Consider the following 56,031-nt stretch of genomic DNA (forward strand, 5'->3'; position numbering starts at 1 on the left):
GAATCACGCTCATCGGCGCGCATACTTCGACCCGGGCGAAAACCGAGTCGGCGCCGGGACGCTGGACCGAACAGGACGATTACCGGACCTTCCTGAAACTGGTCGCGGCAGGCCGGCTGAAGATCCGTCCGCTGATCTCCGAAATCGTCTCTCCGGAACGGGCGCCGGAGGTTTACGCGCGTCTGGCGGACGATCCGAAGGTGCCGCTCGGCATCGTGTTCGACTGGGCGAAAATCAGGTGAGGCGAATCATGGTGATTTCAGACGGGACGGCTTCTTCGCCGGAGGAGCGGCTGGAAAACGCCCGGCGGGAGGCTCAGACGCAGATCGCTTCCGGGCTGATCCAGGGGGCTGTCATCGCCGTCGCGGGCGGTCCCGCCGCCGCGGCGGGGCTCCAGTGCGTCCACCCTGCGGAGAAGCCGATGACGGTGCACTCCCGCTTCGACATCGCTTCGGTCGGCAAGGTGTTCACGGCTGCCTGCTGCGCTTTGCTGGCGGCGGACGGGGAGCTGGAGCCGGACGCGCCTTTCACCAGATATCTGCCGGAACATGTTCTGGGGAAAAGCTGCAATATTACGGTCCGGGATCTTGCAATGCACGCGGGCGGATTCGACAACAGCAAACCGTATGATTCGGATGACGTCGAAATTTTCAACCGGGAGCTTTTCGGCAAGCGTCCCGTCCGGCCGCGCCTGGAGGCTTTCGAGTATGCGTGTTCGAATTTCATTCTTCTCGGAAAAATAGCCGAACGGATTTCCGGGACGGATCTGGACACGCTGGCCCGGGAGCGCATCTGGAAGCCGCTGGGGATGGACAGGACGCAGTGGCTCCCGCCGGGGGACGGCGACGATGAAGTCGAACACTGGTTCCCGAACCGTCCCGCCGGCCGGCACAACGACGGCACCTGTTATCTGTGTCCGTTCCCGCTCGGGAGCGGCAGCTGTTTTTCAACCGCGCGGGATCTGCTTTTATTCGCGCGGGATATTCTCGAGCGCGGCCGCTTTCCCGGCGCGTATTATGACCTGATTACGAGTTGCCGGTTTGCGAAGAACGGCATCCGGCGCAGTTTCGGGTGGGATATGACGGACTCCCTGCGGCCGAGGGGGCTTTCGGCCGGAACGATTTTCCACTCCGGCTGGACGGGGCAGACGCTCTGCATCGACCCCGCAACAAAGTTCGCCGCCGTCGTTCTGACCTCGCGGACGGGGGATCATGAGGAAGCCCGCGCCGGGAGAAAGCGCATCATCGAAGCGCTGTATGGAACCCCGCCCGTTTGAGGCGCGGAATGTTTTCCGTTTCGGAGTGATCAATTACTAAGGGGATAGTATGTTAATGCCATCGAAATATTAACAATGGAGGAAATCTATGAAGGAAGTCGGGAAGAATCGCCGGGTTCTGGTTCTCGGCGGCACGGGGGCGATGGGGGTCTATCTGGTGCCGGAGCTGGCGTCGCTGGGCTGCACAGTCCGCGTGGTTTCGCTGGATGACGTCGTGTCGAACGATCCGAACGTCTCCTATGTCAGGGCCGATGCGCATGACATCGGGTTCATGGAGAAGCTGCTGGCGGAGAAGTTCGACGCGATCGTCGATTTCATGATCTATTCGACGGAGGAGTTCCGCTGCCGGCACGAGCTTCTGCTGAAGAACACCGGACACTACATTTTCCTGTCGTCCTACCGCGTGTACAGCGGCGGCGTTCCGGTGACGGAAGAGACGCCGCGGCTGCTGGACGTATCGGAAGACCGGGAGTTCCTGGCGACCGAGGATTACTCCCTTTACAAAGCGCGCGAGGAGGACATCCTGCAGAACTCCGGATATGAAAACTGGACGATCGTCCGCCCGGCCATCACCTATTCGAAGTTCCGTTACCAGCTGGTCACGCTGGAGGCGCCCGTCCTGATCGCGCGGGCGCTGGCGGGACTGCCGGTCGTGCTCCCCCGCGAGGCGCTCGCCGTGCAGGGGACGATGAACTGGGCGGGAGATGTGGCCCGGATGTTCTCACGGCTGCTGTTCAATCCGGCGGCCGTGCGCGAATGCTTCACGCTGGCCACCGCCGAGCACCACGCCTGGGGCGAGATTGCGGAGTACTACAAAGAGATCATCGGCTTGGAATATGTCGCCGCCGATACGGAAGATTACATAGGAATCATGGGCGGAAGCTGCTGGGCCCGCTACCAGCTTAATTACGACCGGATGTTCAACCGGGTCGTCGACAACTCCAAACTTCTGCGCGTGACCGGCCTGAGGCAGGAGGAACTTATGCCGCTCCGGCAGGGGCTCGAGCGGGAACTCGCCGCCCTGCCGCGGAACACCGTCTGGCCGGATGCCGGCGCGGTCTGGAAACGCATGGACGATTATCTCAAAAAACACAGGAGCTGAATGTTATGGAAAAGATCAGAATCGGTCAGATCGGCATTTGCCACGAGCATGCGGCAGGCAAGATGCATACGCTGCGGCTGCTGCCGGAGGTGTTCGAGGTCGTCGGCGTCGTCGACGACCGCGGTTCGGCTGCGGCGCAGTTCCCGAGCGGCGACCTGACGCCTTATGACGGTCTCCGATGGATGAGCGAAGAGGAGCTGTTCGCCGTGCCGGGACTCCGGGCGGTCGTCATCGAGACGCCCAATCTGGAGCTGGTTCCGACGACGTTCCGCTGCCTCGAACACAATCTGCCGGTCCACATGGACAAGCCCGGCGGCGACGACCTCGCGGCATTCGACCGTCTGCGGCAGGGGTTCGAGGAGCGGAACCTGCCGTTCCAGATGGGCTATATGTTCCGCGGCAACCCGGCCATGCAGTGGATTCTCGACGCGGCCCGGAAAGGGTGGCTCGGGGAGATCTTCGAAGTGCAGGCGAGCATGAGCCACAACTACGGCGGGGAGGAGTATCAGGCATACATCGGCCGCCTGCCGGGCGGAATCATGTTCAATCTCGGCTGTCACCTGATCGATTTCGTCATTTCGCTGCTCGGGCGCCCGTCCGGCGTCACTCCGTTCCTGAAGTCGGCGCCGGGGGACCCTGACCGGATTCTGAACAACTGCGTGGCCGTGCTCGAATATCCGCACGCGACGGCGACGCTGCGGGCGTGCAGCCGCGAGGCCGGCGGTCTCGACCGGCGGCTGAAAGTCTGTGGAACGAAGGGTTCGGTCGATCTCTGCCCGCTCGAACGGTTCGACGGGCAGCCGCTCGAGATGAAGCTGTTTCTGGCGGAAGGCAATGACACGTTCGCTTCCGGCGCCCATACGCTTTCATTCGGTCCCGTGCGCGACCGCTATGAAACGCAGCTTCTCGAGCTGGCCCGGATGGTTTCCGGGGAGATTCCGAATCCCTGCGACCGGCGGCACGACACGCTTGTCGAAGAGGTGCTGCTCGCCGCCTCCGGCTGCATGCAATATCAATCACGGAGATGAATGACATGAAACGAACCTTTCTGAATCAGTCCCATCCGGTCGTCACCGGAATTTTCTGCGGGCAGACTCCGGCGGAGCTGATCGCCGAAGCGCGGAACTGCGAATTCGAGGGCGCGGACGGCATTGCCGTCGAGCTGCGCGACCTGAAGGCCGAATACCGCAACGCCGAATCGCTGAAAAGCGTTGTCGACGCGGTGAACCTGCCGTTCATGTTCGTCTTTTACCGCAACGATACGCAGCAGAATCTGGACGACGACGCACGGCAGGAGGTGCTGCTCGCCGCCGCCGATGCCGGAGCCTCGGTCATCGACGTGATGGGCGACCTTTACGACCCGTCGCCGATGGAGCTCACCCGCAATCCGGCCGCCGTCGACAGACAGAAGCGGCTGATCGACCGGATTCACGCCAAAGGCGCCGACGTGGTTATTTCGTCCCATATGCAGTGTTCGCGGACGGCGGAACAGGTGCTGGAGCACCTGCGTGAAGTCGAATCGCGCGGCGCGGATATCGTGAAGATCGTGACCGCCGTCAACACCGATGAGGAACTGGCCGAGGCGTTCCGCACGACGCTGATGCTGAAACGGGAGCTCAGGACACCGTTCATCCACCTCTGCAACGGCGCTTACAGCCGCCCGCACCGTTTCATGGGGCCGGCGCTCGGCGTTTCGGTCCTGTTCGCAGTGTCGCACTACGAGCCGCGATACGGCATGGGCCAGCCGACGGTCCGCGCCTTGAAGACCGTTCTCGAAAATATGCGCTGGAACATCAACGACCTGAAATAGCGAAAGGAGCCGCCCATGGAAAAACGTCTGATCGGAAAGGTCGCCCTCGTCACCGGTTCGAGCGGGGTCATCGGCCCCGCGATCGTGCGCCGCCTTGCGGCGGAGGGAGCGGTCGTGGCAGCGACCGACCGTTCGCTTGAAACGGCGCGGGCGGTTGCGGATGAAGCGGCTGCATCGGGTGGGGAGGTCCGGGCGTTCGCGCTCGACGTGACCGATGCGGCGCAGGTCGATTCTGCGTTCGCCGCAGTGGAGGCCGGACTCGGCCCTGTCGATATTCTGGTGAACAACGCCGGTTTCGTCCGGAAAAGCTCCGACCCGTTCCAGCTGGTGGAAGAGGAGCTCTGGAGCCGGATTCTCGATGTGAACCTCGGCGGCGTCATCCGCTGCTGCCGCCGGGTGCTCGGCGGAATGATCGCGCGCAGATACGGCAAAATCATCAATCTCGGCTCGATCGCCGGCGTCTCCGGGCTGCCGGGGTGGGCGGATTACGCAGCCTCCAAAGGCGGCGTAATCGCCTTCAGCAAGACGATTGCAATGGAGGCCGGGGCGCATGGAGTCACCGTCAACTGCGTTTCGCCGGGCATGATCGGCGTGGAGTCGGGGGAGAACCGGGGAACCTGGCTGGGACGCTCCGGCACCGGGGAAGATGTTGCCGGGGTGATCGCTTTTCTGGCCTCTCCCGAAGCGGATTACATCACCGGCTGCAATTATATGGTGGACGGCGGCCGGGTGGTCGGTCCGAAAAACGCTTCATGGAATGAATGACCGGAAAATGGAAAGTGCTGGAAATATGGAATTTAAAGGGAAAACCGCGATTGTGACCGGCGCCGCTTCGGGGATGGGGCTGCTTTCCGCCCGGAAGCTGGCCGAAGGCGGCGCGAGCGTCGTGCTCTGCGACGTGAACGCCGAGCGGGTCGAAGCCGCGGCGGAGGAGATCCGCCGGAACGGCGGAAAAGCCTTCGCCGTCAAAGTGGATGTCCGCCGTTACGAGGAGGTTGAGGCCGCCGCGAAGTTCACGGTGGAGAGCTGCGGGCGGATCGATATCCTCATCAACTGCGCGGGCGGTTACTGCGGGCGGATCTTCGGCCGTTCCGAGAGTTTCAAGGATCTGCCGGTCGAGGTCCTCGAGTGGGGGGCCGACGTCAATTTCAAGGGGCCGATCTGGTTCTGCCGCGCCGTGTTCAACACGATGGCGGAGCAGAAGGGCGGCGTCATCATCAACCTCGGTTCGATCGACGGGGTGACCGGCGGGGCCGTCGTCTACGGCGCGGCCAAGGCGAGCATGATCGGGCTGACGAAGTCGCTGGCGATTCTCGGCGCGCCGTACAATATCCGCGCCTGCTGCGTGTCGCCCGGCCCGGTCCTGACCCGCCCGGCGATGGCCGGCATGGCGACTTTGCTGAAGCGCGCCGCCGAGCCGGCCGAGGTGGTGGATCTGATCCTCTACCTCTGTTCGGAGAAGGCCGCCTTCATCACCGGCAGCAACTATCTGATTGACGGCGGCCGCGCCTGCGGCGGAGCCTGCTATATTGAAAAGGAGTGAGTTTTTATGAATGCGATGCTGATTGACGCCGGCGGCCGCCTGGCGAAAACCGTTGTCCCGGACCCTGTCCGCAGGGAGGGGGAAGTTCTGATCGAGGTCCATGCCGCCGCCGTGAACCGCGCCGACCTGATGCAGTGCGACGGCAATTATCCGCCGCCGCCGGGCTGGCCGGAGTGGCCCGGGCTCGAGGTCGCCGGGGTTGTGCTTGAGACGCCGGATTCCTCGCGCTTCAGGCCCGGCGACCGGGTCTGCGCGTTGCTCGGCGGGGGAGGGTATGCCGAAAAGATCGCCGTTCCGGAGGGGATGGTTCTGCCGGCTCCGGACGGGCTCTCGATGGAAGAGGCGGCGGCCGTCCCCGAAGTGTTTGCGACCTCCTATCTTAATTTCGTGATTGAAGCCGGGATGAAGGCCGGGGATACGGTGTTCGTTCAGGCCGGGGCGAGCGGGCTCGGCATCGCCGCGATCCAGCTTGCGAAGTGCGCCGGATGCCAAGTCGTCACTACGGTCGGCACGCCGGAGAAGGCCGCTTTCGTCCGTGCGCTCGGGGCCGATGTCGTCGTGAATCACCGGACGGACGACCTCGGCGCGGCGCTCGATGCGAACCCGCCCGACATTGTGCTCGACTGCGTCGGCGGCTCGGAGTTCGGGGCGCTTTTCACGAAAATGGCGATGCGCGGACGCTGGATTCAGATTGCGGCGCTCGGCGGCGCCCGTTCGGAGATTTCGCTCGATACGGTGTTCCGCAAGAATCTCCGGCTGATCGGCAGCACGCTGCGGAGCCGCACGAACGAGATGAAACGTGAAGTGCTGCGTTCCCTGGAGCGCGAGTACTGGCCGAAGTTCGCGTCCGGCGCGATCCGTCCGGTCATTTTCCGCGTTCTGCCGCTCGAAGAGGCGGCCGGGGCGCACGGAATCCTGCGCCGCCGCGAGAACATCGGCAAGGTGGTTCTTCGCGTCCGCTGAGTTCCGGCAGATCGATTTTTCGGGATGTTTTGCCGAAGAGAGGATTGCATTTTCCTTTTTTGCGATTACACTAAAAGGATGACAATTTTTTACGTCTTCCCATAGGGAAGCGGGCAACTATCTGGAAAGACATGGGATTATGAGCGGAAAAGTGATCGGCGGAGCCGTGATCGGCTACGGCGGGATGGGGGGATTCCATTCCGAAAAGATGCAGAGTGTGGACGGAGTCGAGCTGCTCGGCGTGTACGACATCGACCCCGAACGGAACGAACTGGCGGAGAGCAGGGGCATCCATGCTTATCCGTCGCGCGAGGCGCTGCTGGCCGATCCGAAGATCGGGCTCGTGACGGTTGCGACGCCGAACGACGTTCACAGGGAGATCGTGATCGCCGCGCTCGCGGCCGGCAAGAACGTGATCTGCGAGAAGCCGGTCGCGATGGACAGCGCGGAGCTTGAGGAGATGATCGCCGCCGCGAACAGATACGGCCGGCTTTTCACGGTTCACCAGAACCGCCGCTGGGACGAGGATTATCTGACCATGCGGAAGATCGTCGAGGCGGGCGAGCTCGGCAATGCGTACCGCATCGAGTCGCGCGTGCACGGTTCGCGCGGCATTCCGGCCGGCTGGCGCGAAGAGAAGGCGCACGGCGGCGGCATGGTGCTCGACTGGGGCGTGCATCTGCTCGACCAGATGCTGACCATGATGGGGGACCGCAAGCTGCTTTCGGTCTATGCCACGATGACCAATATCACGAATGACGAGTGCGACGACGGCTTCACCGCGCAGGTGAAGTTCGAGAACGGTCCGGAGTGGATCGTCGAAGTCGGCACCTGCAACTATATCGAAATGCCGCGCTGGTACGCCTTCGGCGACAGCGGTTCTCTGATCATCCGCAACTGGGATTGCGACGGCGAGATCGTGAAGATCTACAACCGCGGCGAGGACGATGTTCCGCCGGTGCTGGCCGGCGCCGGCCTGACCCGGACCATGGCGCCGCGCAATGAGCAGACCGTCGAGAAGTTCCCGATTGAAAGGGTCAAGTCGGACTGGGCCGAATATTACAGGAACGTGATCGCGACCCTGAACGGAAAAGCGGAGATCGTGGTTACCCACGACCAGCTCCGCCGTTCGATGAAGCTGATCGAAGCGGTCTTTGAATCTGCCCGGAAGAACGAAGTCGTCAAGTTCTGAAGCGCTCCGGGCGGCATCTGACGCCGCCCGTCCGCCCGATTGCTGCTCTGGCTGCCGCTCGGGTTCGCCGCCTTTACGCGCGTGCGGAGGTGCCGGCCACTTGCCGCCACACTTTTTCGCAACGGCCGCAATGGCGGCAGTCCGTCGCGCAGTCGGCGGCGGTTCCGAACCAGTCGCCCGGAAAGCGGCGGTTGTCGATCCAGCTTTCGCGCCCGAAAAGGCTCGAAAAGTTCGGTTCCATCAGCATTGTCAGGTTTCCGTCGAACCGGCCGGAGGCATAGGCCCCGATCACCATGCGCGGCCGGTCGTGCTGCCGCGTCGCCAGCTTGACGACGTCCACCAGGCCCTCATAGCATCGGATGTCTTCCGGCCGGATCCACGAACCTTTCAGGAATTCGATTCTGCGGACCGGGTCGCGGTAATAGGGCCAGCAGATCGTCGGGTCGGAGTGTTCCGGCGACGTTCTGCGGGCCGCCGCTTCGGCGGAGTGCGCGACGAAGTTGTCGTGAAAGGTCTGGGCCGGGCAATTCCGCAGACAGCCGCTGTTGGCCAGCATGCAGAGCTTCCAGCCGCGTTCGCGGCAGCGGTCGGCGAATTCGCGGACCCGCCCGGGGTTCCGCTGGATATCCCGGCGGATGTAGAAGCTGTCGAACCGGCCGTCGAGATAGTCGAGTGCCGACAGCGAATCCAGCCGCATGTTGATCGAGGCGCGCCGCTCAATGCCGGGAGCGGCCTCCCGGAGCAGCTCCGCAATGAACACCGAGGCGGTCGTAACGATCTCCGGCAGCAGCCCGAGCGAGTCGAGCCGCTCGAGAATGCCGCACACCTCCCGCTCCAGCTTCTCCGAAACGGCATCGGCGCCGTAACAGTTTGCGTTGAAGAGCAAGTCGAGTTTGACGCCGAGTCTGCGGATCTTCCGCAGCTCGTTTTCGAGCCGTTCCTGCGCGCCCCAGTCCGTCGCGGGTGCGTTCGGGCGGCCTGACGGCTGTCCGCTCCAGGAGAAGTAGACTTCCGCAACGGCTTCACGGTAGTCGGTCACCACGGCGGAAAACGGTTCGCCGCCGGGCGCATCCCGGTAGCCGATGGCGAATTTCATATGCCGGAAACTCCTTCCTGCAGGCGTTCCGCCGCTGTTTTCAGTTCCCCGAGAAGCTGTTCCGCTGTGCGGCCTGCCGGAATGGAGCCGTGAAATCCGAGGGAGAAACGGCCGCCGCACGGGATCGCCGCATACAGCTCCGAATCGCCTTCGCGCCGTTCGGCGTGTCCGGCCCGGCGGCAGTCGTCGAGCATGCGCCTGAAGGCTTCGAGACTGCCCCAGAGCGGAGAACCGAATTCCCGGAACGGATATTTCCGCTCGAATCCGGCCGCGTCGAATTCCCCGAACGCCTGAAAACAGAGCCCGGTCACGGTGCTGTACGGCGGAAACAGAAATGACAGCGGCCGCTGTATCTGTCCCGGCCGGTCGGGCGACATGCGCAGCCGGCAGAAGATTTCGCAGCCCGAGAGTTCGCAGAACGTCAGTACCGCATCGGGAAAGCATCCGGAAAGCCGCGGCAGCTCCCGTTCGGCCGCCGCAAGGAGCGAGCCGCGCCGCTGACCGGCCAGCAGCTCGCCGGGTGCTGAGCCGAGCCGCAGCTTTCGAGCCGCGTCCTGCTCCAGATAGTGACGCGCCCGCAGCGTGCGCACGAGATTGTAGGCGGTGGGGCGCTTGAGGCCGAAGGCATCGACGATTTCGCCCAACCGGACTCCTTCCGGGCGGTCGGAGACGAATTGAAGAATATCCAGCGCCTTCACCACCGAGTTGACCAGATCGGAATTCGGCATGATTCGGATGAATCCTTTTTTTGACGTAACATAACCCGCGGCGGCCGAAAATGCAAGAGGTCAGTCCACATCGCTCGATCCGGTCCGGTCCGGACGGAAGACGGTTCCCGCGGCGTATTCCGGGGGCGTGGACCAGTCGACCGACCATTGCGGGCGCCGCCGGAATTTCTGCCGGAACGAGTTTTGCAGCACGCCGCGTGTTTCGAGGCTGATCATGCAGGCGCGCGTGCACCCGCGCGAGCCGCAGACGGCCTGTCCGGTGTTGTACAGATTCCGCGGCTTCCGGTAAAACGGGCTCCAGCTGCCGGGTTTGGTCGGCGCTCCCCACTCCATGTACGGCGGCTTCTGCTCCGTCTCCGCCGGGGCCGCGCCGCGGAAGGTCATGTCGCATCTGGCCATATCGAGGTCGGACCACTCGACTTCCCGTCCGGCCAGCGTGGTTTTTACAGTCCGATCCGTCGGAAAACAGCCGCCGGGACACGCTTTCACGCATGCCATGCAGCGGTTGCAGAGCTGCGGTCCGTTGTAAAGCGGGTCCGGCTGGAGCTCGACGTCGGTCAGCACGATGCCGACGCGGCAGCGCGGGCCGAACTGCGGCGACAGGAACATTTTCGAAAATCCGATTTCACCGAGCCCGCACAGAAACGCCGCGATCCGGAGCTGGATCATGATGTCCGGCTGCGGTTTGCCGGGCGCGACCGGACGGCTGTAATTCCGGATCGCATATCCGTCCGCATCGATGCCGCGCCAGTCGCTCTGGTGTCCCATCGGGATCGCCTCGTATCCCTGGTCTTCGATGAATTTGCTGAGGTTGATCACGGTCATCGGCATATAGAGATAGGTAATGCCGCCGTAACCCATGGCGGAGTAGTTGCTGAAGTAGGTCCCTTCCTCAATGCCGCGCAGACTGCCGCGTTCGACTCGGAACACCATGCCGATAATCGATTTGCATTCCGGCATGATCTGTTTCGGGTCCATCTGCAGCGGCGCGGTTGCCCAGCGGTCGATGCTGCCGATGCCGACCGCGTCCGCACCGAATTCCAGTGCTTTGCGTTTGACTGTCTCTGCCGCTTCCGCCGGATCGCCGAAATCATATTCGTTGAAGTTCCGCGTCATGATCGCCATGGAATGAGGCTCCTTTTTAATTTTTTGTCATTAATGATGAATTATTATTTATCTATATTAATTATACCGCATTCCCGGATGAAAGTCAAGAGCGGAAACGACAGACCGGATGGAAAAGTTCCGGTTTGCCCGCCGTATGGCACAGGATGAAAAAAACGGATTTTTATGAAAACTGCCGTTGACTTACAGTAACTCTAATGTTTATCTTAGTGGATAGCGAGGCCGGAAATGAGTCTGCAGGACACGACCAGCCGGATCCACACGACGTATTTCCGGCGCATGGCCTTGATAGACAGGCATGGCCGGTCTTTAACAACAGGAGGATCGAAGATGAAAAAAGGGTCAATGGCATTGGCGATGGCGGCTGCCGTTTTCGGCGCTTGCGGCTGCTCGGCGGAAGAGGCGGATACGGTGAAAGCGGAGGCGGAACCGGGAAAGATTCTGGTCGCCTATTACTCTTACAGCGGCAATACGCGGTTTGCGGCCGAACAGATTCAGAAGGCCACCGGCGGTACGCTCTTTGAGATCAAGCCGGTCAAACCGTATCCCGCCGATTACAACGCCTGTGTCGATCAGGCGAAAAGCGAGATCAGAGCAGGCGTTAAGCCGGAACTGGCGGAAAAGGTTCGGGAGTTCGACAAGTATGACGTGATCTTCGTCGGCACGCCGAACTGGTGGAGCACGATGGCTCCGCCGGTCCTGACTTTTCTGTCGAGCTGCGATTTCAGCGGGAAGACCGTGATCCCGTTCGTGACGCACGGCGGCGGCGGGATGGCGCGCTGCGAAAGCGACATGCGGAAAGCCTGTCCGGCCGCGGCGTTCGGCAGGGGCGGAGCGTTTTCGGGCGGAAGCATAAGAAATTCCGCCGAGGCGCTGGCCAAATGGGCCGGAGAGGTCGTGACCGTCAGGAAATAAGATGCAGAAAAGCGAAAAAAGGAAGACGGAGCGCGAAGTCATCTCTTCCTTTTTTCATGTCGTCAGTTCGGAGCGAAAAACGCTGTGCGGCGGGATCAGATTTCAATCAGCTCGTAAGCCCGCGTGCCGAGCCCGATCTTCTCGGAGTGTTCCAGCTGGATTTCCCAGTTTGTGACGGGAGAGACATCCTTGAAATGGTCGTGATGGCTGCTGCCGTGTTCCGCGAGGATGCTGTCGGGGTTCGGTGCGCGGCTGTTCACCGCATCCGCACACGCCTGGTCCAGCGCGACCGGGTCGAAAGAAGCGAACATGCCGATGTCCGGCACGATCGGCACATCGTTTTCGGGGTGGCAGTCGCAGAACGGCGAGACATCCATCACGATGCTGATGTGGAAGTGCGGCCTGCCGTGGACGACGGCGAGGGCGTACTCGGCCATTTTGCGGTCCAGAAGTCCGGCCTGCTGCCCCCAGGACGGCAGGACGGCGTCTTTCGGGCAGACGCCGATGCAGCGCCCGCAGCCGACGCATTTCGCGTGGTCGATCTCCGCCTTGCCGTCGCGGAACATCGGCGCGCCGTGGGCGCAGATGCGTGCGCAGGCGCGGCAGCCGATGCAGCGCTCGCGCTCCACGGCCGGTTTGCCGTCGCAGTGCTGCTCCATTTTACCGGCGCGGGAGCCGCAGCCCATGCCGATGTTTTTGATGGCGCCCCCGAAGCCGGTCATTTCGTGTCCCTTGAAGTGATTCAGCGAGATGAAGATGTCGGCGTCCATGACGGCCCGTCCGATCTTCGCTTCGCGTACGAATTCGCCGTTCGGAACGGGCACCGCGATGTCGTCGGTTCCCTTGAGCCCGTCGCCGATGATGATGTGGCATCCCGTCGAATAGGGGGTGAATCCATTGATGTAAGCAGTCTCGATATGTTCCAGCGCATGCTTGCGCGAACCGACGTAAAGCGTATTGCAGTCGGTCAGGAACGGTTTGCCGCCGCGCGCCTTGATCTCATCGGCGACGGTGCGGGCGAAGTTCGGCCGCAGGAACGACAGGTTGCCGGCTTCGCCGAAATGAATTTTGATTGCGGCGAAACGATCCTTGAAATCGATTTCGTCCATTCCGGCCCGTCTGATCAGGAACGCCAGCTTCTGCTGAAGATTCCTGCCTTCCGGCCTGACTCTCATATTGGTGAAATATACGTTTGCTTTTTTCATGATCCCGGTTACTTCGTTGCAGTCTTATAAAATACTTTGTTTTGCGCTCATTTGCAAGTCAGAACCCGAAGTCCGGCCGGGAACGTGATGGTTCGCGGTGTCCTGTTCACCGGGGGCGCACCGGATTCAGGCACCGTCGCGCCGGGCGTCCGCCGATAAAAAAAACCGGCCCTGCGAAAAGGGCCGGTTCCGAATTCCTTATTGATGGGGGATGCGCTATTCTCCCGAAACGGAGACGGCATTTCCGGTTTGCTGATTTCGTGCGCCGCAGCTTTTTCTGGCCGCGGTGACTCTCTCCGAGGCGGCATGAAGTGCTTCCGCAATTTCTTCCCGTACCAGTCTGGCGATCCTTTTGTTCAGCTTTTCTCTGGTCGACATGTTTTGTTCCTTTCGTTGTTTTTGTTACGGCAAAGAACAATCGCATTGCGCGAACCGTTACCACTACTTATATACGGATTTTCCGGAAAATCAAGTACCCGGGACGATTTCGGCCGCTTCCTGCCGGGAAACGGCGGGGTCCCCTGGAAGATCTTTCATTTTTTCATCGCTTTTTTATATTCCAGGATTGCTTTTTGTGGAATAGAATATCATAATATGATATATGAAATAAAGCAGGAAAGCAGGTTTTGAAAAATGCTCGCCAAATATCAGGAAATCTCACATTTCATCCGGGAACAGATCCGAAGCCGGAAATGGGCGCCGGGGTCCCGGCTTCCGACCCGCAGCGAGCTGGTCAGGGAGTACGGCACGACCGTCATGACGCTGCAGAAGGCGATGGACGAACTGATGAACGAAGGGTTCATCGTCTCCGAAGGGAAACGCGGCACCTTCGTGTCGGCGATGCCGCCGAACCTGAGCACGTTCGCCGTGGTCTATCCCGCGGACCCCGATACCCATTCGGGATGGGACGAGCTCTGGACGATCCTTGGAGCGCGGAAGCGGCAGTTCGAGGAACAGCTCCGGCTGCGGTTCGAGTTCTATTATATCGGGCAGGGAAATCTGGAGTGTGAAGATTTCCGGCGCCTGGTCGGGGACGGTTGCAGCGGGCGGCTGGCCGGCGTGATCTTTCCGATGCTTCCGGCCGATTATATGGTTGCTCCTTTTCTGGAGGCCGGTCTCCCCTGCGTGGCTGTGACCCGCGACGAGGTGCCGGGAGTGAACACCGTATGGGTGGATTTCGCCGATTTCCTGCGCCGTTCCTGCGATACGCTGCTGGCATCCGGCGTCCGGCGCCCGGCGCTGATTTCAAACCAGCAGCTGCCGTTCGATTACGCCTCCGGCCTGAGCGGGTATGCGAAAGAGCGCGGCGTGCCGATCCCTCCCGGCTTTCTGCTCGGTGTATCGTTCGAGCGGAAACAGGAGGAGTGGAGCCGGAACGTCATTCGGCTGCTGCTTCAACAGCCTCCGGAGCTTCGCCCGGACGGGCTGATCGTCGCCAATGAAAACTTGAGCGGGCTTGTGCTGAATGTGCTGTACGAGCTCAATCTGCGCGTCGGCGAGGATATCCGTCTGGTTCAGCATACGAATTTTCCGTCGTCGCACCGGCCGATGGCGGGAGTTTCCCGGATCGGCTTCGACATCCGCGCCCTGCTCGAAGGCTGCCTGGATGAGCTGCGCCGTTGTCAGCGTACCGGAGAGGTCTCCCACTCGAAGCTGATTCCCGCCGTCGATGACTCTTCGCTTTCCGAATCGTCTGCGCCGGGCGTCCGGGCGTGACCGGGGGAGTTTCAGAATCTGGTTTTGTTTCGTCCGCTTCGCCGCGGGAGCCGGAAGGGCATTTCCTCCCCCTCCGGTCCTTCTTTGCGTTTCGGCGATGGCGGTTTACTGCCAGCCGCCGGCGTCGGCATCCGGCGTCTGGTAGAGCTCGCAGAGCTTCTTTTTCTCGACGATGCCACCGGTCTGGTCGGATTCCGGCGGCGGAAGCTCCCACTTCTTATCGGGGAAGACCGGCGTGTGGAAGCTGTTCTGCCCGATGTTTTTCGTCTTCTCCTGGAATTCCATGCAGCTGCGGATGCACCCTTTGGCGCCGCAGACCGCGAAGTATCCGGTGTGGGCGAGGATCTGCCTGTAGTACGGGATGACGCAGCGCCCCGGATATTCGGGATTCTCGCGCCCCCAGTCGCCGCCCGCAAGCGTGTAGCCGATTTTGTAGGCGGTTTCTTCGGACATGGTCGTCTTCGTGATGTCGAGATTGAAGCCGGGCAGGAACCGCTTCAGGAACGGCGACGCCTTGTAGTTGATGCCGTGGTGGGTCGCGGTGCAGCGGCCCATGTGGACGTCTCCCCACTCGTATTCGCGCCCGTCGATATGGATTTTCACGGTCGGAAGCTCGCCTTTGTCCGGGATGGCGCAGCCGGGACAATCCTTCACGCACTTCATGCAGCGCTTGCAGAGCGTGCCGGGCTCCAGGATCGGGTCCGGTTCGAGCTCCGCGTCGGTCAGGATGTTGCCGATGCGGACCCGCGGGCCGAACACCGGATGGATGAAGACCTTGGACCAGCCGATTTCCCCGAGGCCGCAGGCCATTGCGGCGATGCGGATATTGAGCTGGACATCCGGGGCGGGACGGCCCGGCGCGACCGGTTCCGGATGGTTCGGGTAGGTCTCCGGCACGCCGGGATAGACCGGAACCGCCTCGTAGCCGTGATCCTCGATCATGCGCGCGACTTCATAGGTCAGCATCGGCCGGAACAGCGTGTTGAGCCGGTTGTAGGAATAGTAGGTGTAGTTCGGCCAGTAGGTTCCTTCCGTGATGCCGCGGTAGGTGCTGCGCGGAATCGGCTGGACGATCGAGATGACCGAACGGCAGTCCGGGAAGATGTTTTTCGGGTGCATGCGTTCGGGCGCTTCCGCGAAGCGTTCGATATTGGCCACGCCGAGGATTTCGACGCCGCCGCCGCCGGCTCCGAGGCGGGCGGCGAACTCCTTCAGTATCCGGCTGGTGAGTTTCGGGGTGTTCATGTTCAGATTCCTCCTTCCGCACGGCGGGCGGCTGTACACATTTTCCGTTTTCCGGCCGCGTCCAGCGCGGCAACGCAGGCGCGCGAGCAGACCGCACCGATCCGTTCGACGGTTCCGAACCGCCCGATGTCGGTGCGGATCGCGCCGTGGCGGCATTCGCGGCAGACGGCATCGTTTCTTCCGGTCCCGTCGAGCGCGCCGTACGGACACGCGTCGACGCAGGCGCGGCATCCGCGGCAGGGGTCGTCCTCCGCCGCCCGGTCCGGCTCGAAGGCGAAGTCGGAGAGCAGAAGCGCAAACCGCTGGAGCGGACCGTATTCCGGAGTCAGAAAGAGGCCGTTCCTGCCGATTTTTCCGAGTCCGGCCGCTTCAGCGGCGAATTTCCAGTCGACGTAGACGTTCGGCGCCGGGCGTTCTTCCGAAACCGGCACTCCGAGCGGCTGCCGGTCAGCCGCTTCGACATCGTAGCCGAACATCGGGACCGCCTCGTACCCCTGGGTTTCGACCCAGATGCCGAGATCGTAGGTCGTACGGGCCAGATAGTTGTCCTCGAGCGAGACGAAACCGAAATGGCGGAAGGAGGCGGCGGTTTTCCGCTCCTGCCGTTCCAGGCCGCGCAGTGTGCCGCGCGGAATCCGCCGCCCGATGACGATCATGCTCTCCGCCTGCGGGAAGATTGCGAGCGGATTGTGTGCAGGCGGGAGTTCCCGGAACGCCGCGATCGGAGCGATGCCGATCAGGTCCGCGCCGAAGTTCCGCGCCTTTTCTTTCAGCTCTGCCGTGTTCATATCTGCTTCTCCTGCGCGACGGGGCCGATGCTCCAGACGCTGCGTTTGCGGAATTTGTGTTCGTACCGGCCGGTGATTTTGTTTTCGAGGGCGACGAGGCATGCCCGCCCGCAGGCGGCGGCATAGCGGTCAGCGCGGTCGGAGCGCCCCGGCCATGTGTAGGCGCCGTTCCGGCACCCGGCGCAGACGGATTCATCGAGACGGAAGTTCCGGCCCTCTCCGGCTTCGCTCAGGGCGCCGAGCGGACAGCTTTCAAGGCAGGCGCGGCATCCACGGCAGAGGCCGGTCTGCCGCGGATGGTCCGGCTCGAAGGCGAAGTCGGTCAGGATCAGCGCGAACCGCTGGCGATGTCCGTATTGCGGGGTCAGGAAAAAGCCGCCTTTGCCGATGCTGCCGAGTCCGGCCGCTTCTGCGGCGGCCTTGTAGTCGGGTTCGAAGGCGTCGTCCGGATTCCGGTGGGCGAGGAAGGGAATCGCCTCGACGCCGGCGTCTTCGAGAAAGCAGGTCAGATGGTAGACGGTCCGCGACAGGAACAGGTCCTCCATCCACGAGAAACCGTAGGTCTGGTAGGTCGAACCGAAGTTCGTTCCCTCTTCGACGCCGCGCAGCGCGCCGCGCAGGATGCGATGACCGACGACGACGACCGATTTGACCCGGTCCGACACCGTTTCGGGCCGGTTCCGCTCCGGCAGATGCGCGAACGCTTCCGCCGAGGCGATGCCGACCAGGTCGGCGCCGAATTTCCGGGCCGCCTGTTTGAGTTCCGAGGCATTCATCTCCCGATATCCTTCTGTTATTCCAGCGGGCAGCCGAGTGCGAATGAGATCGACTCTCCGCAGGATTTGGTTGCATCGATGAAGCGCGTCCGCAGTTCCGGCGTCCAGAGCGACGCATCTTCCGGCAGGATGACGCCGACCGCTCCGGCCAGCTCGCGGGATGCATTGAAGACCGGGGCTCCGACCGCTCCGGTGTTGCGGTCGAACTCCGCTTCCATGCGGGAAAAGCCGCACGCCCGGATCGTTTTGAGCTCTTCCCGGAACCGGGCCGGGTCCGTGATCGATTGTTCGGTTTTCCTGCTCCAGTCACACCCGGCAAGAAGTTCGTCGAGCGCTTCTTCCGGCGCATAGGCCGCGCAGATTTTGCCGCAGGCGGAGCGGTTGACGGGGTGAATCTGCCCGACGACGACACCGGCGTCCCCCGCGAACCGTTCCGGATATTCGGTCGCCACGATCAGCGAACGGTACCGGTACGGGGCGGTCAGGAACACCGGCCGTTCAAGTTCGCGGACGAGTTTCTGAAGATAGGGCCGCGCGATATTGCGCAGCTTGAGCTTTTTGAGCCGCATATTCGACAGATTCAGGATTTTGAGACTGATCCGGTATTTGCGGCTGCCCGGCGTCTGCTCGACGTAACCGGTGTCGGCCAGCGTCTTGAGCAGCCGGCAGACGTGACTGTTCGGCAGCCCGAAATGCTCGGCAAGCTCCTTGACTGAACACTCCTCGGCATCCGCCGCGAGATATTCGAGGATCGTGAATCCGTTTTGCAGGGTATTGTTCATTATTAAATTCCATATTTTAGAATTTGTATTAATATTATGACATAAAATAGAATTAAAAGCAAGCCGGAATTGTTTTTTTTATGATTTTTTTCGAATTTTGCCTTTTCGTTTCCGCAGCCGTTCCGCTGCGGCAGAGAAACGCCGGCAGAAAAAAAGACCCGGAATCGATGATTCCGGGTCCGCTTTGAAATGATATCTGTCGTGGTTCCGTCAGTTAGTTCCACAGTTCTCCGGTTTCGGCCCAGAAATAGCCGTTGCCGTCTGCGGCGGCGGAATCGGCCGGAATGGCCTGATTCGACCTGCCTTCGACATGTCCGTCGGCGAATCCGAAGTTGGCTCCCGAATTGTTGAGGTGGCGCCACACACCGTCCGGCGCATTGACCAGGCCGTCGCGTGCGAAGACGGTCGGGTCCTGATAACCGGTGGTCGGGTAATCGATGTCGCAGATCGCCATGCGGGCGCTCGGCCGCTTGATCCGGGTCGCCTTGGCTTTCTTCACGCAGTCGGTGCTGGATGCGTAGCCGGAGGAGTTGATCGCATAATGCCGGGTCCCCTTCGTATTGTCCCAGCGGACCGAGCTCGGGCAGGCGAACGGGCCTTTCGGCATCGAAGTGCCGTCGCTGTACCCTTTGACATAACAGTAATCCGTGAGCTCGATGCCGGGGGAGTAGAGCTGCATAAGCATGTCCTGCCATTTGCCGCTCCAGCTCGAGAGACCCGACAAATTGCGGTTCGACGCGGGAATGATGCCGTCGTTCATATCGATATACATCGCCATGTAGGTGCCGATCTGCTTGAGGTTGCTTGTACAGTTGATCTCCTTGGCGCGGCTGCGGGCCTGGTTCAGCGCCGGCAGCAGCATCCCGGCCAGAATGGCGATGATCGCAATGACGACCAGAAGCTCAATCAGTGTAAAATGCTTTCTTCTCATGATATTCCTCCCTTTGGTGACGGCTTTTGTCGTCGTTTTCATATTAACATGTTAATTCGAGATTATATTCTAATAACATTATAGTAAATTTATCCGAAAAAAGCAAGTGTGTTTTTGCAGAAAATCACTGTTTTTTTGAAAAATCTGGCAGAAAGACGAAATCAATTCCGAATTTCACTGATTTTCCCGCCGATGCCGGTCAGCTTCTCGATCAGGTTTTCGTACCCCCGGTAGATGACCTCCGCCGAATGGATCGTGCTTGTTCCCCGGGCACAGAGCGCCGCGATGACCATGGCCATGCCGGCGCGGATGTCGGGACTCGACATCGTGACGGCGTGCAACTGCGCCGGGCCGGTGACGACCACCCGGTGCGGATCGCAGACGATCGCGTTTGCTCCCATGCTGATCAGCCTGTCGGCGAAGTAGATGCGGCTTTCGAACATCTTTTCGAAGAACATGACCGTGCCGCGGCACTGGGTCGCGGCGACGATCGTGCAGCTCATCATATCCGACGGATACTGCGGCCACGGGCCGTCGGAGATCTGCGGGATATGGCCGCCGAAGTCGCATTCGACGGCGCGTTCCTGCCCGCCGGGCAGAAAAATATGATCCCCCCGGAGTTCCATGCGCACGCCGAGCCGCTCGAACACGCGGCGGAGCATCCAGTAATGGCGCACCTGCGTGCCTTCGACCGTGATCTCTCCGCCCGTGGCCGCCGCGAGGGCGAGGAAGCTGCCGGCTTCGATATGGTCGCCGACGACGCGGTAACGGCAGCCGTGCAGGCGTTCGACGCCCTCGATTTCGATGGTGTTGCTGCCGGCGCCGCTGATCCGGGCTCCCATCGCGTTCAGCAGCTCGGCCAGGTCGCGGACATGGGGCTCGCAGGCCGCATTGTAAAGCGTCGTCGTTCCGCGCGCGGCGGCCGCGGCGATCAGAATCTGTTCCGTCGCGGTGACGCTTGCCTCGTCCAGGAAAAGTTCGCGGCCGGAGAGCCCGGCCGGGGCGTCGAAGCGGTAGGTCTCCTCGCCGGACATGACCGCGCCGAGCTTGCAGAGTCCGTAGAAGTGGCCGTCGAGACGGCGGCGGCCGATCACATCGCCGCCCGGCGGGTAGAGCTCCGCCTTTCCGCAGCGGGCCAGCAGCGGCGCCGCGAAGAGGATGCTGGTCCGGTTCCGCGAACAGAGTTCGCGCGAAATCGAAGCGGTCCTGACGTCCCGGCAGCGGAAGGTCAGCGTATGGTTTTCAAAGCTGAAATCCGCGCCGAGTTCGCCGGCGATGTCGAGCATGGTCCGCACGTCGAGGATGTCGGGGACGTTGTCGAGAACGACCTCCTCGTCGGTCAGCAGCAGCGCCGCGATCATCGGCAGCGCCGCGTTCTTGTTTCCGCCGATCCTGACCCGCCCCGCGATGCGGGCGGACCCCTCCACTTTCAGACTCTGCATCGATGTTCCGTTCCTTTGGGTTTTGCAGTGAAGTATAGCCCGGAAAACCGCAATTTCAAGCCGCAACCCGTTTTTTTCGCGAGGGAAACTTGAAAATAGTCAGGACGGCTGTATGTTAAGGAGTGCCGAAAATCCATAAACAACAGGAATCTTCTATGAAATCGGAAGAAGCGACCACTTTCTGGCGGCAGTTTTTTGCCGCCGCCGACCGTATGCGCGAAATCGGGTCGAGCGATTACGAACAGCTGCTGGTGAACATGACCTTCAACCAGCTGCGGATGATCAAGATCGTGTATTTGTTGAACCGGGAGTTTCCGGAAGGCGTCACTTTGAAGGTGCTCGCCGAATCGCTCTCGATCACGCCCGCCGCCGCGTCGGAGATGGTGGACGCTCTTGTGCGCAAGGATATGCTCCGGCGCGACCATAATCCGCAGGACCGCCGCGCGGTTGCCATCAGCCTGGCTCCGACCAGCCGGCGCAAATTTCAGGAGTGTGAGCAGACGTTCGACCGGCTGACCGCCGGGTTTTTCGCGGAGTTGTCACAGGCCGAGAAGGAGGCTTTCGAAGCGACGATGACGAAGTTCCGCGAATACATCTTCGCCCACTGCGGCAAAGAAGAGTAAGAGCTTATCCCTGAATAAAGAATCGGCATCATGCCGATTTGGCTTATTCAGGGATAAGCTCTCAGCTTTCCGCCATACGGCATTTTCGGAGGGGCGTTCCGTTCCCCTCCTTTTTTTATTCCATGTTTCCCGGAGGCTGCGGCCGGCCGATTTTCGCTTTTTTTTTTGAATGCGTCTTGAATACATCGGCAGACGATGTATAATTAATGCAGAGGTACTAACTCAAAGGAGGTGTGCGATGGCGGTCAACAGCGATCTGATGCGGGGCGTTGCCGAGCCGGTGATCCTGAAGTTGCTGGCGGAGCGGACGATGTACGGTTATGAAATCATCAGGCTCGTGAACGAGCGGACCAACGGCGCATTCGAGTGGAAGGAGGGGACGCTTTATCCGTGTCTGCACCGGCTGGAGGAGCAGGGATTGATCGAGAGCTCCTGGCAGCTGGCCGGGGCGAAGCCGCGCAAGTATTATTCCATTACGCGGAAGGGGATTGCGGCGATGGAGGAGAAAGTCAGGGAGGCGAAGGAGTTCGTCGGGGCGCTCCATTTGCTGCTCGGCGCGGCGAACTGAAGGAGGGGGCTATGGACGGCAGGATCGAAGAGGTCGTGAAACGTTCGTCGGAACCGTTGAAGGACGATTGGGCGCTCGCGCAGGAGGTCGCGCAGGAGCTGCGCACGCACCTCGAGGACAAATGCGCCGAGCTGGAAGGGGAGGGGAATTCGCCGGAAGAGAGCGTGAAGAAGGCGATCGGGGAGTTCGGCGATCCCGACGAGATCGGCCGGGGGCTGCTCGGCGCGAATTTCCGCCGGATAAAACTGCGCGGCAAGCTGAAAGTCGTGCTGCGGATCTGCGGACTTCCGCTCCTGCTGGCCGCCGTCTGGGCGGCGGTCGATTTCAGCGTGCTTGCCGGTGCGGCGCGGTATTGCAGCGTTTCGACCGTAAACAATGAATTTTCCGTCAAATGCGACTGGGCGGCCCGTTTCTTCGGGCGGTTCGCCGGTTTCCGCAAGCCGGCCGGGGAACAGCCGCTCTGGAACGGCGGGGACGGTTTGAATGCCCGAAAAGCGGATGAGATGCGGCTGGAACTGGTGAACCGGCATCCGGACGATCCGGTCTGTCTGGCGAATTATGTGGCCGAGGTCATGGTGCGCGACAAGCGGCCGGACAGTGTGAAGGCTGTGAAGCTTGCGATCGGGCGGGAACCGGACAACGCGCTCTATCACCATCTGCTTTCCGCCCTGATAATCGAGGAAGCTTTCGAGGCGGACAGGACGGCAATGGAGGAGTGCGAGATCAAAGATCGCGCGAAGCTGGATGCCGCGAAGGCGGAGTACCTGCTCGGCCTGAAGTGCCCGTATTACCGGCTTTATATTCCCGAGAGGGGGCAGAGGGCGCGGTCGCAGTATGCCGGCAATGCATTCCATGCGCGCATGCAGCAGAAGGTGGAGGCGCTCATGCTGCCGATACCGGCGCTGCCCCGGCAGCGGAGCGTCGCCCGCGCGGCAATCTATTATCCGGAACTGCTGATAGAGGACGGCAGGCCGGAAGAGGCGGAGGCGCTTCTCGACCAGTGGTATGTCTATCCCGCTCAGTTGCTGGAGAGCGGCGACCTCCTGATTTCCATGCTGATTGTCGACACCATTCTGGAGCTTAATCAGAAGAAGCTCCCGGAGCTGTATGCCCGTGTCGGCAAGCCGGAAAAGGGAACGCGGATTGCCGCGAAGATTGCGGAGGCCAGGGCATCGATGGCGGCCTGGAAAGCGCAGCGCAAGGAGGCGGACGACCGGGCGCAGGAAGAGGCGGAGCGGTACGGCGGTATTTTTTCATCTGGTCTGCTCGTGCCGGGGATTTCGCTCACGGCCGAATATCTGCGTTCCGACCGCATCATGACTTACTGCATTCTGGACAGCCTCGTGCTGCTCTGCTTCACGGTGCTGGTTCTCTGCGTGGTCGGCTTTCAGGCGCTCTGCTGGGGCATCGGCCGCGTATGCGGGGAGAAGGGACATTTTCTGTGGCTGACGAAGCGCGAATACGGCAAACTCCTGCTGTACGGGATGCTGCTTCCGGCGGGACTCTACTGGCTCTGGCTGCACGCCGATCTTCTGAGCGGCAGGGGAGTCGGATACCAGGCCAATCTGGCCATGTTCTGCATCCAGTCGTTCGTTCTGGTCGTCGGGCTGCCGGTCTGGTTCCGGTTTTATCTCGGGCATATCCTGCTGCGCCGCTACCGGGCGCTGGTTCCGCCGGGGGAGGGGACGCGCCGCATCTGCCTGCCGTTCCTGACCTATGTGACGACGGCGATTCCGCTCTGGATCGTCTTCCTGCTCGTGGTCGGCGGCGCACTGCGCTTCGCGGCCAACCGGGAACTCCAGTACAACGTCGGGCGCGACCGTTCGTTCTTCGCCGGATTGTTCTCTCCGGCCGAGGATCACGTCGTTCAGGCTCTCCGGACCGACCTTGCGATCGGCCTCGACAAAGCCGCCGAACTGACCCGGGAACTGAAATAACGGCTTCCGCCGTCCGCCCGTTCCACGGCCGGAACGGGCGTTTCTTTGTTTTATGATAGTTTTCTTATTTTTTTTGATTGCTTATAGTTGACATATCAACAGTCATGATGTAAACTATATCCCGGAGAAACTTATGAACGCGATCGAACTGTACAGAGAGTTTCCGGAGACAGAGACCCGTGAGCAGCAGGCGCTCATGGGCGTATGGCACGTCGGGCAGCTGTTGAAAATCCAGGCCAGGCGTTTTTTCCGGGAGTATCTTTCCAGTGAGATGCAGTTCAATATCATGCTTCTGTTGAAGCATGCGGATCATCCGATGAACCAGCAGGAGCTCAGCGAGAAACTGCTGGTCGACAAGTCCAATCTGACCGGCGTCGCCGGGCGGATGGAGGCGGCGGGGCTGCTGATCCGCCGGGTCGATCCGCTGGACAGCCGGGCGTATCAGCTTGAGCTGACTTCGCGGGGCAGGAAGATCCTTGAACATGTGGAAATGCCCTATCGGGCTGAAGTGAAAAAGGTGATGGCGGATTTTTCGCCCGCGGAGCTCTCCATGCTGATCCGGTTTATGGAGAGAATGCGCAAGACACTCAATTCAGAGGAATGAAAATGGCGGAAGTCGAGATTCGTCCGCCTCGTGACGAGGCGGAAATGAGGCAATTGTGGCACTTGAACCATGCGGTGTTCTCCGAGGAGCTTCACCAGCACGAAGTTCATGACGACGGGCTCCTGATCGACAAGTTCCATGCCAAGAATCTCTACTTTGCCGGATGGGACAACGGCGAAGCGGTCGGCATGATCTGCGCGCACTGGAAGGAGCCGTTTTCGGCGGTCGAACGTTTCGGGGATGTCATGCGCCGGGCGATGGTTCCGGGAGTGACCGCCGAGTTGCGGCTCTTCGCGGTTCGTCCCGAATACCGCAAGACTCCGCTGGCGCCGCGGCTCGGTGCGACGATCTTCAAAAAGCTCGACGAAATGGGTTTCCGGCTGCTGATCATCTCCGGTATTTCCGAACAGAAAGAATTTTATGAACATATCGGTTTCAGGGCGGTTGGCGACCCGGTGCAGGACGGGGAGGCGCTGTTCTACCCGATGGTGGCGGATCTGCCGCCGATCCTGAGGCGGTGCGCGCTGGCCGTGGCGAGGTGCACGAAATGAGACGTCTTGAACTGGTTCCGACCGTCCCCCATCTGTTTCCCGCGACGCTCGATGCGATCCGGGAACCGCTTTTTTCGCATCGCAGCGAGCGCTTCAGTTCCCTTTTCCGGGCTACTGCGGGCCATCTTCAGAGGATCAGCGGCCAACGCTTCCACCCGGTCATCGCGGCCGGAACCGGCACCTGGGCGAACGAGCTCATGGTCTGGAATACGGCGCCGGGCGCGCGCAGGCTGCTCGTCGTATCGAACGGCGAATTCGGCGACCGGCTGCTGAAGCAGTGCCGGATCTGCCGGCCCGACACGATCGCGCTGAAACTCGATTGGGGCGAAGCGTACGACAGCGAGAAGATCGAATCCTGCCTGGCCGCCCATCCCGATGTCGACTGGATTTTCGGTGTTGCGACTGAAACCAGCTGCGGCCGGGCGAACGACATTGCGCTGCTTGAGCGGATCGCCGGGCCGCGCGGCATCCGGATCGCGCTCGACGGCGTCAGCGCGGTCGGCCTGGCGCCGGAGCTCTTCAAACACGGCTGCGTCCGTGTCGTGACCGCTTCGAGCGGCAAGGCGCTGGCCGGGCTGCCGGGCATTTCGATTCTCTTTCTCGACAATGCCGTGAAGCCCGCCGCTTCCGAAAACCGCCCGGAATCGCTTGACCTGGCCAAGCTCATCGCGGCTGAGACTTCGTCCGGCATGGTCCGCAACACTTTGAGTTCGATGCAGTTGATGGCGCTTGAGTCGAGTTTGCGTTCGATCGGCGGCTGCATCGAATATACGGAGCGGATCGGCAAACTCAAGACGCGCGCGGTCGAAGGGCTCCGGAAGATCGGCATTGAGCCGCTGCCCGGCAGCAACAGCCCGATGGTGACCGCGTTCCGCCGTCCTCCCGAGCCGCGCTGGAGCAGCATGCTCAAGGCGTGGGAGAGTGCCGGCGTGGATGTCTATTTCCGCCCCTCCTATCTCGAGGAGCGGCAGCTCTTCGAAATCGCCGCAATGGGTGACCTCCATCCGGAGGACATCGACCGCATGCTCGACGCGGTAAGCCGGCTTTAGAGCTTATTTAGGGATAAGCTCTTAGCCGATTTCGGAACGGGGATGATCCTCCGGGGAAGTCGGACCGCTTTCCCGGAGGCTTTCCTATGCTCCGTTCCCGTCCGACAGGATGATCCAGTATATCTGAACGGTGCCGCCGCTGTGCCGGAACTCCCGTTCGAGAACGCCGCCGCGGCGCAGGATGGTCCGGCGCGACCCTTCATTGTCCGCGTTGCATGAGATCATGACCCGGTCGAGTCCGAGACTGGAGCAGTACGACAGCGCCAGGCGCAGCATTTCCGCGGCATATCCCCTGCGCCGCTCCGACGGGTGCACGCCGTAGCCGATGTGCCCGCCGTAATTCCGCAGAAAGCCGTTCAGACGGTGGCGGACGTCGATCATGCCGACGATCCGCCCGTCGTTTTTCCGGACGGCGAAGAAGGTGGTGGCCGGGACCCAGCCCGGAAAAACCGTGGTTTCGGAGCGGTTCCCTTCCACCAGCGCCAGCCACCCCGCATAGCTGTCCGCCCGGTCGAGCAGCGCGCTGCCGTGCAGTTCGCGCTCGCCGTGTGCAAAGTGTTCCCGCCGGTACTCCAGCGCCGCCGCCTCGTGCCGCTCGTCCGGCAGGATCAATTCGAGTTCGTCCGCCATATTCATTGCCTTTCCGCAAGAAAAAAGGCGGCCGCTGCAGGCCGCCTTTCCGGAGGGTTGCCGGATCAATAGGCGTCGTCCGCCTTGTAGTCGAGCATGTAGGTCTGCATCTCCTCGAGGCTGATCTTGCCTTCGCTGTACAGCGTTTCGAGCGACTTCTGCATCGTGATCATGCCGTCTTTCGCGCCGGTTTCGAGCAGCGACTGCAGCATGGCGGTCTTGCCCTCGCGCACCAGAGCCTGCACCGGCGGCGTGCCGACCAGGATTTCGAACGCGGCGACGCGCCCTTTGCCGTCGACAGTGGGCAGCAGCCGCTGCGAAATGATGCCGAGAATCACGCTCGCCAGCTGGAGCTTGATCTGGTTCTGCTGGTGCGACGGGAACGAGTCGATGATACGGTCGATGGTCTGCGGCGCGCTGTTCGTGTGCAGCGTGCCGAACACGAGGTGGCCGGTTTCCGCCGCGGTCAGGGCGGCCGCGATGGTTTCGGTATCGCGCATTTCGCCGACGAGAATCACGTCCGGGTCCTCGCGCAGCGCGTATTTGAGCGCCGCCGCGAACGAGTGCGTGTCGGAGTGGACTTCGCGCTGCTCCAGCAGCGACATGATGTTCTTGTGCACGTATTCGATCGGGTCCTCGATCGTGATGATGTGTTCGGCGCGGTTCCGGTTGATGAAGTCGATCATACTCGCCAGCGAGGTCGATTTGCCGCTGCCGGTCGGGCCGGTGATGAGGATCAGCCCCTGCTGCTTCGTGGTGAGCTGCAGAATCTGCGGCGGCAGGTTCAGGTCTTCCGGCTTCGGAATCTTGCTGACGATCACGCGGCAGACGATGCCGACCGTGCCGCGCTGGTGGAAGCCGTTCACGCGGAAACGCCAGTTTTCGCTTTCCCCGGTCTCCTGGTCCATGACCAGCGAGATCGATAGCGCGAGGTCGACTTCGCGGTTTTCTTCGAACTCGACCCGCTGGACCGGGTTCAGGATGCTGTTCAGCAGCCGCGCCGTATCCTGGCCGGTCAGCACCGGCAGATCGAGCGGGCGCAGTTCGCCGTGGATGCGGAGCACCGGGCTCGAGCCGGCCGACAGCAGAAGGTCCGACGCGCCGGTTTTCACGGCCGTCTTCAGCAGGCGACTCATGTCGATGAACTGGATATCGGGATCTTCCGCGTCTTCCGCGCTGCCGTATTGACTGGCGAACGAGTCGACGCCGGACTCCATGCCGCGCAGCATAAGCTGAAGTTCGTCGCGGTTCGACACGGCTTCGTTGGCCGCGTCGAGCGAGATGAAACCGTCCTTGTAGAGGCGGAAAATCGCGCGGGTGAAGGTGATCATGCCGCTGCTGCCGCCGCGCTTGAGCGCCTCCGCGAGCGCACGCATGTCGCGGTCGCCGACCAGCTTCTTCACCGTCGGGGTGCCGAGCAGGATTTCGAGCGCCGGAAACATGCCGTTGCCGTCGGCGCGCGGAACCAGCCGCTGCGCGATGATGCCGACCAGCGCGTTGCCGAGGTCGCTGGCGATCTGCAGCCGCTGCTCCTCCGGATAAAGGTCGACGACGCGTTCGATCGCCTGAACCGTGTCTCCGGTGTGGACGGTCGTGATGACGAGGTGCCCGGTCATCGCCGCGGCCAGCGCGACCTGGACCGTATCCATGTCGCGCATTTCGCCGATGACGATCACGTCGGGACTTTCACGCAGCGCCGCGCGCAGTGCGTCGGAGAAGCTCGTCGTGCTCGAGTTGAGCTCGCGCTGCGTCACGAGGCAGTTGATGTCGCGGTGCAGGAATTCGATCGGGTCCTCGATCGTGATGATATGTTTGTTGAAGTTGTGGTTGATGTAGTTGACCATGGCGGCAAGCGTGGTCGATTTGCCGCTGCCGGTCGAACCGACCACGATGATGATGCCGCTCTTGTTCGTACACATTTCGGCCAGCGTCGCGGCCGGCAGACCGAGCTCCTCGAAGAAGAGCGCTTCGCCCGGATAGACCGGACGGGCGACGAAGGCCGGGCCGGTCAGCGCTTCGAGGAAGTTCAGGCGGAACCGTTCGCCGGTCGGCAGCGTGTAGGCCGAGTCATAACTGCCGCGGGCGTGGTACTCCTGTTCGGCCTTCGCGGTCAGGCACTGCTTGCGGAAAGCGTCGATCTCCTGCGCGGTCAGATACTCTTCCCCCTCGGGGAGCACCTGCCCGGACCGCCGGAATGCCGGCGGCTTGCCTGCGGATACGAAGAGGTCGGATGCCGCCGATTCCATGGCGTAATGAAGAAGATCGCTGATTTCCATGAATACTCACCCTTGTCGTTATATAAAATTATTTTACCCAGCATACTTGAAAACCGCAGGTACATCTATTACTTTAGATGTGATATCGCCCGAAAACAACCCCGGAATATGAAAAAAGATGAAAAAATTACAGATCAGGATTAAAATGGCCGACGGCTGCGCCGATCTGGCTCCCGCCAAGGCACATCCGGACGACGCCGCTTTCGATCTGCGTTCGCGCGCGGAGCTGGAACTGCCTCCGGGACGGAGCGTTCTGGTTCCGACCGGGCTCTTCATCGAGCTGCCGCCGGGGTATGAGGCGCAGGTCCGCCCCCGCAGCGGTCTCGCGCTCAGACACAATCTGATGCTGACCAACTCTCCCGGCACGATCGACGCCGGGTATCGCGGCGAAGTCGGCGTGATCATGTTCAATGCCGGGCAGGAGCCGTTCGCGGTGAAGCGCGGCGACCGCATCGCCCAGATGGTGATCGCCGCTCTGCCGGAGGTCGAGCTTGCGCCGGCGGATTCCCTGTCGGAAACCGGCCGCGGCGCGGGCGGCTTCGGCAGCACCGGCCGCAGCTGACGTGCCGGGGAGCTCCGGGGCGGCATCGCCGCATCAGAGTTCAAAGGTCATGGCGGCCTTCCTTACCGCATCGAGATGTTTCCGGTAGGCCTCTTCCGGCCCCCAGAATTCGATCAGGCAGACCCGATGGCCGAACGGAATATGGCAGAAGGTCCGGCGCGGCCTGACCACATAGAGCAGGTAGCCGGCGTTGCCCCTGAACCCTTCGAAGCAGGCGGCTTCGTCGCCGCCGTCCATGGTGACCGATGTTTCGGATGCGGTGCGATAACGGTTTACCTCGGTCAGTGAACGGCGCGCCAGGGTGCGCCAGAATTCCAGCGAAGCGCCTTCCAGGTTCGGACGGCGGGTCAGGCGCAGCACGCAGTCGTCGGCGGTTACGGCGTAAAGCTGTTCCGTATCGCCGAAACGGGATGAGGCGAGAATTGCGAAGTTCTCCGGCAGGTCGAGGTCGAACGGCATATTTTTCCGGCCGTTGGGGGAGGGGAGTTTTCCCGTCTCGCCGACCGAGGCGACCCACGGCACCGGCAGCTTCGGCACGAAGACGACCGGCGCCGACTGGTTCAGGCGCAGCGTCAGGGTCACGTAGCTGATCCGGTTGTTCAGCAGAGCGAGCCGGCCTTCGTACCGTTCGATTTCGGTGACGACCCGGTTCAGCTCCTGCTCGATCTTCAGCGTATCCTCGACCTTGTCGGATTTCTCGAGCAGCGCCAGCAGCCGGGTGCGCAGCGTTTTCAGGTTGTTCAGGCGGATTTCCGCGTCGACGACGGTGTCGGTGACGTCGGTTCCGACAATGCGGCGGCTGCCGACTGTGCCGAATGCCTCGATTTTCCGCAGGACTTCATCGGCCTTCTCGACCGGAATGCGCAGAATGCCGCCGTTGTCGCCGGATTCCTGCACGTATCCGCCGGCCGCCTTGACCAGCTCTTCCGCTTTCCGGAGCACGTCGGGCAGGTTGTCGACCTGCAATGACAGTTCGGCCGTGTAGGTCATTCTGCGGCCTTTCTGCTGCTCGAACCGGTTGCCTTCCGGCAGGGAGCCGGAGTAGCCGGCCGCAGGGGCGGCGGGCGCGCTGTCCGCCGCCGCCCAGCCGTCTGTATCGGCCGCCGTCTCGACGACGGCACTGGGGGGCGGCATGGAATCGTTCATCCCATATTCGACGGCGGTGCAGCTGGCGATCAGCAGCGGCAGAAAGAATAAAGAGACAGCGGGGACGATTTTCATGACGGGTTCCTCCGGTAATGCGATACGGTTGAGTGGATTTGGAGGAACAATACCGCTTCTCTGGTTTTTTTCAAGCCGCATTCGGCGGAAAGTGCGTTTTTTGCGGTGCGGCAGTCACTGTTCTCCGGCGGCTTCCCGGAAGATTCCGGTATAAGCGTCGTACGCCTTCTGATAGCGCGATGCGTACGGCTTGCTGAAACTCTTGGCCGTGTATTCCCGGTAGCGGGTGATTTTCGGCAGCGCGCGCGTGCAATAGACCCGCAGCTGATTGACGGTCGAAATCTCGACTTCGCTCAACAGCCGTTCGCCGCGCAGCCGTTCGGCATCCGTATAACGGATGCCGAACCGTTTGAAGGTGGGGTGCTCTTCGTTCAGCACGGCGCTGCCGAGCCGGGTGAAGTCCTCGAGCACCTGCACGATATCGCGGAACAGCGCGATCAGGTCGTAGAGATCCTGCTCGCGGGAGGCGGTGTCCGGGCTGGACAGCGTGCGCAGGATCGACTTCGTATCCTCCGCCGCACTCTCCAGCAGACCGGCGATGATGCCGTAATGCTTCTGCCGCCACGCCTCATCGCGGGCGAAAAGCTCCTGATCGGCGATGAGCGTGCTGACGCAGTCATAGGCCGCATCCCTCCGCCCGAGCAGGGGAGGAAGGTTCATCTTGATCAGATGATCGGCGCTCCGCGACGGCTTGTGGGGCGGCGCGGAGGGCCGGAGCATTTCCCAGGTCCGTTTGACCCGGCTCAGGAGCTCGTTGTGCAGATTCATCACGGTTTGCTTCACCTCGTTCGATGAAATCCGGCCGCCGGAACGGCCGGAGGTCCGCCCGCTTACGGCAGATAGGTGAACTGGAACGCCTTGCTCGCCTTGACCGCATCGCGGATCTTCTCGATCAGCATCTCGGGAACCTCGACGTTGGTCTTGACCACGGTCAGCGACAGGCCCGATTTCAGGTCCTGCGGCGCACGGATGTCGACGATGTTGATGTTCTTCTCGCCGAGAATTCCGGCGATCCGGCCGATCACGCCCGGCTCGTCCTTGTACTCGACGAAGAGATGGTGACCGCTCGGCTCGAGGTAGAGCTGGTCGAAATCGTTCAGGCGGGAGATCATGAGGTTGTTTTCGGTGATGGTCCCGCGAGCGCCGGCCTTGTAGATCAGATTGCCGCCGACGAAGAGGTCGATGCTCATCGCTTCTCCGTAGTGCTTGTTGTTGTCGACCTCGCGGTTGACCAGCTCGATGCCGGTGTCGGAGAGGAAGTGCTCGGCGTCGGACGGCGCTTTGTCGAGCGCGAATTCCGCCGCGATTCCGGCCGCGATCGGCGGCGTCATCCACTTCGCGTACTGGGCGAGATCGCCGTAGAAGCTGGTCTCGACCCGGGTCGGGTTCTCCTTGCCGAGATAGGCGTTGGTCAGGCTGGTCAGCACGTAGGCGAGCTTCTGGTACTTGCCGTCGAGGCCGTCCGGCAGCGCCTTGTTGACCACGCAGTTGGTCACGCCCTGCTCGAAGTAGGCGATGGTCTGCTCGGCCGCGCGCTTGGCGGCGACGAAGTTCGCCTCGAACGTATTGGCGCCGAGGTGAGGCAGCATGAGGTCGCAGAGGTCCGCGATCGGCTTTTCGCCGGCGACGTCCTTCGGATAGACGTCGTTGCAGAAGACGAGCTTTTTCTCGGCCTTGACCGCGCGGAGGTCATCCTCGTTCAGGATTCCGGCGCGGGCGCAGTTGATCAGCATCGCGCCCGGCTTCATGAGCTCGAGCAGCCGGCGGTTGATCATGCCGCGGGTTTCGTCGTTTTCCGGAATATGGAGCGACACGAAGTCGGAGTCCGTGAAAATGTGTTCGATGCTGGTCAGCTCGACGCCGAGCTTTTCGGCCAGCGTGGGGGAAAGCATCGGGTCGTAGCCGAGCACCTTCACCTCGAAGCCGGAGAGCCGCTTTACGAGAAGCTGCCCGATATGGCCGAGTCCGAGGATGCCGACGGTTTTGCCGGTCAGCTCGCGGCCCATGAACTTGCTCTTCTCCCAGTCGCCCTTGCGCGTCGAGATATCGGCCGCGACGACATGGCGGCTGGCGGCGAGCATCATGGCGACGACCTCTTCGGCCACGGCGTTGGAATTCGCGCCCGGCGTGTTCATCACATCGATGTCATGCTTGCGCGCATACTTCGTGTCGATGGTGTTGTAACCCGCGCCGGCGCGGACGATCAGCTTCAGATTCGGCAGCAGGTCGATGATCTCCGGCGTGATTTTTTCGCTGCGGACGATCAGCACTTCGGCGTCGGAGTTGGCCTTGACGAGATCCGCGAGCGGAGTCGCTCCGTCCAGCACCACATTGTAGCCGCGATCGGACAGCATGGTCGCTGCAAATTTATCCAGCTTGGTCGGAATCAGTACTTTACGCATAATAGTATCTCCAGAGTGAATGATGATCCGATTCAATTCGCTTAATATACCACGCCGGGGGAAGGTTTTCAAGAGAAGTGCGTGCGATTCAGGCAAATTCGACCAGCACGACTTCGCGGCGGCAGTTGAAACGGAAGCTCAGAGAACGGTTGCCGACGCCGGAGCTGACGATCATGCGGGGCGTTCCGCCGCGCCGCTCGAACAGCCCGTAATCGAGCTTGCAGCCGTATTGGCTCGATGCGTAGACCGGCCCGAGGAACGGGAAGCGGACCTGTCCGCCGTGCGTGTGGCCGCAGAGGATCAGCGCGATCGGGTCAAGCGCATGGCAGGTGTCCAGCGCAATGACCGTGTCGGGCCGGTGGGCGAGCAGAATGGGCGCGCGTTCTTCCGGCCAGCTTTCCGGCAGCCTCGGATCGCCGCCGGCCAGATCGTCGGCGCCGTGGAAATAGAAGCAGTCCGCCTCCGCTCCGGCGTTGCAGAGAAAGCGGATTCCGGCTTCCGCGTAGAGCTCCTCCCAGAAGCTGACCGGCAGCCAGCTTTTGCCGCGCTCCCAGTTGCCCGGTACGGCGAAACGGACCGGGGCGCAGTCGCGGAACTTTTCGAGCAGCTCCGGCTGGGTGTCGAGTTCGGCGGCGTCCGAAGTCAGGTCGCCCCCGAAACAGAGAAAATCCGGGCTGAAAGCCCGGATCCGTTCCACCGCGAGATCCGCGAGTTTACGGTCTTTCGGGTGGCCCCGGTAATGAAAATCCGAAACGAAAGCGAGCCGCCTGCCGGCTGCCCCCGGCACCGGGGCCGGGAGGCGGTAGCGTGTGGCGGAAACTTCACCGGCTGCAATGACTTCGGCCGACCTGTAATCGATTTTACAGCTCCACTTCCGCAGCCGTTCCGGGTGCGGAACGGTCAGCGGATAGTAGATCGGACGAATCTTGCGGGTGTTCAATTCAGACGTCCAGCTCCGCGATGATGGCTTCCGAGAGCGGGCGCACCGCGGCGAGCACGCATTTGCGCCCGCCCGGGACTTCGATTTCGTCGCCGGTCTTCCGGTTCAGCACCGCCTGGCCGAGACGGGTGCGGTAGGCCAGGAACTTCCGTTCCGGGTCGCCGTCCCACGCGCCGAGGAGCTGGTAGACTTCGACTTCGCCGTCTTCGTATCTGAGCTCGATTTCAGAGCCGATGACCGCGGTGTCGTCAACCCGGATCGTGCGCATGTTGAGCGGCTGAATGCGGCTGAGTTCGCGTTCGAGCTCCGTCCGGCGCCGCCCGAGGAAGTTGCGCCGCTCTTTGGCCGCATCGAATTCGGAGTTTTCGCGGAAGTCGCCGTGGGCGCGGGCGACCTTGAGCGCTTCGCGGTTTTCGGGGATGTGGACGTTGATGATGTCGTCAAGCTCTTTCATGAGGCGCTTGTGCGACTTCAGGCTCGTGTAGTTCGGTTCGTCGCCGGCCGGCGCGTCGGTGTCGACCTTGCCGATGCCGGCCTTCAGAATCCGCTGCCCGGCGCCGTTTTCGAGGTGGTCCCGCAGCAGCGGGGAGATGCGCGCGAGCTTGACCATCAGGCTCTGGCGTTCGCCGGAGGAGAGGAAAAGCGCTCCCTGCAGCGCGGCTGCAAACATCATGACATCTTCGGCCGCGGCATGGATCAGCTGCTGCTGGAAATCCGCGTTATTGATGAGAAGTGTGCGCAGCTCGCGCATCGCCGTCCCCCACGCTTTCGGCAGGTTGTCCTGCGAAAGCGCCCGCGAGACGTTGTCGACGTTCAGCAGCTGCAGCAGCTCGGCGCTGTCGCGCTTCTTGCGGTTTTTCCAGATCCAGAGCAGGAAATCGGCAGTGCAGAATTTCTGTTCGATGAAGAGGTCGTAAAGCGTTTCGTCGGAAACGTTCGCACAGATTGCATTCAGCGATTTCAGCGGCACGCGCATCGCACATTCGGCCAGGTACTCTTCCGGGAAAATCGCCGCCGTGACCTGCGCGAGCTGCTCAAGCTCTTTGGCCGGGAGTTCGCCCCAGACGCTCATGCGGGCCAGCTCGACCGCAGTCGGCCTGGCCGGCCAGAACGGCGCCTTGGCCAGCAGCGGGGAGAGCATCTCCTTGAGCTGCTCGGCGGTCGAACGCGGATACAGACGTGCGACGATCGAGGCGAGCAGTTTCGCTTCCCGGATCGCGGTATCCGGCTTCAGGTTCGAGAAGAATCTCTGGAATCCCGCGGCTTCTTCGGCGGAAAAGCCGCCTGCGTTCTCCTTCTCTTCGGAGGAAAGCAGGAGATCGATCTCCTTGAGGCTGCGGCCGTCGCAGGAGCGGCGGGTCGAGCTGCTGCTGCCGGTGGCGGCGCTGCTGGTCCAGTATTTTTCGAACGCGGCGCGGTCGAGGTTCTTCGCGCAGCCGTTCTGCGCCATCTGCTTTGCCGTGTCGTCACTGACCGGAACCAGCGCCTTGCGTTTGACGATGCTGCGGAAATCCGCGGCGGAAATCAGGCTGCGGGTGCCGTCGATCAGTTTGATCAGCTCCGGACCGGGGGTCAGGAGCACGGCTTCGCGGAGCACGATGTCGAGCGGAATCGCCGCGCTGCCGCCGGAGCCGCCCCAGGTGTTGACCGCGAGCGAGCCGATGCTGTCGAGCGAACCGGCAATGCCCCAGCGGGACGAACTGGGGAGAAACACGATCAGCCCGTTCTTGAGTACGCGGAGCCGCTGGAGGCGGGCCGCGAAATCATTCAGCGCGACGGTTTCGTCACGCACGCCGAGCGCTTTCATGATCGGCGGCCGCGACAGGTAGTTCGGCAGGATCGCCTTGACCGACTGCGCGAGCAGTTTGCGGAACACCGGGCCGTCGGTCATCGGCAGCGCGGCCAGGCCGATGCAGAATGCGCCCTGCGCGTCGTCCAGCTCTTCGCTGCCCCAGGCTTCCCAGAGCAGATTGAGCTCTTCGATGACGGACGCGGGGATCGGATTGCCGGCCGTGGCGAGCACCGCCAGCAGTTTTTCAAGTGTTTTTTTGTCGGGGGAGGTCGTTGCACTTACCAGAAGGTCTTCAAAAGCGGCAGAATCCATCGTTGTCTCCATGTAAGCGGCGCGTCTTTCGGAGAAAACGCTCTCCGCAATTTATTGGCAATGAATTAATATAGACCTCATCGCCGTCTTTTTCAATAGACTCGCGGCGGCCATCGGGGCGGATTCGTGAATTTTCAACCGTTTTTTTCACTCCGCGCTGGAAAAACACGGATTCCGCGTTATAATAACCCGATCACTCAATCTGAAAAACAACGGGACTGGCGGAAATTCATCATGACCATGTTTGACTCGTTCCACCCCGGCGAACTCTGGCCGGACGACCGCGGAACTCATATCAACGCGCACGGCGGCTGCCTGCTGCGGCACGGCGGCAGGATTTACTGGTACGGGGAACATAAAGTCGCGGGACGCGCCGGGAATCTGGCTCAGGTCGGCGTGCATGTCTATGTCTCGGAAGATTTCTACAACTGGCGCGACGCGGGGATCGCCTTCGACGTGAGGAATTCCGGCGACCCGCTGCTGCGTCCCGGCTGCGTCATCGAACGGCCCAAGGTGCTTTTCTGTCCCGGGACCGGCCGGTTCGTCATGTATTTTCATTTTGAGAAGGACGACACTTACCAGGACGCCGCGGTCGGCATCGCCGTCGCCGATTCGCCGGCCGGGCCGTTCCGGTTCCTCCGGATGACCCGGCCGAATCCCGGCGTCTGGCCGCAGAATGTGCCGGAGGAGCTCAAGGAGCCCGGACGGATCGCCCGGACGGCGGAACTCCTCTCCACGCTTTCCTGCGGCAGCAACCCTGAAACTCCGCGCGGGTCGGTGCTCGGCGCCTGTCTGTCTGCCGGGCAGGAGTCCCGCGATATGACGCTCTTTCTTGATGACGACGGCAGGGCGTACCACATCTACTCCTCCGAACGGAACAGCACGACCCATGTGGCGGAACTGACCGGCGACTTTCTCGGCTATACCGGGCGGTACTGGAGAATCTTCCCGTTCCGCTGGATGGAGGCCCCGGCGCTGTTCAAGCACGAGGGAAGATATTACTTCATCGGTTCGGGCTGCACCGGATGGGCGCCGAATGCGGCCCGTTCGGCCGTCGCCGATTCGCTGGCGGGCCCCTGGACGGAACTCGGGAATCCGGCCGCGGACCCCGGCGGAGAGCTGACCTACGGCGCCCAGAGCACCTGGGTCGAGCCGCTGGGGGACGGCACTTTCCTGTTTATGGCGGATATCTGGCGCCCGGAGGACGCGATCGACGGCCGCTATCTCTGGCTGCCCGTCGAATTCGAGAACGGCCGTCCGGTCCTGCGGGCTCCGAAGGAGTGGCGCCTCCCCGCGGCCGCGATGCCGCGGTGGTGAGGTCCGCTACGGCGTTTTCAGCAGCCGGATGCCGGAGAAGAGCAGCAGCGCCGGGCGCCCTCCGAGATCGGCGGCGTAGACGACCCGGACGCCGGGCGGCGGCGCGAAGCGCGGCAGGAACCACGAATCCATGCTGTCGGCCGCATACAGATAGAGCGTGTTCCCGTCGGACAGCGTTGCGGGATCGGCTTCGGGAGCCGGGGCGTAACGCGCGTGCAGGCCGTATGAAAAGACGTTTTCGAGCGGGCGCGAAACGTAGCGCAGCTCCGGCATGGTCAGGATCTGCGGATAGGGCCATTTGCAGACCAGCGGCGGCAGCGCCGGGGCGTTTTCGACTTCGCGGGCGAATGCCCGGTTCATCTCGATCACCTTCAGAAATTCGCGCGAACGCTCAAGCTGGCTGGGGTCCGCCGCCAGATGGGGAGGCAGCTCCGGGAGCAGCGCGCCGTATTGGTTCATGAGCTGAAGCGCGCAGAGGACGGCTGCGGCCAGGGTCGCCCGCTTTTCCCCGCAGGCGCGAAAGCCGTAGGCGAGCAGCAGCGTGAGCGGCAGCATGGCGATCGCGCTGTAACGCACGAGCTGCGGGCCGGTATAAATGAAGTAAGCGGCGAAGAAGCCGCCGAGAAAGACCGGCAGGATCGCCATCCGGCACGCGCTCGGGAGCCTTCGCCGGAAAAACAGGTACGCGAACAGCAGCAGCGCCGCCGCGAGCTTCAGGGCCACCCACGGGTAGAAATGCACGAGGTGGTAGCGCAGCAGGGCGATGCCGAGATGAAACACGCCGGATTTTTCAGGATAATCCTGGGTTGCGAGCAGGGCGGCGGAGGAGTAGAAAAGGACGGCTGCGGCCCCGGAGGCGAGGGCGGCCAGCAGTTTTTTTCGCCTTTCCTGCACCGGCCCGGCCGCCGCCGCGTACAGAAACCAGACGGCGTAGGCGCACAGGAGGACGATGCCGGTGGTCTTGATCAGGCATGCGGCGAATGCAGTCGCCAGCGCCGCTTTTTCGCGCCGGTTGAAGAAAAGCGACAGGCTCAGCATGATTCCGAGCGCGAGCGCGGCCTCCTGCCCCTGTGCGGCCATGCGCCCGCTCAGGATCGGTTCGGAAAAGGCGGCGATTCCCCAGAGAAGCGTGAGTCCGGGCGAACAGAACTTCCGCACCAGCCGCAGGAACAGCATCCCGGCTGCGGCCAGCGACGCGAGGTTGATCAGATGTCCGGCGATATGGACCGCGACCGGCGGCAGGAGGGAATAGAGCGCTCCGTAGACGAACGGCATGATGCCGAACGGGTAGACGCAGGAGCCGCCGTTGCGGAACTGTTCCTGCGCCCGGTAAAGCTGCGGCAGGTCGAAGTTGCTCCGCGCCAGATAGATCGCCTGATTGTGGAGTCCGAGAATTTCATCCCAGTAAGGCGGATTGGCCAGCGTGGAGATGTTCAGAAGCGCGAAGAGAAAAAAGAGCAGCGCGAAAAGCTGCGCCCGCGATTGGAGCAGCTTCGCCAGCTGCCGTTCGATGCTCCCTGCCGCCATATTCCGCCTTTCCCGTCTGTCATGAAAGATTTCGGAATATACCATTTCAAATTCGGAAAGTCAAGAGACGGCGGAAGTTTCCGCATCGTTCAAAGCGACGGTTTCCCCTGCCAGAACACGCGGTTTTTCGCCTCTTCGGCGCCGTGGAGCTGAGTCGGAACTTCTGTTTCGGTCCGTCCGGCGGCATGGCCGTCGACGAACGCGAGGTTCGTGCGGCCGCCGTGCGGAAAGAGCGGGCTGTTGGCCGGCATGTTGTCCTTGTCGCAGAGCAGGTACTGGAACGATTTGTAGGCCGGGATGGTCTGCGCTTCGCCGAAAATCATCGTGTCGGACGGACGGCTCGCCCGGCTGAGCTTCCAGAGGATGTTCGGGTTGTTCGGCTTGGCGTAGTTCCCGATGTAGTTGTTCATGCCGAAGGTCCGTTTGACGGCCGCGTCCGGCATCCGGGCGAGGGAGGCGCCGCAGGTCAGCACGGTCGTGACTTTCTTGGACATGTCCTCGCGTTCGCTCGCGTTTCCGGTGCGCCCGACATAGGTCATGATCGTGCTGTACCAGCGCATTTCGTTGCCGCCGGACTCGGCGTAATGCAGCGGAATGAACCGGTCGCCGGATTCCCCGGCGTACAGGAGCTGGGCGGAGCCGAGCTGTTTCAGATTCGCGGTGCAGTGAATCGAACGCGCCCGTTCGCGCGCCTGGTTCAGTGCCGGAAGCAGCATTCCGGCGAGAATCGCGATGATGGCGATGACTGCCAGCAGTTCGATGAGGGTAAAGGAGTTGCGGCGGTTCATTTCTGCATTCCTTTCCAGTCGTTCCGGACTTTTTCGACGGCGGCGGCGCAGGCGGGGTCGGAGAGCTCCTCGATGAAGATTTCAAGATAGTCCGCTCCCTCGCGGATGCCGGTCCGGAGCGCCTGCTCCAGCTGTTCCGGCGTATATTTGCGGATCGCGTAGATGTTGATGAGCTGGAGCCCGGCCGGGATTTCCGCGTTCCGTTCGGCCCAGATGTCGACGGCCTGGTTGCCGCGCCTGAACCACGCTTCATGGGTCAGGTAGCAGGCGAGCAGATGCAGGCGGCTGCCGTATTTCCGGTAGGCCCAGTCGCGGATGGCCCGGCCCGGTTTCGCGTCGCGGCCGTTCGGGAACATGTCGTGGATGCACCAGCTCAGCCGCTGGTTCGGGAAGGCGGCGGCGGTTGCGTCAAACATGGTTTGCCAGGCGGAGATGAGTTTTTCCGGCGTGTAGCCGACCGCTTCGGCTTCGGCCGGTCTCACGTTGAAATTGGTTTCGAGCCCGTTGGCCAGCGCCGGACCGGTGACCTGCACCGAAACGACGGCCGGATCGCCGGCATACCGCTCGCCGGCTTCACGGCAGATTTCGCCGAGCAGCTCGAGCAGTTTCGGGTCCCACGGCACCGGGGCGGCGGCGTCATGCCTGCCGGGGTCGACGAGGTCGGTTTCGTGAATCCAGCGGAACTTCTGCACGCCTTCGGCGTAGAACCAGTCCGGCACCCAGCGGCCGGGCAGGAAGCCGAGGTTGACCTTCTTGCCGTTGTCGCGGGCGGCTTTGATGACGCGGTCGACCCGGCTCCAGTCATAAACGCCCTTTTCGGGAACGAGCGCCCTGACGCCGAGATAGAGTGTGAATCCGTCGATGTACGGCAGTTTTGCGGCCGCCTCAACGCGGTCGACGCTGCCGCCGCGGATGACGGCGTAAATGCCGGAATGCCCCGGTATTTCCCCCGCGCATGACGCGATACCGGAAACGGTCAGGAACAGGTACAGAATGGACCACAGCTTCATGATTGCAAACTCCCTTGATGAATACGGAATCAGATGGATTTTACGCTGCGCCGGACGACGAGCGAGCAGCGCAGGATCTCTTCGTTCTGCGACTCGAAGCCGCGAATCGCCTTCATGACCCGGCGGACCGCGAGTTCCCCCATCGAGCGGGTCGGCTGGGCCAGGACGGTTACGGGCGGGATGGTTTCGGCCAGTTCGCGGTCCTCCTCGAAGGAGAGCAGGGAAAGGTCGTCCGGCACCCTGAGCCCGGCGTCGTGAAGGCCGTTCAGCAGTTTCAGCGTCAGCAGGCTGTTGGTTGAGAGGAGTGCGGTCGGCCGCCGGTCGCCGAGGTTCCGCAGCTCGGTCACGACCGGCGCGAGTGATTCGGCGATATGATAATATTCGCGCAGGTAGATTTCATCGGGGTCGCCGCCGAGCCGCGCGACGGTTTGGCGGAAACTCTCGACGCGCTGCCGGTGGCAGAGGTTGCGCCGGTCCATGCAGATGACGCCGAAGCGGCGGTGGCCGCAGCTCCAGAGGTAGTTCGCCGCGTCGCTGCCGGCCGTGGCGTTGTCGGTGCAGACGATTTCGCTCTTGTCGCCGTCGAGCTCGATGTTGCCGATGGTGACGATCGGAATGCCGAGCCGGTCAAGCTCGTTCGAGACGGAGTAGGGGCCGTTGAATTCGGGGACGATGAGCGCCCTGATTCCGTGTTCGATCACGAGGCTGCGGATATGGTCGAGATTCATGCGCTTGACCGGAAGCGCCATCAGCTGGACCGTGCAGTTTTCGGCGGCCAGCCCTTCGACGATGGAGGTGATCAGCGTCGAATTGTAGCTGCTGTTCAGGCAGTCGCGGTAGGTCAGCATCAGGACGCCGATGCATTCGCTGATGCCGAATTCCCGCGCGCGGCTCTCGGCTTCCATCTTTTCGGCGATGCGCCGGACGCGCTCGACCGTCCCGGGCCGATGAGAGCCTTTGCCGCTCAGGATGCGCGACACGGTCGCCGTGCTGACCTTCGCCCGGTCCGCCAGCTCTTTGATTGTATAGTCGGAAAAAATCATCCGGAATCGCCTCCTTCATCTGTTTCGTATGCCTGTAAATTATAGGCGAAAGCGGAACGGAAAGCAATTCCGTAATTCGATTTTTTTGGAACTAAAAATTACATGAATTTACGTAAAACTGTTTTAAGACATTGATGAATAATGGATTGACGTTATGCAGGATGGGGACGAACGGCTTGTCGTCCGCGATTTTCAGGGCGGCCGGCCGACTCCAAAGGCGCGGCGTCGAGGCCGCGGCAGCTGAACCGGGTTTTTGCTCCACGGGGGCAATCGTTCCTTGCCGGTTTGCAGGAAAGGAGGGTACGGAAGGCCCCCGTTTCCCGTATCGCGCATACATGGCGTCAACCCGCTTCGGAGGCAAACCCGGAAGCGAAGAATAGAACGTTCTTTCCGGAGCGGAAACAACCTCCCGATCCAGCAGGCCGGATAGGGTTAACGGAGCGGAACGGCCCCGGATACGGCTTCCTGGCCCGGGAACTCCCGGGAGAGGCGCTGCAGCTCTTCGGCCGGGAGCGTGAATTCGAGCGCTTCGCAGTTCAGCAGTTGATGGCGGCGGTCCCGCATGGTTGAAATCGTGACGGTGTTCGGCTGCGCAGCGAGCCAGGCCAGCGCGATCTGCGCCGGGGTTCTGCCGTGCCTGCGGGCGATCTCCCTCAGCAGTTCCGGCGCCTCCGCATCGAGCATTCCCTTCTGCAGCGGCCGCCATGCGATCAGCATGATATCGTGTTCGACGCAGTAATCGGTCAGGCCGGAAAGTTCCGCTTCGCGCACCGCGAGATTGTAGTGAACCTGATTCGCCGCGATCGGGTGGCCGGCGCAGGCCCGCGCCCGTTCGAGCCGGGCAACGGCGAAGTTGCTGACGCCGATGTGCCGGACGAGCTTTTCGTCGGCGAGCCGGTCGAGGGCGCGGATGGTCTCCTCCAGCGGATATGCGTCGTCGACCTGATGGATCAGGTAGAGGTCCAGGTAGTCGGTGCCGAGCCGCCTGAGCGAACGCTCGCAGGCGCGGAGCACCTCGTCGTAGGCCAGATGGGTTTTCCAGACCTTCGATGTCAGGAAGAGATCGCTGCGTTTCCAGCCGCGGATCGCGCGCCCGACGATCTCCTCCGAAAATCCCCCTGCATACATCTCCGCCGTATCGATATGGCGGAAACCGAGTTCAAGCCCCGAGCGCAGGGCTGCCGCCTCTTTTTCCCCGTCCGAGGCGGGGTCGCGCTCCGCGCCTCCGCCGAGCATCCAGCTGCCCATGCCGAGCAGCGGCATGGCAAAGCCGTTTTTCAGTTGTCTGACCGGAATCGTCATCGCTGTCGCCTCCTCTGTTGCTGCCGGGCAATGTAATCCGGCCGGACGGAAAATGCAAGTCCGTTCCGGCCGCGATTCCGTGTTTTCGTCCGGGGAAGGGGAGGAAACCCGGTCAGCGCGCCGGATTGCCGGAAAAACTCCCGAGAACCGGCAGCGTCGTTTCGGTTCCGGAGGGGATCGTGTTGACCGGTCCCCGCGGCATCGGCTCCAGGTTGGAGGCCGGGAAGCGCACCGCCGGGTCGTCCGCCACGCCGCCGACCGGAACGGTCAGTTCCTCGCCGGCCGCCGGAAGCGCATCGGGCTTCAGCCGCAGCAGATTCCCGTCCCAGCGGCACTCCGCGATTCGGTAGGAACGGTCTTTCCCCCTGAGCTCCCGCCCTTTCATCAGCATTGCGGATTCCGCGTTGAGCCGCTGGTCGAAAACAAGCAGGAGCGTATCGCCGTCGCGGCGGATTTCGCAGAGGCGGGGCGGCTGTGAATAGATTTCCCAGCGCAGGCCGAATTCGTAATAGGTGGTGGTGTCCACCCCGGCCTTCCGGCATGCGTCGTAGAACTGCTTCTGCCACGCCGGGTCGCGGCGGGAGGGGCCGAGCGAACCGAGGTCTGCCTGCATTCCGATTTTCACGTCGGGATTCGCCGTGCGCACCGCGTCGAAAAACGGCTGGTAGGCCAGCGGGTAATCCCCAGGCAACGCCGGATTCGCCCAGTCGGGCGCGTGGGTCTGGATGAAGTGCAGGTCGGGCTTCACGCGCCGGATCATCGCGACGATGTCGTTGCCCTCCCATTCGCGCAGCTTCGCCACGCCGTCCGGAATGTTGATCCCGAGCGTCCAGGTCGCGAAAAGAATCCCCGGCGCCGCTTCGCGCGCCCCGCCGGGGCCGTTGATGATGTCGTCGTAGAAGTCGTCGATGGTTCTGACCCGGTATTCGACCAGCTGCCGGTAGAGTCCGGTGTTGGTCCTGAAATAATCCGGATCGGCCGGATCGGTGAAGTTCGGGAACGTTTCGCTGCCGGTCGCCCGTTTGAACGCCGCCTGGAAACCGGGGCTGACGTCGCCGTAGAACGGCGGATTCTTCTCCGGTCCGTCGTAGATCGGATACATGATTTCCGCGAAGGTGAAGGCGTCGAACCGATGGCGCAGCAGCATTCCGTTCAGGTAGTTCTTGTACCACGCATTGTATTCGGGGTACACGAAGCCGATGAAGCGGTAGATGTCCATCCCGCTGCCGGTAAATTCGATCAGCCAGTCGCGCCAGCCCGCCGGCAGCCGCTCCGCCAGCTGCGCCTCGCTCCAGTAGACCAGGCTCGGCAGGGTCATCAGTCCGACGCCGAGTTTCTGGCGCTGCATCTCGCCGACCAGCCCGGGGCGGAGCCCGGTATCCGTGCCGGTATAGTAGTAGACGCCGTCGAAACCGTTGACCCGCAGCTCGGAGGCGATGCTTTCATTGGAGCGGTTGTGATAGTACGGGAAGGCCGTGTCGATCTGGACGGTGCGGCCGTGCAGCAGCTTCTCCCGCCGTTCCCGGCGCGCCTCCGGCGTATCGTGAAATTCCCGTGCCGGCGCCGCGCCCGGCAGGTCGATCGCGCCGACCGTGACCCGCATCGGCGCGCCTGCGTCATGCAGGCAGATCAGCATTGCGACCTGATCCTGCCAGTTGAAACGCCCTTCGTTCGGAATCTCCACCCTGACCGGCTGTCCGGGCACGAGTCTGAAGTCGTGCAGCACCAGATTTCCGGCATTGCGGTCGGAACGCAGCGCGACATAGGCGTAAGCTCCCGGCGCATTCTTCATGTCGGAGTGCATCGTGAAGGTCAGCCGTTCGCCGGGCTGCACCGCCAGTTCGCGCACGATCACCTTGTCGCCCGGTTCGCCGGAGGTCGAAAGCTCCATCGCCGGAGCTCCGTCCAGGGTCGAAAGGGAGGCCGAGGGAGCCGGATTGCCGCCGCCGAAGCCGGTCCAGCTCTTCCGCAGCGCTTCGGTGTCGGCGTAGCTTTTGAAATCCTCGACCGCCGCCGGAAGCGCCAGCGGCAGAACCGCGCTCAGCAGGCCGATGCAGAATAAGGTTTTCACCGTGTCACCTCCCGGTCAGGTTGAAGTGTTCGCAGTAGCGGTTGAAAAGATGTCCGGCGGCCCGGTAGCAGGAGTTCGGACTCATGAAGTGGGAAAACTCGAAGGTGATCGCCTTTTCGATTCCGGCGGCTTTGGCGGCCTCCAGTTTCATCAGCATTTTGTCCCACTTGATCGGCAGAAAATGGATCGGCATGTCGCGGTCGAAACTTTCGCAGTTGGTCCAGCTGGTCATTCCGTAGCGGTCGGTCAGCTTTTTGTTGACCCGCAGGTAATCGGCCAGCTCGTGATAGTCGCAGTGTCCGTCCTGGAACGCGACGATGTCGACCGCACTTTGAATTCCTTTCAGGATCTCGTTCCACTCCTTCTCGTGCTGAACGATGCCGATGGAGTCCTCCTTGTACAGCTCCTCGCCCGGCACTGCCGGTTTGATGCCGTCGATGTACGGCGAAATCATCGTCGGCAGATTGCCGGAGAGCTGCTTCACATACCGTCCCATCCCGGCGTACAGCTCGGTGATTCCGGCGAAGGCGCGGCTGACTTCAAAGTTCAAATACCAGCCGCCGAAGGCTTTGCGCTCCCCGTAGCGGCTCCAGACCTCGTCGGCGACCGCGCGGCTGATCTCCATTTCGCGTTCGCATTCGTGGTTGTGCCAGTATTTGCCGGAGTCGTACAGCCCGAAATAGAACTTCATTGCGTATTTTTCAGCGAGGTCGAGGAAGAGGTCCACCAGGTCCGTCGACGGCCGGTAGCACCCTTCGCGTTCCATCAGGTACGCGGACGGATAGGTGATGAAGCGGCGGTGGCCGCACCGGATCAGGATCACGGTGTCGATTCCGACCGATTTCATTGACGCGAAGTCGCGGTCCCACTCGGCCCGCCCCCAGTTCTGGTGGGGGATGTCGTGGCTGATCTCATCGAGGAAAGTTCCGGTTATCTGCATGGATATGAATCCTTTCTATGGTTCCTGATTGACGGTCAGGCGTGATATGTAACGGTTGAAAATCAGTTTGAAAACCGCTCCCGTGCCCAGGCACACTGCTCCGCAGAGCCCGGCTTCTCTGTATTGGCCGACGTAGAGCGTCGAAGCGGTCAGCACTCCGGCGGCGACCATTGCGAAGCCGACCGCCGCCACGCCGATGCCCGGCAGGATCAGCGACGGAGCCGCTTCCGCCGGCAGCCGCCCCTCGGCGATCAGCGCGCGGCGCACCGGTCCCCAGCATCCCATCGGGCGGGCGCGCAGGTAGAACTCCTTGAGCACCTCCATATCCTCCGGTCTGGTCAGCAGCGTGACCGTGAGCCAGATCGCGGTATTGACCGCCAGCGCGACCACCGCCTGCAGCAGCTGCATATTCTGCGCTTCGGCAGGTCCTCTGGCGATTTCGGCGGCCCACCACGGGATCAGCGGCAGCAGCCGCCCGCAGACCAGGTAAACCAGCGGCCCGGCGACCACCGACGCGCACCACCCCTTGAAGTTGATCCGCCAGTACCACCACTGCGCCCAGCCGAACGCCGCCGAGGTTCCGAAAATTCCGAGCACCACCACCGCGATGCCGAGCAGCGAATCCGCCGCGAATACGACTCCGACCGACAGAACCGCGATGCCGAGCATGAGCAGGCGGCCGATCCAGACCTCCCGGCCCGGCTTCGGTTCGCCGACCAGCGGCCGCCACACGTCGTTCAGCAGGGTTTGCGAACCGTAATTCAGATGGGTCGAAATCGTGCTCATCACGGCTGCCAGCAGCGCCGCGACCGTCAGGCCGACACCGCCTTTCGGCAGGAATTCGGAGAGCATTCTGCCGTATGCGAATTCCCGCTCGGTCGGGGTTGCCGTGTAGAATTCCGGGTGGCGCGCCAGCAGCCCCATCGCGGGCAGCATCAGCATCAGCAGCATGGCGAACAGGATCACTTCGCCCCAGATGCCGACCTTCGCCGCTTCATGGCTGCTGCGGCAGGAGAACAGCCGCTGGCCGTCCGCGCCGACCGCGCTTCCCGCTCCGACCGATACGATCACCATCCAGGCGAAAATGCTCAGCGGGCTCAGTACCGGATTATCCGCCTGAGGCAGAATCGACAGAATCGCCGCGCCGTTTTCCGGTCCGGCCGCACTCATCACCGCCTCCGCCAGTCCGGAGGGGCCGCCGAACACCCAGAGCACCGCGCCGACCATGACCAGGTTGGCCGCGAGGATCACGAAGCCCTGCAGCGCGTCGGTCAGCAGCACGCCCGCAAGGCCGCTGGTCCACACATAGACGGTCAGCAGCGGCAGCACGATCAGCAGCGTGACCGCCTTGCTGTCGATCCCGAAGATCGGGGCGGCGACCAGGTGGATGCCGATCAGTCCCGCGCCGATCCATGGCACCATGCCGATCAGCACCGAGGTCAGCGACGAATAGACCCGGGCGAATCGATTGCCCGCTCCGAAGCGGAGATGGAAGAATTCCGGACCGGTCCTGATCCCCATTTGACGCCAGCGCACCGCAAAGAGGATCGCCGCCAGCAGCAGCGCCATTCCGAAGCGGGACAGGAAAAACCAGCAGCCGGAGAGTCCGGTCACCACCGCGATGCCGCAGTAGAGCGGCGCGACATCGCTGTTCAGCGCGGTCGCCGCCACGCTCATGCCGTTCAGCCAGCCGGGCATTTTCCGTCCGGCAAGATAATAGTCCTCTTCTTTGGAGTTGTTCATTCCGAGCAGCCTGCTGCCGAAAATTCCGAGCAGCAGGGAGACGGCCAGATAGATGCCGATGATGATCGGGTCGATCGCCAGAAGCTTTTCAGTCAGCATGGATCCTCCTCCGGTAATCGCAGTAGAGTTTCACCGTTTCCGGGCCGCCGGGCGTCAGCCGGGAGCCGGGGGCGTTCAACAGGCCGGGGAACTGGTAGCAGAGCACTTTTTCAAAGTTCCGGCAGTTTTCCAGCTCATGAAAGATTTCATCGGCCGGGCGCGGATAAAGCGCCATGTCATCTTTGAAGAGAAAGATTTCCATATCCAGCCACAGGTGTGCGCCGCCTTCGTCGGCGATCGACTGCATGAGAGCGATCGCCTGTTCCGGCGCGAGGTCCTCCTCCGGCATCCGGTTGAAGCCGAACGGACACAGGATATCGAGCTCGCGCGCCAGCAGCTTCCAGCTGCCGAGCGCGGAGGTGACGCCGAAGCAGTTCGGCGCGAGCATGACCGGCAGCGTGGGATCGAGCTCGTCGCGCAGTTTGCCGAATCCGCGGAAAAAGGCGACGATCTCCTCCGGCGTCTTTGTCCCCCGGTTCAGGTCGCCGAACACCTCCTCGGAGATGTACCAGCCGTAGAAGGAACGGTGATGTCCGTACCGCTTCCACACCTCGCGCGCCGTCCGGCAGTGCCAGTCGAGCGACTCCGGTGTGAAATCAAACCAGGCGTACATTCCGATCCCCGGAAATACCGACATTCCCAGTTCATCGGCGGCGGAGAGGACCGCTTCGACCGGATCGCCGCAGCCGATCTCCATCCGGCCCGGAAACAGCTCCGACGGATAGAACGCCCTTCCGCGGTATCCCGTTTCCGGAATCCGGTGTCTGCCGTAATACTCCTGATTGCGGAACAGTTCCTGCAGGACGATCACGTCCATTCCGATGCCGTGCATCGAGCGGACCAGCTCCCGCCAGTCGGCGGCGGTGAACCGTTTCAGCTCCGCGTTCCAGAGCCGGCCTTCTTCCTCGCTCCAGTGGTACAGCCCGCACCAGGCGCCGTCGATCCGGCCGGTGGAGCGCGATTCGGCATCCACGATTTCGAGCACTTGAACCGCATCGGCGATGACCCCGCCGCGTTCGTCCAGCAGTTCGAACTTCACTTCCGCCCGGCCGGAGAGCCGGTTCAGGTCGAGCTTCCGTACTCCGGAGCTCCACCCCGCCGCATTCGGTTCGCCGGGCTTCCGCCGCATGACCTCCCGTCCGGCCAGCGTCAGCCGAAGTTCCGCCGGAGCTGTGCCGCGGAACGCATAGCGCACGTCCACCGGAACCCGGCGGCTCACCGGCGAAACCGGCAGCAGTTTCAATGAAATTTCCATTGTTTATCCTTTCAATTCCCCTTTCAGCCACTGCAGCAGACGGCCGTAGCTCGGCCATATTTCATGCGCCATCGCCGGTTCGTCGACGATCTCCTTCGGCGCGCTGATGCAGTTGTAGGCGGCATAGACCGATTCGGGCGGGCAGACCTCGTCGCACCATCCGGCGATCATTTTCACCGGGCATCGGATCCGGGCCGCGAAATACGCGGCGTCGAAGAGCTTCATCCGGTCGAAGCCGTGCTGCCGGAACTGCGGCCAGCCGCTTTTTTCTCCGCCGAAATCGCAGAAGGCGGGCACATTCGCCGCCGCCGCCCGGAAGCGCGGCTTCAGCCCGGCCAGCATCAGCGCAAAGCCGCCGCCCTGGCTGGAGCCGAAAACCCCGATCCGGTCCGCATCCGCAAACGGCTGTTCCGCGAGCCAGTCGGCCGCCCGGCTGATTCCGAGCAGCGCGGAACGCAGCAGGCAGTGCTCCGGCGACTCCGCGCCCCGGTAAACATACAGCCCCTGCCGGTTGAACGCCTCGTAGCGCCGTTCGTTTTCCGCGCACTCCTCGGTCGTCTCATACGGGAACACATTGCAGCAGAGCACCGCGAAGCCCTCGTTCGCCGGGTCCGTATCCGGCCCGGTTCCCGGCCCGGCCCCCGGCACCGATACCAGCGTCGGAAACGGGCCCGGCCCGGCCGGCCGCGTCAGAAAGCCGTAAATCCGGCCGCCGCCGACTGTTGCGAAGCTGAGTCGGTACACCTCGCGCCGGCCGTCGCACAACGCTTCGATCCGCTTTTGGCGGATATCCGGCGGCACGGCCGCAACCTCCGCCAGCCCGCCGCGCCAGAAATCGTCGAATTCCCCGGGTTCCGGCAGCGCCGGACGGATGTTTTTCTGATTGAACGCCGCCGCCTTGCCTTGCCGCTCCCCGGCCGGAAGCGCCTGCGGCACCTTGCCGTACCGCATTCAGAAGCCCCACAGGGTTCCGGGCTGCGGAAACTGCGTGTCGCCCTCGAATACATTCTTGTAGGGATTGTCGTCCGCCGAATAGTTGATCGACAGTTTCGTCGGGGATTTCCGCAGCGCGGCGTGTCCGTCCAGGAACAGCGCGTTCGCCCCTTGGCCATGCCGCAGGTCGATGATCGAAAAGCTCCCGGTCGTATTGTACTGCTGGATCAGGTTCGGCGTGAACATCCGCATTCCGCCGCTGCTGTTGCCGCTGGCCGTATCCGCATTGCTCAGCGTGACCGACGGTGATTTCGCCCGGCTCAGCTTCCGCGACACGAAATCCCCGTTTTCATAAGGCGCGCAGGATTCGTTCAGCGCATAATGCGGCCACTCGAAATTCACGTTGCCGGTGAAGGCATCGGTTTCCAGAACATTTTTCCAGTTGATCGTCTCGGTTTTTACGGATGGACAGCCCATTACGCCGCCGGTGATCATCCGGCTGCCGATCAGGTACTCGGTCCACCATGCGCCGTTGCCGTTCACGATCCGCTTCATCGGCGGCAGCAGCCCTCCATTCGCATCCGTATAGAGCAGCATCCCGGAGCCAAGCTGCTTCAGGTTGCTCAGGCAGCTCGAGGAATGCGCACTCTCGCGCGCCCGGTTCAGCACCGGCAGCAGCATTCCCGCCAGTATCGCGATGATCGCTATCACCACGAGCAGCTCGATCAAGGTGAAATGTCGTCTCATGTTCGGCATCCTTTCTTGTTGCTTCAACCTTGAAGCAGATGTTCCTTAAAAAAGCGGAGCCCAGCTTCCGCTTCGGAGTGAACCTTATTGCAGGCACTGCACCGCCAGCTTTTCAATCGTCACGTCGAACTGCCCTGCGGTTTTATGGAACGCGATCACGACCAGAAACCGGTCCAGCTTCGCGAATTCGGGGGAATTCAACACATACTCCCCCGCTTTTTCCGTCGGCACGATCTGCATTTCGGCGAAGTTCGGCTGTCCTTCGTCACGGCGCGCCCCGAATACGATCACGCCGGACTTCGCGTTGCCGGGAGCGCCGGACAGGCGGATCAGCAATCCCGCCGCTCTGCCCGGTGCCGGATTTTTCACCTCGTGCTTCACCGCCGCATAGGTCCGGCCCCCGGTCACGCAGCGCATTGCCGGTCTGCCGTCGACGGTTGCCGGCGCCACCTGTTCCGGCCCCGGATTCCCGGCGTCGAATCCCGGCCACGCCTGCTGCAGCGCCGCGCTGTCGGCGGCCTGCGCAAAGCCGTCCACCGCCAGCAGCTCCGCCGCGGCGACGGCCACGTCGTCGACGGTCGCCGCCAGGGTGCCCCCGGTTTTGTTGAACATCAGCAGGACCGCAAATTTGTCCAGCTTTCCGAGCCCCGCGACCGGAACCGTGACCGTCCGCGCCCCGCCGGAACGCAGCGGAATCACCATGCGGCCGAGGTCGGCGCCGCCTTTTTCCGGGCGCACCGCCACGGTCAGCACCGCGTCCGCCGGATTCGCGGCGTCGCCTTTCACGGCCAGCTTGATCCCGGCGGCCTTCGCGCCGAACGGATTTGCGAGCTCCCGCCAGAGGATGGAGTAGTCGCGTGCCGCCGTCACCTGCATCGCCTTGCCGTTCAAAGCGCCGATTGCAACCGTGTCCGGCGCGGGATTGCCCGCGTCGAACTCCTGCCAGACCCGCCGCAGCGCCGCCGTGTCCGGATAAGCTTCAAAATCCTCCGCCGCCAGCAAAAGAGGCAGAAACAGCACTGGAAACCATTTTCGTTTCATCTCGCAACTCCTTGATTATTTCGCCGCCTGTGTCGTTTTCCTGATTACCAGCGGAGCATTCAGCAACTGGGACTGCACCGGTTTCCCTGCGAAGATATCCAGCATCATCCTGGCCGCCAGCTGCCCGATCCGCTCCTTGGGCTGGGCCATCGTGCTCAGCGGATAGATCATCTGCTTGGCGGCGATTTCCAGGTCGTCGAAGCCGATGATCGCCAGCTCCTCCGGAATCCTCCGCCCCAGCTCCAGCGCGGCTTGGATCGTTCCCAGCGCCGCCACATCCGACGCGGCGAAAATCGCGGTTATGTCCGGATGCCGGGTCAGCAGTTCCAGCGCGGCTTCGCGCCCGGCTTCGATCGACATAAAGCATTTGCGGACAAAACGTTCCTCTGCAAGGCCGTGGCCGTGCATCGCGGCATCGTATCCCCGGTGGCGGTCCACGAGTTCAGGCGACTCGTCGTCGTGGGCGATGAAGCCGATCCTGCTGTGGCCGAGTCCGATCAGGTGTTCGGTGGCTTCGCGCCCTCCGGTCAGATTGTCCACTGTGACTGCGTATTCGCCGAATTCGGTAAAGTGATTCATCACCTGAATCACCGGGACTCCGATCGCTTTCAGGTTCTCCGCCAGTTCCAGCTGATGCCGCTGCGGGTACAGGATGATGCCGTCCACATTGCGCTGCATCAGCCGCGAGAGCACCCGGCGCTGCCGGTTTGCATCGAAATCCAGTGAATCCAGCAGCAGCGTGAAATCCTGTTCCCCCGCCACCTCTTCGATGCCGGCGATGATGTTGCCGAAGAAACTGCTGTTCAGATACGGCGCCAGCACCCCGATGAAGCTGCTGCGGTGAGTGACCAGGGAACGCGCCGCTGCATTCGGCGCATACCCCATCCGGAGCGCGGTTTCCTGAATCCTTTTGCGGGTTTCGGGAGACAGCCGCCCGGTGCCGTTCAGGCCGGTTGAAACCGCTTTGACCGACAGCCCCAGCTCCTGTGCGATATCTTTCAGAGTTACTGTTGAATTTTTCCTGACCATTCCGGTTTCCCGATTTTTTGCTTCATCGTTGTAGCATGTGGATAATTATACCCGATTTTCCTGCAAAAAGCAAGAGGCGGAAACAAAATTTTCAATATTTTTCGTATCGGCAGCAGAAAAATCAGATGCCGGCCGGGTGCGGAAGGGCCGTCCGCCGCTTCTGCCGGGGAGACAGGGCGCCGTTTCCGTCCCGCGCGATTCTTCCATATTGCGGCACGTGCCGGCTTTCGGCCATCGTGATATCACCGTTCTGACGCCGTGTCCGGACCGCAGATCGACCGCAGGTCGGTCCCGCGGATAATCACGATTCCGACGTTCCGCTGTGCGTCGCTGACTGCCGGGCGGACTCTGGTCGTCGAATGCGGCTCTGCTTGTCACTTATCTCGGGAGATCCATCCCGGATGCGAAATGTGAATCTTGCAATCCGAAAATGAGCCGGCCTGGAGTATATCGTTTTTTTGAATATGCGGAGTCTTTTCGGGAAATCTGAGTGTTCCGGCGTTCGGGCCCATGCCGCCGGAACGATCCGGCTGCCCCGGTGATGCGGGGACGTGGAAATTTTCTGAAAAACAGCGGTTTCCGATTTGCCGCTTCTCCGGACATGTGATCTTTTATAAGAAGGACAATCTGAAAGGAGCCGGATCTGGATGAGAAATGTGATTCTGGGAACCGACTGGTGGACCGACTGCGACGACGCCGTCGCAGTCCGGCTGCTGGCCAATCTGCACAGGGCGGGACATCTGCGGCTGCTCGGCGTCGCCGTGAGCGGCTGCATGGAGGATTCGGTCCGTTCGCTCGACGCATTCCTGCGGGACTGCGGCGTCGAAGTTCCGATCGGAATTGATCTGGAGGCGACCGATTTCGGCGGCCGCCCCCCTTACCAGAAACGGCTGGCCGCGCTGCCGTCGCGTTTCGGCGGCAACGCCGACGCCGAGAATCCGGTCGGGCTGTACCGCCGCCTGCTTGCCGCTTCCTGCGGACCGGTCGAGCTGATCGAGATCGGTTATCCGCAGATTCTCGCGGCTTTGCTCGATTCTCCGGCCGACGCATATTCGCCGCTGGACGGAGAGAGCCTGGTCCGTGCAAAAGTCTCCCGGCTCTGGATCATGGCCGGGAAATGGGACGAGCCCGACGGCGGGCGCGAGAACAACTTCGCCCGCAACCGCCGTGCCTCCGCCGCCGCCGCGCATCTCTGCGACCGGTGGCCGACCCCCGTGACCTTTCTGGGCTGGGAGGTCGGCTCGACGGTGATTTCCGGGGCGAAGCTGCCGGACTGCGACCTGCTCAGGCAGGTGTTGATCGACCACGGCTCCGCGGCCGGGCGCTCCTCCTGGGACCCGATGCTGATTCTGCTCGCCGCCGCAGGAGACCCGGAAAAGGCCGGATACCGCTGTGTTTACGGTACGGCTTCGGTCGATCCGGAGAGCGGGCGCAACTATTTCCGGCAGGCTTCCGACGGCAGTCACTGCTATGTTGTGAAGCTGCGCCCCGACGCATGGTATGCCGCCGAGATCGACCGGCGATTGTAACTCCCGCGACGTATCCGGTGAGCCGTCACGGGGTTAACGGCAGTGGCCGCGGAACCGGCAGAGTGTGCAGTGTGCCGGGTTGCGCGGGAAGTCCTCTTCGCGGACGGTTCCGTCCGGCCGGACCGCGTTCAGCATTTCTGCCGCGCCGCCCCGGATTTCCCGCAGCGTCCGGCTGATGTTCAGTTCTTTCCCGGCCAGCCGCAGGGCGCCTTTGCCGGGGATCAGTTCCAGCGAGCGGACACGCTCCGGCGGAATATGCAGCTTGTTTGCGGCATGAAACTTATGGAGCAGCACCGTGCTGTCGGCACCGGAGCCCTCGACGATCGTGAGCACGCCCTTTTCCTCGAAAGCCAGTATCGGCGCCGCGAAACAGCGCAATTCGCCGACGGCGACTTCAAGCGGCGAATCAATGGGACGGCGGAACAGGTAACGGGTTCGGGCGAGCATGGCAAGCGGGCCGGAACTCATGGCGGTCATCGCATTCCTCAGCCGTTTTTCGAGTTCCCTCAACAGTTCGCCGGGCGGTGTGCTGTTGTAATAGAGCGCGGCGAGCATCGGGTGCGCATGGTCGGTGCGGAATTCGTCCCGGAGCATCCGGCGGAATTCCCGGCGGAGGCGGCCGGGTACGGCGCCGTACGGATCTGCTTCGCTGTCCGGCAGCTCCGCGTCTTCCTCCTCGTGGGGCCGGTAAAAACGGCGGCGCAGTTCGGCCGCGATCAGGCGGTGCAGATAAGCGCGCTCCGAGAGCAGTGAACGCATTTCATGGAGCCGGCGCAGTTCTCCGCCGGAATCCGGGTCATGCCCGCCGCGGGCGGCGTAATAATGCAGGAAATATTTCCGGCGGCAGCAGTTCCACATCTCCTGCCGCCGGAGGGACCAGCTGAAGGTGAATTCCGCCGCGTTGCGGATCATCAGAGTTCGACGGAGAGCTTTTCGCGCATGCGGAACACCTTTTCAAGCGCTTTGTCGGTCGATTCGGCCCGGGCGAGACAGACGCCGAGGCGGCGGTGTCCCTTGAGTTCCGGTTTGCCGAACAGCCGGAGCTGGGTGTCCGGCTCGCTGAGCGCATCGGCGACATTGGCGAAGCGGACCGCCTTCGAGTTGCCGTCGGCGACCACCGCTTTCGAGGCGGAGGGGCCGTGGAACGCGATATTCGGAATCGGCAGCCCGAGGATGGCCCGGGCGTGGAGATCGAACTCCGACAGATCCTGCGAGATCATGGTCACCATGCCGGTGTCGTGCGGGCGCGGACTCACTTCGCTGAAAATCACCCGGTCGCCGCAGACGAAAAGCTCGACGCCGAAAATGCCGTAACCGCCGAGCGCCCCGGTGACCAGCCCGGCGATGCGTTCCGCCTCGGCCCGCGCCTTGCCGCTCATCTTCTGCGGCTGCCACGACTCCTGATAATCCCCGTCGACCTGGTGGTGGCCGATCGGCTCCAGATACGACGTGCCGCCGACGTGGCGGACGGTGAGCAGCGTGATTTCATAATCGAATTTGACGAAGCCTTCGACAATGACCTTGCCGGCTCCGGCCCGGCCTCCCTCCTGGGCGA

Annotated in this window: 52 protein-coding genes (2 of these 52 cut by a window edge); 20 read left to right on the forward strand and 32 right to left on the reverse strand. The window is 62.3% G+C overall.

What is annotated here, in order from left to right; genetic code table 11:
* From FYJ85_RS06835 to FYJ85_RS06875, 9 genes are all read left to right on the forward strand, one after another.
* Positions 1-242, forward strand: the final stretch of a protein-coding gene (locus FYJ85_RS06835) for a zinc-dependent alcohol dehydrogenase (RefSeq protein ID WP_154417480.1). It extends 793 nt beyond the left edge of the window; only the last 242 of its 1,035 coding nucleotides appear in the window; its start codon lies beyond the left edge, outside the window; its stop codon occupies positions 240-242.
* Positions 243-250: 8 nt separating this feature from the next.
* Positions 251-1,276: a serine hydrolase domain-containing protein gene (locus tag FYJ85_RS06840; RefSeq protein ID WP_106052323.1), complete on the forward strand. Its 1,026-nt coding sequence runs from the start codon at positions 251-253 to the stop codon at positions 1,274-1,276.
* Positions 1,277-1,364: 88 nt separating this feature from the next.
* On the forward strand, positions 1,365-2,378 hold the full coding sequence (locus FYJ85_RS06845; RefSeq protein ID WP_154417482.1) for an NAD-dependent epimerase/dehydratase family protein: 1,014 nt from the start codon (positions 1,365-1,367) through the stop codon (positions 2,376-2,378).
* Between the two features lie 5 nt (positions 2,379-2,383).
* A complete protein-coding gene (locus FYJ85_RS06850; protein ID WP_154417484.1) occupies positions 2,384-3,406 on the forward strand; it encodes a Gfo/Idh/MocA family protein in 1,023 nt (340 codons plus the stop codon).
* 5 nt (positions 3,407-3,411) lie between these two features.
* Positions 3,412-4,188: a type I 3-dehydroquinate dehydratase gene (locus tag FYJ85_RS06855; RefSeq protein ID WP_106055670.1), complete on the forward strand. Its 777-nt coding sequence runs from the start codon at positions 3,412-3,414 to the stop codon at positions 4,186-4,188.
* A gap of 15 nt (positions 4,189-4,203) precedes the next feature.
* Positions 4,204-4,953 carry an SDR family NAD(P)-dependent oxidoreductase gene (locus FYJ85_RS06860; protein ID WP_154417486.1) on the forward strand — a complete coding sequence of 250 codons (750 nt, stop codon included), beginning with the start codon at positions 4,204-4,206 and terminating at the stop codon, positions 4,951-4,953.
* 25 nt (positions 4,954-4,978) lie between these two features.
* Entirely contained in the window at positions 4,979-5,731 is a 753-nt protein-coding gene (locus FYJ85_RS06865; protein WP_206213009.1) for an SDR family NAD(P)-dependent oxidoreductase, read from the forward strand.
* A gap of 6 nt (positions 5,732-5,737) precedes the next feature.
* The gene (locus FYJ85_RS06870) at positions 5,738-6,694 is read left to right on the forward strand and encodes an NAD(P)H-quinone oxidoreductase (RefSeq protein WP_154417490.1); all 957 of its coding nucleotides are present in this window, start codon (positions 5,738-5,740) and stop codon (positions 6,692-6,694) included.
* A 139-nt stretch (positions 6,695-6,833) separates the two neighbouring features.
* Positions 6,834-7,886 (forward strand): Gfo/Idh/MocA family protein, encoded by a 1,053-nt coding sequence (locus FYJ85_RS06875; RefSeq protein WP_154417492.1) that lies wholly within the window; start codon positions 6,834-6,836, stop codon positions 7,884-7,886.
* A gap of 73 nt (positions 7,887-7,959) precedes the next feature.
* On the opposite strand, the gene FYJ85_RS06880 is transcribed toward FYJ85_RS06875, so the two are convergent.
* From FYJ85_RS06880 to FYJ85_RS06890, 3 genes are read right to left on the reverse strand one after another with little or no spacing between them, the layout of a single operon-like run.
* Entirely contained in the window at positions 7,960-8,982 is a 1,023-nt protein-coding gene (locus FYJ85_RS06880; RefSeq protein WP_154417494.1) for a hypothetical protein, read from the reverse strand.
* Positions 8,979-9,710 (reverse strand): helix-turn-helix domain-containing protein, encoded by a 732-nt coding sequence (locus FYJ85_RS06885; protein WP_154417496.1) that lies wholly within the window; start codon positions 9,708-9,710, stop codon positions 8,979-8,981. The genes FYJ85_RS06880 and FYJ85_RS06885 overlap by 4 nt, the downstream gene beginning before the upstream one ends.
* A 60-nt stretch (positions 9,711-9,770) precedes the next feature.
* Positions 9,771-10,835, reverse strand: a complete 1,065-nt coding sequence (locus FYJ85_RS06890; protein WP_106052311.1) for a hypothetical protein — start codon at positions 10,833-10,835, stop codon at positions 9,771-9,773.
* A gap of 330 nt (positions 10,836-11,165) precedes the next feature.
* Here FYJ85_RS06890 and FYJ85_RS06895 point away from each other — a divergent pair, with 330 nt between their 5' ends.
* A complete protein-coding gene (locus tag FYJ85_RS06895; protein WP_106052309.1) occupies positions 11,166-11,750 on the forward strand; it encodes a flavodoxin in 585 nt (194 codons plus the stop codon).
* A 95-nt stretch (positions 11,751-11,845) separates the two neighbouring features.
* Here the strand turns inward: FYJ85_RS06895 and FYJ85_RS06900 are convergent, their stop codons facing one another.
* On the reverse strand, positions 11,846-12,955 hold the full coding sequence (locus FYJ85_RS06900; RefSeq protein ID WP_154417498.1) for a DUF362 domain-containing protein: 1,110 nt from the start codon (positions 12,953-12,955) through the stop codon (positions 11,846-11,848).
* A gap of 633 nt (positions 12,956-13,588) precedes the next feature.
* On the opposite strand from FYJ85_RS06900, the gene FYJ85_RS06905 reads away from it, so the two are divergent.
* A complete protein-coding gene (locus FYJ85_RS06905; protein ID WP_106052305.1) occupies positions 13,589-14,671 on the forward strand; it encodes a GntR family transcriptional regulator in 1,083 nt (360 codons plus the stop codon).
* A 105-nt stretch (positions 14,672-14,776) separates the two neighbouring features.
* On the opposite strand, the gene FYJ85_RS06910 is transcribed toward FYJ85_RS06905, so the two are convergent.
* The 6 genes from FYJ85_RS06910 to murA form a co-directional block, all read right to left on the reverse strand.
* Positions 14,777-15,916, reverse strand: a complete 1,140-nt coding sequence (locus FYJ85_RS06910; RefSeq protein ID WP_154417500.1) for a hypothetical protein — start codon at positions 15,914-15,916, stop codon at positions 14,777-14,779.
* Between the two features lie 2 nt (positions 15,917-15,918).
* Positions 15,919-16,704, reverse strand: coding sequence for a 4Fe-4S binding protein (locus FYJ85_RS06915; RefSeq protein WP_206213010.1), 786 nt, complete (start codon positions 16,702-16,704; stop codon positions 15,919-15,921).
* Positions 16,701-17,480, reverse strand: coding sequence for a hypothetical protein (locus FYJ85_RS06920; RefSeq protein WP_106052300.1), 780 nt, complete (start codon positions 17,478-17,480; stop codon positions 16,701-16,703). Before FYJ85_RS06920 ends, FYJ85_RS06915 begins: the two co-directional genes overlap by 4 nt.
* 17 nt (positions 17,481-17,497) lie before the next feature.
* Positions 17,498-18,262 (reverse strand): IclR family transcriptional regulator, encoded by a 765-nt coding sequence (locus FYJ85_RS06925; RefSeq protein ID WP_106052299.1) that lies wholly within the window; start codon positions 18,260-18,262, stop codon positions 17,498-17,500.
* 214 nt (positions 18,263-18,476) lie between these two features.
* Positions 18,477-19,193, reverse strand: a complete 717-nt coding sequence (locus FYJ85_RS06930; RefSeq protein WP_154417504.1) for a prepilin-type N-terminal cleavage/methylation domain-containing protein — start codon at positions 19,191-19,193, stop codon at positions 18,477-18,479.
* 161 nt (positions 19,194-19,354) lie between these two features.
* Positions 19,355-20,635 (reverse strand): UDP-N-acetylglucosamine 1-carboxyvinyltransferase, encoded by a 1,281-nt coding sequence (gene murA / locus FYJ85_RS06935; RefSeq protein ID WP_106052298.1) that lies wholly within the window; start codon positions 20,633-20,635, stop codon positions 19,355-19,357.
* A gap of 155 nt (positions 20,636-20,790) precedes the next feature.
* Between murA and FYJ85_RS06940 the strand changes: the two genes are divergently transcribed.
* From FYJ85_RS06940 to FYJ85_RS06965, 6 genes are all read left to right on the forward strand, one after another.
* Complete coding sequence (locus FYJ85_RS06940; RefSeq protein WP_106052296.1) at positions 20,791-21,258, forward strand: MarR family winged helix-turn-helix transcriptional regulator; 468 nt, start codon at positions 20,791-20,793, stop codon at positions 21,256-21,258.
* Between the two features lie 238 nt (positions 21,259-21,496).
* Positions 21,497-21,826 (forward strand): PadR family transcriptional regulator, encoded by a 330-nt coding sequence (locus FYJ85_RS06945; protein WP_154417506.1) that lies wholly within the window; start codon positions 21,497-21,499, stop codon positions 21,824-21,826.
* An 11-nt stretch (positions 21,827-21,837) separates the two neighbouring features.
* On the forward strand, positions 21,838-23,763 hold the full coding sequence (locus tag FYJ85_RS06950; protein WP_154417508.1) for a permease prefix domain 1-containing protein: 1,926 nt from the start codon (positions 21,838-21,840) through the stop codon (positions 23,761-23,763).
* A gap of 133 nt (positions 23,764-23,896) precedes the next feature.
* On the forward strand, positions 23,897-24,367 hold the full coding sequence (locus tag FYJ85_RS06955) for a MarR family winged helix-turn-helix transcriptional regulator (RefSeq protein WP_106052292.1): 471 nt from the start codon (positions 23,897-23,899) through the stop codon (positions 24,365-24,367).
* Between the two features lie 2 nt (positions 24,368-24,369).
* Positions 24,370-24,918, forward strand: coding sequence for a GNAT family N-acetyltransferase (locus FYJ85_RS06960; RefSeq protein ID WP_158703761.1), 549 nt, complete (start codon positions 24,370-24,372; stop codon positions 24,916-24,918).
* Positions 24,915-25,967: a pyridoxal-phosphate-dependent aminotransferase family protein gene (locus FYJ85_RS06965; protein ID WP_106052289.1), complete on the forward strand. Its 1,053-nt coding sequence runs from the start codon at positions 24,915-24,917 to the stop codon at positions 25,965-25,967. The genes FYJ85_RS06960 and FYJ85_RS06965 overlap by 4 nt, the downstream gene beginning before the upstream one ends.
* Before the next feature lie 84 nt (positions 25,968-26,051).
* On the opposite strand, the gene FYJ85_RS06970 is transcribed toward FYJ85_RS06965, so the two are convergent.
* Positions 26,052-26,597, reverse strand: coding sequence for a GNAT family N-acetyltransferase (locus FYJ85_RS06970; RefSeq protein WP_106055669.1), 546 nt, complete (start codon positions 26,595-26,597; stop codon positions 26,052-26,054).
* A gap of 65 nt (positions 26,598-26,662) precedes the next feature.
* Positions 26,663-28,873, reverse strand: coding sequence for a type IV pilus twitching motility protein PilT (locus tag FYJ85_RS06975; RefSeq protein WP_154417510.1), 2,211 nt, complete (start codon positions 28,871-28,873; stop codon positions 26,663-26,665).
* Between the two features lie 118 nt (positions 28,874-28,991).
* Here FYJ85_RS06975 and dut point away from each other — a divergent pair, with 118 nt between their 5' ends.
* Positions 28,992-29,435, forward strand: a complete 444-nt coding sequence (gene dut, locus FYJ85_RS06980) for a dUTP diphosphatase (RefSeq protein ID WP_106052286.1) — start codon at positions 28,992-28,994, stop codon at positions 29,433-29,435.
* Between the two features lie 33 nt (positions 29,436-29,468).
* On the opposite strand, the gene FYJ85_RS06985 is transcribed toward dut, so the two are convergent.
* The 5 genes from FYJ85_RS06985 to FYJ85_RS07005 all read right to left on the reverse strand — a co-directional run bounded on the left by FYJ85_RS06985 (position 29,469) and on the right by FYJ85_RS07005 (position 36,102).
* A complete protein-coding gene (locus tag FYJ85_RS06985; RefSeq protein ID WP_177995911.1) occupies positions 29,469-30,656 on the reverse strand; it encodes a DUF4349 domain-containing protein in 1,188 nt (395 codons plus the stop codon).
* A 114-nt stretch (positions 30,657-30,770) separates the two neighbouring features.
* Positions 30,771-31,427, reverse strand: coding sequence for a hypothetical protein (locus tag FYJ85_RS06990; RefSeq protein WP_154417514.1), 657 nt, complete (start codon positions 31,425-31,427; stop codon positions 30,771-30,773).
* 59 nt (positions 31,428-31,486) lie between these two features.
* The gene (locus FYJ85_RS06995) at positions 31,487-33,058 is read right to left on the reverse strand and encodes a 3-phosphoglycerate dehydrogenase family protein (protein ID WP_106052280.1); all 1,572 of its coding nucleotides are present in this window, start codon (positions 33,056-33,058) and stop codon (positions 31,487-31,489) included.
* Positions 33,059-33,146: 88 nt separating this feature from the next.
* Entirely contained in the window at positions 33,147-33,998 is an 852-nt protein-coding gene (locus FYJ85_RS07000; protein ID WP_154417516.1) for a metallophosphoesterase, read from the reverse strand.
* Between the two features lies 1 nt (position 33,999).
* A complete protein-coding gene (locus FYJ85_RS07005; protein ID WP_154417518.1) occupies positions 34,000-36,102 on the reverse strand; it encodes a GreA/GreB family elongation factor in 2,103 nt (700 codons plus the stop codon).
* Positions 36,103-36,336: 234 nt separating this feature from the next.
* On the opposite strand from FYJ85_RS07005, the gene FYJ85_RS07010 reads away from it, so the two are divergent.
* Entirely contained in the window at positions 36,337-37,419 is a 1,083-nt protein-coding gene (locus FYJ85_RS07010; protein WP_154417520.1) for a glycoside hydrolase family 43 protein, read from the forward strand.
* Positions 37,420-37,425: 6 nt separating this feature from the next.
* Here the strand turns inward: FYJ85_RS07010 and FYJ85_RS07015 are convergent, their stop codons facing one another.
* From FYJ85_RS07015 to FYJ85_RS07075, 13 genes are all read right to left on the reverse strand, one after another.
* Positions 37,426-38,946 (reverse strand): hypothetical protein, encoded by a 1,521-nt coding sequence (locus tag FYJ85_RS07015; RefSeq protein WP_154417522.1) that lies wholly within the window; start codon positions 38,944-38,946, stop codon positions 37,426-37,428.
* An 89-nt stretch (positions 38,947-39,035) separates the two neighbouring features.
* Positions 39,036-39,734, reverse strand: coding sequence for a prepilin-type N-terminal cleavage/methylation domain-containing protein (locus FYJ85_RS07020; RefSeq protein ID WP_154417524.1), 699 nt, complete (start codon positions 39,732-39,734; stop codon positions 39,036-39,038).
* Complete coding sequence (locus FYJ85_RS07025; RefSeq protein WP_154417526.1) at positions 39,731-40,744, reverse strand: beta-galactosidase; 1,014 nt, start codon at positions 40,742-40,744, stop codon at positions 39,731-39,733. The genes FYJ85_RS07020 and FYJ85_RS07025 overlap by 4 nt, the downstream gene beginning before the upstream one ends.
* A gap of 29 nt (positions 40,745-40,773) precedes the next feature.
* Positions 40,774-41,787, reverse strand: coding sequence for a LacI family DNA-binding transcriptional regulator (locus tag FYJ85_RS07030; RefSeq protein WP_154417528.1), 1,014 nt, complete (start codon positions 41,785-41,787; stop codon positions 40,774-40,776).
* Positions 41,788-42,219: 432 nt separating this feature from the next.
* Positions 42,220-43,089, reverse strand: a complete 870-nt coding sequence (locus tag FYJ85_RS07035; protein ID WP_106052266.1) for an aldo/keto reductase — start codon at positions 43,087-43,089, stop codon at positions 42,220-42,222.
* A 112-nt stretch (positions 43,090-43,201) separates the two neighbouring features.
* A complete protein-coding gene (locus FYJ85_RS07040; protein ID WP_106052264.1) occupies positions 43,202-45,160 on the reverse strand; it encodes a hypothetical protein in 1,959 nt (652 codons plus the stop codon).
* Between the two features lie 4 nt (positions 45,161-45,164).
* Positions 45,165-46,100, reverse strand: a complete 936-nt coding sequence (locus FYJ85_RS07045) for a DUF4434 domain-containing protein (RefSeq protein ID WP_154417530.1) — start codon at positions 46,098-46,100, stop codon at positions 45,165-45,167.
* Positions 46,101-46,115: 15 nt separating this feature from the next.
* Entirely contained in the window at positions 46,116-47,942 is a 1,827-nt protein-coding gene (locus FYJ85_RS07050) for a sodium:solute symporter family transporter (RefSeq protein ID WP_154417532.1), read from the reverse strand.
* Positions 47,932-49,197 carry a DUF4434 domain-containing protein gene (locus FYJ85_RS07055; protein ID WP_154417534.1) on the reverse strand — a complete coding sequence of 422 codons (1,266 nt, stop codon included), beginning with the start codon at positions 49,195-49,197 and terminating at the stop codon, positions 47,932-47,934. Before FYJ85_RS07055 ends, FYJ85_RS07050 begins: the two co-directional genes overlap by 11 nt.
* A 3-nt stretch (positions 49,198-49,200) precedes the next feature.
* Positions 49,201-50,148 carry an acetylxylan esterase gene (locus FYJ85_RS07060; RefSeq protein ID WP_154417536.1) on the reverse strand — a complete coding sequence of 316 codons (948 nt, stop codon included), beginning with the start codon at positions 50,146-50,148 and terminating at the stop codon, positions 49,201-49,203.
* Positions 50,149-50,877, reverse strand: coding sequence for a prepilin-type N-terminal cleavage/methylation domain-containing protein (locus tag FYJ85_RS07065; RefSeq protein ID WP_206213011.1), 729 nt, complete (start codon positions 50,875-50,877; stop codon positions 50,149-50,151).
* An 84-nt stretch (positions 50,878-50,961) separates the two neighbouring features.
* Positions 50,962-51,918 carry a hypothetical protein gene (locus tag FYJ85_RS07070; protein WP_106052252.1) on the reverse strand — a complete coding sequence of 319 codons (957 nt, stop codon included), beginning with the start codon at positions 51,916-51,918 and terminating at the stop codon, positions 50,962-50,964.
* Positions 51,919-51,933: 15 nt separating this feature from the next.
* A complete protein-coding gene (locus tag FYJ85_RS07075) occupies positions 51,934-52,947 on the reverse strand; it encodes a LacI family DNA-binding transcriptional regulator (RefSeq protein ID WP_106052250.1) in 1,014 nt (337 codons plus the stop codon).
* Positions 52,948-53,594: 647 nt separating this feature from the next.
* Between FYJ85_RS07075 and FYJ85_RS07080 the strand changes: the two genes are divergently transcribed.
* A complete protein-coding gene (locus tag FYJ85_RS07080) occupies positions 53,595-54,476 on the forward strand; it encodes a nucleoside hydrolase (protein WP_106052248.1) in 882 nt (293 codons plus the stop codon).
* 33 nt (positions 54,477-54,509) lie between these two features.
* On the opposite strand, the gene FYJ85_RS07085 is transcribed toward FYJ85_RS07080, so the two are convergent.
* Positions 54,510-55,388 (reverse strand): hypothetical protein, encoded by an 879-nt coding sequence (locus FYJ85_RS07085; protein WP_154417538.1) that lies wholly within the window; start codon positions 55,386-55,388, stop codon positions 54,510-54,512.
* On the reverse strand, positions 55,388-56,031 hold the 3' portion of the coding sequence (gene purT / locus FYJ85_RS07090) for a formate-dependent phosphoribosylglycinamide formyltransferase (protein ID WP_106052244.1). It continues 541 nt past the right edge of the window; the window shows 644 of its 1,185 coding nt (coding positions 542-1,185); the start codon falls outside the window, past its right edge — the gene reads right to left on this strand; its stop codon occupies positions 55,388-55,390. The genes FYJ85_RS07085 and purT overlap by 1 nt, the downstream gene beginning before the upstream one ends.

The organism is Victivallis lenta, assembly GCF_009695545.1.
GTDB lineage: Bacteria > Verrucomicrobiota > Lentisphaeria > Victivallales > Victivallaceae > Victivallis > Victivallis lenta.

What these genes read in the sequence shown, in the direction of transcription:
- FYJ85_RS07075 (WP_106052250.1), bottom strand. Translation starts at nt 52,947, where the DNA reads ATGGTCAGGAAAAATTCAACAGTAACTCTGAAAGATATCGCACAGGAG.
- FYJ85_RS06905 (WP_106052305.1), top strand. Translation starts at nt 13,589, where the DNA reads ATGCTCGCCAAATATCAGGAAATCTCACATTTCATCCGGGAACAGATC.
- FYJ85_RS07010 (WP_154417520.1), top strand. Translation starts at nt 36,337, where the DNA reads ATGACCATGTTTGACTCGTTCCACCCCGGCGAACTCTGGCCGGACGAC.
- FYJ85_RS07060 (WP_154417536.1), bottom strand. Translation starts at nt 50,148, where the DNA reads ATGCGGTACGGCAAGGTGCCGCAGGCGCTTCCGGCCGGGGAGCGGCAA.
- FYJ85_RS07025 (WP_154417526.1), bottom strand. Translation starts at nt 40,744, where the DNA reads ATGAAGCTGTGGTCCATTCTGTACCTGTTCCTGACCGTTTCCGGTATC.
- FYJ85_RS06865 (WP_206213009.1), top strand. Translation starts at nt 4,979, where the DNA reads ATGGAATTTAAAGGGAAAACCGCGATTGTGACCGGCGCCGCTTCGGGG.
- FYJ85_RS07005 (WP_154417518.1), bottom strand. Translation starts at nt 36,102, where the DNA reads ATGGATTCTGCCGCTTTTGAAGACCTTCTGGTAAGTGCAACGACCTCC.
- FYJ85_RS06860 (WP_154417486.1), top strand. Translation starts at nt 4,204, where the DNA reads ATGGAAAAACGTCTGATCGGAAAGGTCGCCCTCGTCACCGGTTCGAGC.
- FYJ85_RS06930 (WP_154417504.1), bottom strand. Translation starts at nt 19,193, where the DNA reads ATGAGAAGAAAGCATTTTACACTGATTGAGCTTCTGGTCGTCATTGCG.
- FYJ85_RS06955 (WP_106052292.1), top strand. Translation starts at nt 23,897, where the DNA reads ATGAACGCGATCGAACTGTACAGAGAGTTTCCGGAGACAGAGACCCGT.
- FYJ85_RS06975 (WP_154417510.1), bottom strand. Translation starts at nt 28,873, where the DNA reads ATGGAAATCAGCGATCTTCTTCATTACGCCATGGAATCGGCGGCATCC.
- FYJ85_RS06995 (WP_106052280.1), bottom strand. Translation starts at nt 33,058, where the DNA reads ATGCGTAAAGTACTGATTCCGACCAAGCTGGATAAATTTGCAGCGACC.
- FYJ85_RS06925 (WP_106052299.1), bottom strand. Translation starts at nt 18,262, where the DNA reads ATGAACAATACCCTGCAAAACGGATTCACGATCCTCGAATATCTCGCG.
- FYJ85_RS07045 (WP_154417530.1), bottom strand. Translation starts at nt 46,100, where the DNA reads ATGCAGATAACCGGAACTTTCCTCGATGAGATCAGCCACGACATCCCC.
- FYJ85_RS06945 (WP_154417506.1), top strand. Translation starts at nt 21,497, where the DNA reads ATGGCGGTCAACAGCGATCTGATGCGGGGCGTTGCCGAGCCGGTGATC.
- FYJ85_RS07020 (WP_154417524.1), bottom strand. Translation starts at nt 39,734, where the DNA reads ATGAACCGCCGCAACTCCTTTACCCTCATCGAACTGCTGGCAGTCATC.
- FYJ85_RS07085 (WP_154417538.1), bottom strand. Translation starts at nt 55,388, where the DNA reads ATGATCCGCAACGCGGCGGAATTCACCTTCAGCTGGTCCCTCCGGCGG.
- FYJ85_RS07050 (WP_154417532.1), bottom strand. Translation starts at nt 47,942, where the DNA reads ATGCTGACTGAAAAGCTTCTGGCGATCGACCCGATCATCATCGGCATC.
- FYJ85_RS06895 (WP_106052309.1), top strand. Translation starts at nt 11,166, where the DNA reads ATGAAAAAAGGGTCAATGGCATTGGCGATGGCGGCTGCCGTTTTCGGC.
- FYJ85_RS06880 (WP_154417494.1), bottom strand. Translation starts at nt 8,982, where the DNA reads ATGAAATTCGCCATCGGCTACCGGGATGCGCCCGGCGGCGAACCGTTT.
- FYJ85_RS06970 (WP_106055669.1), bottom strand. Translation starts at nt 26,597, where the DNA reads ATGGCGGACGAACTCGAATTGATCCTGCCGGACGAGCGGCACGAGGCG.
- FYJ85_RS06985 (WP_177995911.1), bottom strand. Translation starts at nt 30,656, where the DNA reads ATGAAAATCGTCCCCGCTGTCTCTTTATTCTTTCTGCCGCTGCTGATC.
- FYJ85_RS06845 (WP_154417482.1), top strand. Translation starts at nt 1,365, where the DNA reads ATGAAGGAAGTCGGGAAGAATCGCCGGGTTCTGGTTCTCGGCGGCACG.
- FYJ85_RS07015 (WP_154417522.1), bottom strand. Translation starts at nt 38,946, where the DNA reads ATGGCGGCAGGGAGCATCGAACGGCAGCTGGCGAAGCTGCTCCAATCG.
- FYJ85_RS06855 (WP_106055670.1), top strand. Translation starts at nt 3,412, where the DNA reads ATGAAACGAACCTTTCTGAATCAGTCCCATCCGGTCGTCACCGGAATT.
- FYJ85_RS06950 (WP_154417508.1), top strand. Translation starts at nt 21,838, where the DNA reads ATGGACGGCAGGATCGAAGAGGTCGTGAAACGTTCGTCGGAACCGTTG.
- FYJ85_RS06900 (WP_154417498.1), bottom strand. Translation starts at nt 12,955, where the DNA reads ATGAAAAAAGCAAACGTATATTTCACCAATATGAGAGTCAGGCCGGAA.
- FYJ85_RS06915 (WP_206213010.1), bottom strand. Translation starts at nt 16,704, where the DNA reads ATGAACACGGCAGAGCTGAAAGAAAAGGCGCGGAACTTCGGCGCGGAC.
- FYJ85_RS06890 (WP_106052311.1), bottom strand. Translation starts at nt 10,835, where the DNA reads ATGGCGATCATGACGCGGAACTTCAACGAATATGATTTCGGCGATCCG.
- FYJ85_RS06940 (WP_106052296.1), top strand. Translation starts at nt 20,791, where the DNA reads ATGAAATCGGAAGAAGCGACCACTTTCTGGCGGCAGTTTTTTGCCGCC.
- FYJ85_RS07080 (WP_106052248.1), top strand. Translation starts at nt 53,595, where the DNA reads ATGAGAAATGTGATTCTGGGAACCGACTGGTGGACCGACTGCGACGAC.
- FYJ85_RS06870 (WP_154417490.1), top strand. Translation starts at nt 5,738, where the DNA reads ATGAATGCGATGCTGATTGACGCCGGCGGCCGCCTGGCGAAAACCGTT.
- FYJ85_RS06920 (WP_106052300.1), bottom strand. Translation starts at nt 17,480, where the DNA reads ATGAATGCCTCGGAACTCAAACAGGCGGCCCGGAAATTCGGCGCCGAC.
- FYJ85_RS07035 (WP_106052266.1), bottom strand. Translation starts at nt 43,089, where the DNA reads ATGACGATTCCGGTCAGACAACTGAAAAACGGCTTTGCCATGCCGCTG.
- dut (WP_106052286.1), top strand. Translation starts at nt 28,992, where the DNA reads ATGAAAAAATTACAGATCAGGATTAAAATGGCCGACGGCTGCGCCGAT.
- FYJ85_RS06840 (WP_106052323.1), top strand. Translation starts at nt 251, where the DNA reads ATGGTGATTTCAGACGGGACGGCTTCTTCGCCGGAGGAGCGGCTGGAA.
- FYJ85_RS07030 (WP_154417528.1), bottom strand. Translation starts at nt 41,787, where the DNA reads ATGATTTTTTCCGACTATACAATCAAAGAGCTGGCGGACCGGGCGAAG.
- FYJ85_RS06965 (WP_106052289.1), top strand. Translation starts at nt 24,915, where the DNA reads ATGAGACGTCTTGAACTGGTTCCGACCGTCCCCCATCTGTTTCCCGCG.
- FYJ85_RS06960 (WP_158703761.1), top strand. Translation starts at nt 24,370, where the DNA reads ATGGCGGAAGTCGAGATTCGTCCGCCTCGTGACGAGGCGGAAATGAGG.
- FYJ85_RS07065 (WP_206213011.1), bottom strand. Translation starts at nt 50,877, where the DNA reads ATGAGACGACATTTCACCTTGATCGAGCTGCTCGTGGTGATAGCGATC.
- murA (WP_106052298.1), bottom strand. Translation starts at nt 20,635, where the DNA reads ATGCAGAGTCTGAAAGTGGAGGGGTCCGCCCGCATCGCGGGGCGGGTC.
- FYJ85_RS06875 (WP_154417492.1), top strand. Translation starts at nt 6,834, where the DNA reads ATGAGCGGAAAAGTGATCGGCGGAGCCGTGATCGGCTACGGCGGGATG.
- FYJ85_RS07070 (WP_106052252.1), bottom strand. Translation starts at nt 51,918, where the DNA reads ATGAAACGAAAATGGTTTCCAGTGCTGTTTCTGCCTCTTTTGCTGGCG.
- FYJ85_RS06850 (WP_154417484.1), top strand. Translation starts at nt 2,384, where the DNA reads ATGGAAAAGATCAGAATCGGTCAGATCGGCATTTGCCACGAGCATGCG.
- FYJ85_RS07055 (WP_154417534.1), bottom strand. Translation starts at nt 49,197, where the DNA reads ATGGAAATTTCATTGAAACTGCTGCCGGTTTCGCCGGTGAGCCGCCGG.
- FYJ85_RS06885 (WP_154417496.1), bottom strand. Translation starts at nt 9,710, where the DNA reads ATGCCGAATTCCGATCTGGTCAACTCGGTGGTGAAGGCGCTGGATATT.
- FYJ85_RS06910 (WP_154417500.1), bottom strand. Translation starts at nt 15,916, where the DNA reads ATGAACACCCCGAAACTCACCAGCCGGATACTGAAGGAGTTCGCCGCC.